Below are 43,457 nucleotides of genomic sequence, written 5' to 3'. Positions count from 1 at the left end.
GTTATTTTGAGACCCTAAAGCCGGATAACGTTTGACGCTGGATACCCAGGTGTCAACGCCGGCCCAAAACTGACCCCTTTCCCTCAGTTTTGGCCGGCGTTGACACCTGGGTATCCAGCGTCAAACGTTATCCGGCTTTAGGGTCTCAAAATAACTGGTTTCTCACTCTCAGCCTTCTGTGTCGTATGCGACGACACCAATGAATGTCTTGCGCCTGAAGCTCCAGGCACTCCGCTTCAGGCACGGTGAGAAAATCGAAGCGAAAAACATAGTGTAACGCAGGCTTTCCTGGCGAAAAAGCGCGAGAAGGGTCATTTGGAAGCTGACATGAGACTGAAAGTGCCGAGCTTGGCATGGGATAGGAAAATGCCCCCTGGTGCGCAGTGCGGGACGGGGCCCGCCCGAGGCGTGGGGACTACTCTTGCGAAAAATCCTAGGACGAGAAGAAGATGAACCCAAAGGGTCAACTCCGGCGGGCGGCTATAGACCCAAGGTAACATGTCGCGAAAGTCGTCAGCAGCGCGGTGTCAACCGATGCCGTCTGTACCTCCTCGCATTTTGAACAACTGGATGCAGTGATAAGTCCGAAACCAAAAAGAAAAGCCCGCCAAGCGTAATGCACTTGGCGGGCAGAGTGACAGCAGTTAGTGAGGCTTCGGCTGATCGACATCATCATCGAGGTCGAGTGTGCCTTGCTCACCACCGGTCTCAGGTGGCTTTGCTTTACGGACTTCATCTACCTCAAAGCAGAAGGCGGTTTTCCCAACCTCGTGTGCAAAGAGACGTTTCCCGTTACGCAGGGTGATGAATGGTCTGCAAATCATAGTCATAAGGGTTCTCCTTAAAGAACCCGAAGGCACCAACGGTAAAACCGCCGGTCAAGCAGGGTTGTAAAGAGATCACTCTATGCGTAGAATCTCTTACCGAGTTTAGGAAACCTGACCTCCGGGTAGGATTTCTGTTTTAAATGCTTTCGATGTTCTGATAAAACATCAATTGCACGCTTTAGATAAGCTCACCAGTGCTGATAACATTGGTGGGCTTTTTGCTGCTTGATATATCTCCTAGCAATTTATATTGTCTCATCTTTGTATAACTTTTATCAACCCCTCCCATTACTAACTTCCTCGATTTTTCAGCTAGTTGCTTCTGCGCACTGTCCTCCAAACTATTTGACGTCAAAAATTGGTTGTGCCGGATCAGTTCGCAGACTGATGTGATCTGCTTGCCAACGGTTCAACAATAGAGATTGCGCGTAACTAAGCGACTCATCCGCCAGTACCACAACATCAATCAGCTCAATCCATTTCCACACCTTACCGACACCATCAACAGTGCATCTTGCCTGGAAGGCAAGTTGTACCGCTTCTGCCGCCTCGCGCGCTGCTGCCTCTGCGAGGGCAGGATCTTCATCGGTCGCGTAAAGGAGGTAGATGGTTAACTCATATAAATCGTCTTCTCCCGCCCTAGTCTTCTCCGAGCCAAAATCCACATCGAAAAAAACCGCTGGGATGTGCTTGCCTGAGTCCTTGAAACATTTGGCAAGTCGATCCGCTACCTTGGTTTGCTCCTTCAACCGCCGATCAAACTCATCAGGGAAAGATGACCGACGATACCGGGCAGCGAGCCAGCGTTGATAAATGCCCTTCTCAGACCCTGTCATCTGCGCATACGAGACGGGAAGGCATGTCCCGAACGCCTTGGCCGAGTCCACATGCTCTTTGGGCACAAAGACTCGTCTGTTGGCATCCAATTGCACATGCAGGCATCGATCTCCACCTGAGATCTCAAGATGCAGCCGTCGAATATTCTTGCAGTGGGTGTAGTTGCCATTGAGCTCACCCTCCAGCAAAACGCCAAGGATGAGCTCCACAACTGGCTCGCTTTCGCTAGACTGCGCAAGATCGCAATCATGGGTTGCGACTATCGCTACGGTGTTCAGGGGGGCAGCGTCAGCTCCAATCCCCAGCTGAGCGAGAACATCACTACTGACAACATGACCTTGTCGCCATGGCGTATTACGCTCCCAACCCCCCATTCACCGCTACCTCATACTGATTCGTACATACCCGGACTCCCTACTGTCGACAGGTCAACAGCAGAGCGGTTTCGGTGGCCAAGCCTGGATTCAACAGCAGCACGCTGGGCCCCTTCTTTCTCAGCCATGCTGATTAGCTTTCCAGCGACCTCACTGCCTGAAGCCCCACCTCCAATAGCTTCCAGAAGTGTTTCTCCACCAGGAAGCTTGCGCTTCACGTTGATTTTCCCAGATAGCGGATGAGCCAATATCGTGTCTGCAGCTGCAGCCAGCTCAAACAGCAAGGCTTGATTGGTTTCAGCAATATACTCGCCAGACTGCCAGTTGTAGATTGCTTGTCGGGATACTTGAAACATGGATGCCAATTCAGTAACTGCCGGCTTCAGCACACTGCGGACGTAGGCCAGGGCCTCAGCAGCAGTTCGCGGAGCTGGTGCTTCATGGGTAACGACAACAGACAGGTTTTCGGCTGTTGCCTTATATTCTTTCGCACTTTGGCGGGACTCTCGTTGCCCACCTCCCTGCGGCGTCATCGCGCTTCCAGTACCGAAACACAGAAGAAATGTCATGGCCATGCCATAACCGAACGCGAAGAGTGGAGTGGCTGGCTTGGGCGCGATCCCGGCTTGCTCCGATGCTGACTGCCGACTGGCAGCCAAGAACGACCGGTTAGCTAAATCAGCATTTTCAGATGGTGCGTACAGATAGGTCATAAAAATCTCCTTATTTCCATGCTTCTCTAGCAAAATCAGTGACTGTGGCGTTGAAAAATAGGCCAACAAGATCGTGCAGATCGCCAAAACGCTTCTTCACTTCAGCAGCATCGTATTTCTTCCGCTCACCAAAGCTCGCGTCGACATCCACAATCGCATGCTCACACTTAAAGCTCGCAAAACGTTCCTGAAGCTTAAGCGGGTCGGGCGCAAGATCAGGGGGAAAGCGTACTTCGCTGTTCTGGATCACTACCCGAGAGACCACCTGACCAACATCAGGAACCTTGGCCAGCGATTCGGAGAAAGAATGGCTGTATTGCAAAGGTTGATTTGCGAACTCGGTCACCTCTTTGAGCCGCAAAGAAGCTGGGGTGCCCCAAACCTCCTGCGCTAGGTACTGGTGTAGCTGCTCACCTTCACGCGGGGTTATCGCATCGAGATAGCGCAGACCGATGCGCTCGTAGTAAGCCAACCCATCGACTGCTGAAGCCAAGATTTCGAGCCCGCGCTCTATCTCGGCATAAAACTCATCAAAGGTGTCATAGGCCGTGCAGCGAAACGACAAGGCACTCGGCTCGATCACAAAGCCCTGGGTACCCTCTAGATTAGAGAAGGTGTACCGCTCGGCGTGCTGTACCTCTGGCTGAAATGGCACGCCCTCATCAATCCCACCGGTTACGGGATTGAAGGAAAAATGCATATGAGCAGCAGCCTGAAAGTCAGGATAACCAGCCTTTCGCATACGCTCCTGGATCAAGGGAAGATAGCTCTTCAGCGAAAGCAAAGGGTTGTGCCGCACCTGGCCAATGGTGAAGTAGACCGGTGCATTTGCATATTTCCTGCCCATTGCATGTACTCGACTTTACACTTTGGTTGACAGTTTACACCTTGCTTTACACACCTGCAACACGCGGGTCAATCACGCTCCTAGGTACCGTTTGTTACGAAACCTGGCGCATGAGCCTAAGCTGCTGATAAGGGCATCGTGAGGATGGCAACCGTGGGCCGAGTACGCATGATATTGCAAGTCATGCACGACGGAGCGGGACCTGATGAGCGGACAGGCAAAAAAATGGCAAACCCTTCTATTTCAAAGATTTGCCATCGTGTCAGTCTCAATTGTTTTGTGTCACGCTTATTTGTTTAGTCTCGCTCTTAATTGTTTAAAACCAATACAGAACAGCCAAACCCGCAGCCTTACTCCACCGTCACCGACTTCGCCAGGTTACGCGGCTGGTCGACGTCCGTGCCCTTGAGCACCGCCACGTAGTACGACAGCAGTTGCAGCGGGATGGTGTAGAGGATCGGCGCCAGGGTGTCGTGGATATGCGGCATCGTGATGACGTGGGTGCCTTCGGCATTGACCATCCCGGCGTGTTCGTCGGCGAAGACGATCAGTTGACCACCGCGGGCGCGCACTTCCTGCAGGTTGGATTTGAGCTTCTCCAACAATTCGTTGTTCGGCGCCACGGTCACGATCGGCATGTCGTTGTCCACCAGGGCCAACGGACCGTGCTTGAGCTCACCCGCCGGATAGGCTTCGGCATGGATATAGGAGATCTCCTTGAGCTTGAGCGAACCTTCCATCGCCACCGGGTACTGCGCGCCACGGCCGAGGAACAGGGTGTGGTGCTTGTCGGCGAACAGCTCGGCGATTTTCTCGACCTTGGTGTCCATGGCCAGGGTCTCGCCCAGGCGAGTCGGCAGGCGACGCAGCTCTTCCACCAGTTCGGCTTCGACAGCCGGTGCCAAGGTGCCACGGACCTGGCCCAGGGCCATGGTCAGCAGCAGCAGGCTCACCAGTTGGGTGGTGAAGGCCTTGGTCGAGGCCACGCCGATTTCACGACCGGCCTGGGTCAACAGGGTCAGGTCCGATTCGCGCACCAGCGAGCTGATGCTGACGTTGCAGATCGCCAGGCTGCCGAGGAAGCCCAGCTCCTTGGCATTGCGCAGGGCCGCCAGGGTGTCGGCGGTTTCGCCGGACTGGGAGATGGCGACGAACAAGGTGTCCGGCTGCACCACCACCTTGCGGTAGCGGAACTCACTGGCGACTTCGACCTGGCACGGAATCCCCGCCAGACCTTCGAGCCAGTACCGCGCAACCATGCCGGCGTGATAGCTGGTGCCACAGGCGACGATCTGCACATTGCGCACTTTGGCGAACAACTCCGCCGCCTGGGGGCCGAACGCCTGTACCAGGACCTGGTTCGGACCGAGACGGTTTTCCAGGGTGCGCTGGACCACGGTCGGTTGTTCGTGGATTTCCTTGAGCATGAAGTGGCGGAACGCGCCCTTCTCGGCCGCTTCCGCGCCGTCGCGATACTGCACGGCTTCGCGCTCGACCTGACGACCATCAATGTCCCAGATCTGCACGCTGTCGCGATGGATCTCGGCGATATCGCCCTCTTCCAGGTACATGAAACGATCAGTGACCTGACGCAACGCCAACTGGTCGGAAGCGAGGAAGTTTTCCCCCAGGCCCAGGCCGATCACCAATGGGCTACCACTGCGGGCGGCCAGCAGGCGATCCGGTTGCTGTGCGTTGATCACCGCCAGGCCATAGGCGCCATGCAGTTCCTTGACCGTGGCTTTCAAGGCCTTGGTCAGGTCACCGAGGTCCTTGAACTTGTGGTTCAGCAGGTGGGCGATGACTTCGGTGTCGGTTTCCGAGGTAAAGACGTAACCCAGGCCCTTGAGCTGTTCACGCAAGGCTTCGTGGTTCTCGATGATGCCGTTGTGTACCACGGCAATATCGGAGCCGGAGAAATGCGGGTGGGCATTGTGTTCGCACGGTGCGCCATGGGTTGCCCAGCGGGTGTGGGCAATCCCCAGGCGACCGGCCAGGGGAGCGCCGGCCAGGGCCTGCTCCAACTCGCTGACCTTACCGGTGCGACGGGTGCGCTCCAGCGTGCCGTTATGGCTGAAAACGGCGACACCGGCGCTGTCGTAGCCGCGGTATTCCAGACGCTTCAGGCCTTCGACCAGGATGGCCGTGATATTACGTTCAGCAACTGCACCGACAATTCCACACATGCTCTATTTCTCCTGGCTGGCAACCGCGCAAATGACAGTGATGCCACGGGCCTGAATCTGTTCGCGTACCTCTTTGGGCAAACGATCATCGGTAATAAGGGTATGGATACTGCTCCAGGGCAGCTCCAGGTTGGGAATCTTGCGGCCGATCTTGTCGGACTCGACCATCACCACCACTTCCCGGGCGACTTCCGCCATCACCCGGCTCAACCCCAGCAGTTCATGGAAGGTGGTGGTGCCACGCTCCAGATCGATGCCGTCGGCGCCGATGAACAGTTGGTCGAAGTCGTAGGAGCGCAGGACGCGCTCGGCGACCTGGCCCTGGAAAGACTCGGAATGCGGGTCCCAGGTGCCGCCGGTCATCAGCAGCACCGGCTCGTGCTCCAGTTCACTGAGAGCACGGGCGACATGCAGGGAGTTGGTCATCACCACCAGGCCAGGTTGCTGGCCCAGTTGCGGGAGCATCGCGGCGGTGGTGCTGCCGCTGTCGATAATGATACGCGCGTGCTCACGGATACGTCCCACGGCAGTTCGGGCAATTGCCTGCTTGTAGCGGGAAATCGCCTGGGCCGGGTCGCTGAACAGTTCGTGGGGAATGGTGATTGCACCGCCATAGCGGCGCATCAACAGGCCGTGGCTTTCCAAAGCCGCGAGGTCCTTGCGAATCGTCACCTCGGAGGTTTCGAAGCGCCTGGCCAATTCATCCACACTGACTTCGCCCTGGTCATTGAGCATGGCCAGGATATTGTGGCGACGTTGAGGAGTGTTGCGTTTCGATATGGTCACTTAAGTTTCGATTCGAAAGATAATATGGGCAATAAGACCTTCGAATCGAAACTTAGTCAAGTGAAATGATCATTGCCTGTGGGTAAATCAACCTGCGCCGCCGCTGTGGATAACTCAGGGCTTGTTGATCTTCACCGGACGCTTCCAGCCATCGATATTGCGCTGGCGGGCACGGGCCACGCCCAACTGCCCTTCACCGACATTCTGGTTGATGGTCGACCCCGCCGCCGTGCTCGCGCCGGAAGAGATATCCACAGGCGCCACCAACGAGTTGTTGGAACCGATGAAGACGTCCTCGCCCAATACCGTCTTGTGCTTGTTCACCCCGTCATAGTTGCAGGTGATGGTGCCGGCGCCGATATTGGTCCGCGCACCGACTTTGGCATCGCCGAGGTAGGTCAGATGCCCGCACTTGGCGTCTTCACCCAGGTGCGCATTCTTCAGTTCGACAAAGTTACCCACATGGGCCCGGGCGTCGAGCACGCTCCCCGGACGCAGGCGCGCGAACGGACCGGCATCGCTGCCCTCGCCCATGATCGCACCGTCGATATGGCTGTTGGCCTTGATGGTCACGCCCTTGCGCAGGGTGCTGTTCCTGATCACACAGTTCGGGCCGATAACCACGTCGTCCTCGATCACCACCCGCCCTTCGAGAATCACGTTGATATCGATCAGCACATCACGCCCGACCGTCACCTCGCCGCGCACATCGAAGCGCGCCGGATCGCGCAGGGTCACGCCCTGGGCCATCAGCCGCCGACCCGCGCGCAGCTGGTAGTTACGTTCCAACTCGGCCAACTGCTGGCGGTCGTTGGCGCCCTGCACTTCCATCGCATCCTGGGGTTGCTCGGTGGCGACTGCCAGGCCATCACCCACCGCCATGGCAATCACGTCGGTCAGGTAGTACTCGCCCTGGGCATTGTTGTTCGACAGGCGGCTCATCCACTCACCCAGGCGCTTGGCCGGCACCGCGAGAATCCCGGTGTTGCCCTCGGTGATGGCCAGTTCCGCCGCGCTGGCGTCCTTCTGCTCGACGATGGCGGCGACCTTGCCGGCGGCATCGCGCACGATCCGGCCATAACCGGTCGGGTTGTCCAGCTCGACCGTCAACAGCCCAAGCTGCTCGGGACCGGCCTGTTCCAGCAGACGGCGCAAGGTCTCGACTTCGATCAAGGGCACGTCGCCGTAGAGGATCAGCACAGTGTCGGCGCTGATAAACGGCACCGCCTGGGCCACGGCATGGCCGGTGCCGAGCTGCTGGTCCTGGAGGACAAAATTCAGGTCATCGGCGGCCAGGCGCTCGCGCACCAGGTCGGCACCATGGCCGATCACCACATGGATACGCTGTGGATCAAGTTGTCGGGCGCTGTGGATAACATGTCCCAACATCGAATTGCCCGCGACCGGGTGCAGCACTTTAGGCAGCGAAGAGCGCATACGGGTGCCCTGACCCGCGGCAAGGATAACGATTTCGAGAGACATGACTGGCTACCAATCCTGGGTGGTCAGCGACTGTGACCACGTGATAAACGCGGAAAAGAAAAAAGGGTAGCCGAGGCTACCCTTTTTAATCAATCACACAACAAGCCCTGGCTTAACCGCCGAACTTCTTGCGGATCTGCTGGACGGTGCGCAGCTGAGCTGACGCCTCGGCCAGACGTGCGGCGGCGGAACCGTAATCGAACTCCGCGCCACGTTCATGCAGGGCCTTCTCGGCAGCCTTGACGGCTTCCTGAGCGGAGGCTTCATCCAGGTCGGCAGCGCGTTGCACGGTATCGGCAAGCACCTTGACCATGTTCGGCTGAACCTCGAGGAAACCACCGGAGATGTAGAACACCTCGGCTTCCCCGCCTTGCTTGATCAGGCGGATCGGACCCGGTTTCAGATTAGTGATCAGCGGCGCGTGACCCAAGGCGATACCAAGATCACCCAGTGCACCGTGCGCAATCACCATCTCGACCAGGCCGGAGAAGATCTCCCCTTCCGCACTGACGATATCGCAATGGACTGTCATAGCCATCTGATTGCCTCAACCTAAATTAGCGCCCGTTGCCGGGCGCCGGGATTACAGTTTCTTGGCTTTCTCGATCGCTTCTTCGATGCCGCCAACCATGTAGAACGCTTGTTCTGGCAGGTGGTCGTAGTCACCGTTGAGGATGCCTTTGAAGCCAGCAATGGTGTCTTTCAGGGAAACGTATTTACCCGAGGCACCGGTGAAGACTTCAGCCACGAAGAACGGCTGCGACAGGAAGCGCTGGATCTTACGAGCGCGGGATACCAACTGCTTGTCGGTCTCCGACAGTTCGTCCATACCCAGGATCGCGATGATGTCTTTCAGCTCTTTGTAACGCTGCAGCACGTACTGAACGCCGCGAGCGGTTTCGTAGTGCTCGTTGCCGATCACGTTCGGGTCCAGCTGGCGCGAAGTCGAGTCCAGAGGATCGACCGCTGGGTAGATACCCAGGGAGGCGATGTCACGGGACAGTACGACGGTGGCGTCCAAGTGGGCGAAGGTGGTCGCCGGCGACGGGTCGGTCAAGTCATCCGCGGGAACGTAGACGGCCTGGATCGAGGTAATCGAACCGTTCTTGGTCGAAGTGATGCGCTCTTGCAGCACGCCCATCTCTTCAGCCAGGGTCGGCTGGTAACCTACTGCCGAAGGCATACGGCCCAGCAGTGCGGATACTTCGGTACCGGCCAGGGTGTAACGGTAAATGTTGTCGACGAACAGCAGAACGTCGTTACCTTCGTCACGGAACTTCTCGGCCATGGTCAGGCCGGTCAGGGCGACGCGCAGACGGTTGCCCGGCGGCTCGTTCATCTGACCGTAAACCAGTGCCACTTTGTCCAGAACGTTGGAGTCCTTCATCTCGTGGTAGAAGTCGTTACCCTCACGGGTACGCTCACCCACACCGGCGAACACGGAATAACCGCTGTGCTCGATGGCGATGTTACGGATCAGTTCCATCATGTTTACGGTCTTGCCGACACCGGCACCACCGAACAGACCGACTTTACCGCCCTTGGCGAACGGGCAAACCAGGTCGATAACCTTGATGCCGGTTTCCAGCAGGTCGTTGCCGCCCGCTTGTTCCGCGAAGGATGGCGCAGGACGGTGAATGCCCCAGCGCTCTTCGGTGTCGATCGGGCCAGCTTCGTCGATCGGGTTGCCGAGGACGTCCATGATCCGGCCCAGGGTCGCTTTACCGACCGGTACGGAGATGGCAGCGCCAGAGTCGACAACGTCCAGACCGCGCTTCAAGCCTTCGGTGGAACCCATCGCAATGGTACGCACCACGCCGTCGCCCAGCTGCTGCTGAACTTCCAGGGTGGTTTCCGCGCCTTGTACTTTCAGCGCGTTGTAGATGCTCGGTACGCTGTCGCGTGGAAATTCCACGTCGATAACGGCGCCGATGATTTGAACGATACGTCCGCTACTCATAGCTGGATCCTCTGAATATTTGAACCGTTAAACCGCGGCAGCGCCGCCGACGATTTCCGAGATCTCTTGGGTGATCGCAGCCTGACGCGCCTTGTTGTAGATCAGCTGCAAATCGCTGATCAAATCACCGGCGTTGTCGGTAGCGTTCTTCATCGCGATCATCCGCGCCGCTTGTTCAGCCGCGTTGTTCTCGACCACCGCCTGGTAGACCTGCGACTCCACGTAACGCACCATCAGGCCGTCAAGCAGCTCTTTGGCGTCCGGTTCGTAGAGATAGTCCCAGTGGTGCTTGAGTTCTTGATCCGGGGTCGCCACCAGAGGAATCAACTGCTCCACTGTAGGCTGCTGGGTCATGGTGTTGATGAACTTGTTGGACACCACGGACAGGCGATCAATACGGCCGTCCAGGTAGGCATCCAGCATCACCTTGACGCTGCCGATCAGATCGTTGATCGACGGCTCTTCACCCAGGTGGCTGATAGCGGCGACGACGTTACCGCCGAAGTTGCGGAAGAATGCCGCACCCTTGCTACCGACCACACACAGATCAATCTCGACGCCGTTTTCGCGGTTTACCGCCATGTCCTTGACCAGGGCCTTGAACAGGTTGGTGTTCAAGCCGCCGCACAGACCACGGTCACTGCTCACCACGACATAGCCGACGCGCTTGACGGCGCGGTCGACCATGAACGGGTGGCGGTATTCCGGGTTGGCGTTGGCCAGATGCCCAATTACCTGGCGGATACGCTCCGCATAAGGACGGCTAGCAGCCATGCGCATTTGTGCCTTGCGCATTTTGCTGACCGCCACTTTTTCCATGGCGCTGGTAATCTTTTGCGTGCTTTTGATGCTCGCAATCTTACTGCGAATCTCTTTTGCGCCTGCCATGTAACACCTATCAGGTTAGCAAGCGGGAGCCTTGCGGCTCCCGCTGCGGCTTACCAGGTTTGGGTGGCCTTGAACTTCTCGATACCAGCCTTCAGGCCAGCGTCGATCTCGTCATTGAAGTCACCCTTCACGTTGATCTTGGCCAACAAGTCGGCATGATCGCGGTTGAAGTAAGCAATCAGCGCTTGTTCGAAGCTACCGACCTTGGCGATTTCGACGTCAGTCAGGAACCCACGCTCAGCGGCATACAGCGACAGCGACATGTCGGCAATCGACATTGGCGCGTATTGCTTCTGCTTCATCAGCTCGGTAACGCGCTGACCGTGTTCAAGTTGCTTGCGGGTCGCTTCGTCCAGGTCAGAAGCGAACTGGGCGAATGCCGCCAGTTCACGATACTGAGCCAGAGCGGTACGGATACCACCGGACAGCTTCTTGATGATCTTGGTCTGAGCGGCACCACCTACGCGGGATACCGAAACACCGGCGTTCACAGCAGGACGGATCCCGGAGTTGAACATGGCCGATTCCAGGAAGATCTGACCGTCGGTGATGGAAATCACGTTGGTCGGAACGAACGCGGAAACGTCGCCAGCCTGGGTTTCGATGATCGGCAGCGCGGTCAGGGAACCGGTCTTGCCAGTCACTGCGCCCTTGGTGAACTTCTCGACGTACTCTTCCGAAACGCGGGATGCGCGCTCCAGCAGACGGGAGTGGAGATAGAACACGTCGCCTGGGTAGGCTTCACGGCCTGGTGGACGGCGCAGCAGCAGGGAAATCTGGCGGTAAGCCACTGCTTGCTTGGACAGATCGTCATAAACGATCAGCGCGTCTTCACCGCGGTCGCGGAAGTATTCGCCCATGGTGCAACCGGAGTACGGTGCCAGGAACTGCAGCGCAGGAGATTCCGAAGCACTGGCCGCCACGATGATCGTGTTGGCCAGGGCGCCGTTTTCTTCCAGCTTGCGAACCACGTTGGCGATGGTCGATTGTTTCTGACCGATAGCCACGTAGACGCAGAAAATGCCGCTGTCTTTCTGGTTGATGATCGCGTCGATCGCCAGAGCGGTTTTACCGATCTGACGGTCACCGATGATCAGCTCGCGCTGGCCACGGCCGACCGGGATCATGGCATCGACAGCCTTGTAGCCAGTCTGTACAGGCTGGTCTACCGACTTACGCCAGATCACGCCTGGAGCAACTTTCTCGACCGCGTCGGTCTCGGTGTTGTTCAGCGGACCTTTGCCATCAACCGGGTTACCCAGTGCGTCGACAACGCGACCCAGCAGTTCCTTACCGACCGGAACTTCGAGGATGCGGCCGGTGCACTTGGCGCTCATGCCTTCAGCCAGACTGGTGTAAGCGCCCAGTACCACGGCACCTACGGAGTCTTGCTCGAGGTTGAGGGCCATACCGTAGACGCCGCCCGGAAACTCGATCATCTCGCCGTACATGACGTCGGCCAGACCGTGAATCCGCACGATACCGTCAGACACGCTGACGACAGTGCCTTCGTTACGGGCTTGGGAGGTCACATCGAGCTTGTCGATGCGGCCCTTGATAATTTCACTTATTTCGGAAGGATTGAGTTGCTGCATTGCTCTGCTGCCCCTTCAAACTCAAGATTTCAATGCTTCGGCCAGGCTCGCGAGTTTGCCGCGAACCGAGCCATCGATAACCAGGTCGCCGGCGCGGATCACGACGCCACCAATCAGGGCGGCGTCCTCCGCAACTTGCAGGCGCACTTCCCGATTGAGTCGTGCACTGAGAACCTTGGCGAGTTTGTCTTGCTGTTCTTGGTTCAATGCAAAAGCACTGGTGACTTCCACGTCTACCGATTTCTCTTGTTCGGCCTTGTACAGGTCGAACAGAGCGGCAATCTCCGGCAACAGCAGGAGACGGTCGTTTTCAGCAACGACATGGATGAAATTCTGTGCCTTGACATCGAACTTGTCGCCACACACGTCAATGAACGTGGTGGCCTTTTCTGCGCTCGTCAGTCGCGGGGCCTTGAGCACGCGCTGCATGGTGTCGTCTTCCGACACCGCTGCTGCCAGGCCGAGCATGGCTGACCAATTGGCCAGTTGCTGGTGGGCCTGAGCGTGCTCGAAGGCCGCCTTAGCGTAAGGTCGGGCCAACGTGGTCAGTTCTGCCATGATCGCCCTCGCTTAGATTTCAGTAGCCAGTTTGTTAACCAGCTCTGCGTGCGCGTTTTGATCGATTGACTTGCCCAGGATCTTCCCAGCACCGTCGACCACCAGGCTGCCCAATTGGGCGCGCAGCGCGTCTTTGACACTGTTGAGTTCCTGTTCGATCTCGGCCTGAGCCTGAGCCTTCACACGGTCAGCTTCGACACGAGCCTGTTCACGGGCCTCGTCGACGATCTGGTTACCGCGTTTCTTGGCTTGCTCAATGATTTCAGCTGCCTGAGCTTTAGCATCGCGCAGTTGATGACCCGCTTTCTCTTGGGCCAACTCCAGGTCGCGAGCTGCTCGGCTGGCAGCGTCCAATCCGTCCGCGATCTTCTTCTGACGTTCGTGCAGTGCCGCGATGACCGGAGGCCACACGAACTTCATGCAAAACAGTACAAAAATGAGGAACGCAACGGACTGGCCAATCAGGGTCGCATTAATGTTCACGCCAACACCTCGCTCGTTCGTTGTCCATCACACCAATACACTCGAAAAATCCGAGTGATTAGTGAGCGAGTTGACCGACGAAGGGGTTCGCGAAGGTGAAGAACAGAGCGATACCGACACCGATCATGGTCACGGCGTCGAGCAGGCCGGCGACGATGAACATTTTGACTTGCAGCATTGGAACCATTTCTGGCTGACGCGCGGCGCCTTCCAGGAACTTGCCGCCCAACAGGCCGAAACCAATTGCGGTACCCAGTGCGCCCAGGCCGATCAACAGTGCAACAGCGATAGCGGTTAGACCAACTACAGTTTCCATCTTTCCTCCCGACTTTTACGTCGTATGGTTTAGGTTTTTTTAATTTAAAGCGGTAAAACAAATCGTTTCGCGGCCCCTTGCGGGGCCACCCCGCGCCGAAGCGCCAGGGACATCAGAGCTGCCGAGACAGCTCTTAATGGTTTTCTTCGTGTGCCATCGACAGGTAGACGATGGTCAGCATCATGAAGATGAACGCCTGCAGGGTGATGATCAGGATGTGGAACACCGCCCACGCCCATTGCAGCACCACGCCCAGGCCGCTGAGCCAGAGCAGGCCGCTGCCGAACATCACGGCGATCAGGATGAACACCAGCTCGCCGGCATACATGTTGCCGAACAGTCGCAGGGCCAGGGAGATCGGCTTGGCGATCAGGGTGACGAATTCCAGCAGGAAGTTCACCGGGATCAGCAGGGCTTGAACGAAGATGTTCTTGCTGCCGAACGGGTGCAGGGTCAGTTCGCCGATGAAACCGCCGAGGCCCTTGATCTTGATGCTGTAGAAAATGATCAGTGCGAAGACCGAGAAGGCCATGCCCAGGGTCGCGTTCGGGTCGGTGGTCGACACGGCGCGGAACGGGATGTGCTCGTCACCGGTGATCAGCATCGCCAGGTGTGGAATCCAGTCGACCGGGATCAGGTCGACGGCGTTCATCAGGAACACCCAGACGAAGATGGTCAGGGCCAGCGGTGCAATCACCGGGCTACGGCCGTGGAAGCTGTCCTTCACGCTGCCGTCGACGAACTCGACCAGGACTTCGACGAAGTTCTGCAGGGCGCCGGGTTGACCGGAGGTGGCTTTCTTCGCCGCCATGCGGAAAAGAAGGATGAAGATCAGGCCCAGTGCGACAGACCAGCCCAGAGTATCCAGGTGGAATGCCCAGAAGCCCATGGCCTTGGCCTCTGCTGCGGAATGGGCAAAGCCCCAGCCGCCAGTAGGGAGCTGACCGAAGGTCAGGTTCTGCAGGTGGTGCTGGATATAGCCCGAAGCGGTTGTTTCTGCTGACATGGTTGCCTCAAACGCCCTAAGGTCTCGAAAGTCTTGTTTTCATTAGCACGGGTGCGAACCAGCTGACCGACTGGGTCAGCACGAAGACACCGAAGACTGCTATCGGCGCCAATGGCTTCACACCTGCGAACGTCAGTGCAAACAGCACTGCCGTCAAAATCAATTTACCCGCCTCGCCGGCATAAAAAGACCGGACGATGGACTGGGCTGCTCGGGCGCCGGAAAACCGAAAGGCCCTGTGAGCAAAATACACATTGGGGAGCAAGGCTATCAGGCCTCCGCAGAGTCCTGAGTATCCGGCAACGACACCGCGCCATTGCCAAAGCGCCACAGCGGCCACCAGCAAAACGACAAACTGGGCCAACAAAACCGGAAATACCGCCAAGCGATGGAACGGCAACCTGTTTGGCCTGCGGGTTTCCATCACTCACGCTCCTCAAGGGTCGGCTGCCAACCATCAATAACTTGGCATAAATTGTGCCGACAAAATGCGCGCAGAGTATAGGGGCGGTTCAGCCCCTATTCAACTGTCGGGTAGTGATTTCCGACTGCTCGCTACATGAGGAAATGTTTCAGCAGATTTAGCGGATATGGGCGAGTACCCCTTGTAGTTCATCCAGGGAGTTATAGCGAATCACCAGTTGGCCTTTTCCTTTCTGGCCGTGGCGAATCTGCACCGAAGAGCCCAGCCGCTCTGCCAGGCGCTGTTCCAGGCGACTGATGTCCGGGTCGACCTTGGCGGGCTCGACAGGCTCCTGTTTGCCGCTCAGCCACTGGCGAACCAGTGCCTCGGTTTGGCGCACCGTGAGACCCCGTGCGACAACATGTCGCGCCCCTTCGACCTGCCGGTCATCCGGCAAACCGAGCAAGGCCCGGGCATGACCCATTTCCAGGTCGCCGTGGGACAACATGGTCTTGATCACTTCCGGCAACGCGATCAGGCGCAGCAAGTTGGCCACGGTCACGCGGGACTTGCCCACGGCTTCGGCAACCTGTTGCTGGGTCAGCTGGAATTCCTGCTGCAAGCGCTGCAGGGCCACGGCTTCCTCGATCGGGTTGAGGTCTTCGCGCTGGATGTTCTCGATCAGCGCCATGGCGATGGCGGTTTCGTCCGGCACATCGCGGACCATGGCCGGAATGGTTTCCTGCCCGGCCTGCTGGCTGGCGCGCCAGCGGCGTTCGCCGGCAATGATTTCAAAGCGACCGCCGCCGACGGGGCGTACCACGATCGGCTGCATCACGCCCTGGGCCTTGATCGACTGCGCCAGTTCTTCCAGTGCCTGGGGGTCCATATCGCGGCGCGGCTGGTACTTGCCGCGCTGGATCAGGTCCAGCGGCAGGTGCTGCAACTCCCGTTGATCGGCCTGGACGGCCTGTTCTTCCAGCGAACTGACAGTCGGACCACTCAGCAGTGCATCCAGTCCACGTCCGAGACCTCGTTTCTTGACGGCCATGGGGATTCCTTAAGTTGCCGGAGCTGCGGTGCGTGAAGGGCGGCGTTGACGACGAACCATCTCGCCCGCCAGGGCCAGGTAGGCCACGGCGCCACGGGATTGTTTGTCGTATGCCAGCGCTGGCATGCCGTAGCTGGGAGCTTCGGCCAGACGGATGTTGCGCGGGATCACGGTGTCGTACAGCTGATCACCGAAATGTTCCTTGAGCTGTGCGGAAACGTCGTTCATCAAACTCAGACGCGGGTCGTACATGGTCCGCAGCAAGCCTTCGACTTTCAGCTCCGGATTGAGCAACTCGGCGATGCGCTTGATGTTATCCACAAGGTCGCTGAGTCCTTCCAGGGCAAAGTATTCGCACTGCATGGGGATAATTACCCCATCGGCGGCCACCAGCGCATTGAGGGTCAGCATCGACAGCGACGGCGGGCAGTCGATGAGGATGAAGTCGTAATTCTCGCGAATCGGCGCCAGGGCGTTGCGCAGACGGCTTTCCTTCATCTGCATTTCCAGCAGCACCACTTCGGCCGCCGTCAGGTCGCGGTTGGCCGGCAGCAGTTGATAACCGCCGTGCTCGGAGAAGTGCATGGCCTGGGCCAGGTCGCATTCGCCAATCAGCACATCGTAGATGGAGTTTTCCAGGCCGTGCTTATCCACACCGCTACCCATGGTGGCGTTGCCCTGTGGATCGAGGTCGATCAGCAGCACCCGACGCTTGGTGGCGACCAGGGATGCTGCGAGGTTGATGCAGGTGGTGGTCTTGCCCACGCCACCTTTCTGGTTCGCTATCGCGAATACCTTAGCCATTCTTGCTTGTGTTCCCAATCATGCCGTGCGGCGCAGTATCAGCAGATGGCGTTGGCCTTGGCAACCGGGTACGGCCAAGGCGTGTTCGCTATCGAGGTGGAAGTCTGCCGGCAATGCTACCAGCTCATCGGCGGGATGGACGCCCTTCATTGCCAGCCAGCGTGTATCAGCGTCGCCGAGGTGGCGAGTCCAGCCGGTGAAGTTCTCCATGCTGCTGAAGGCCCGGGAAATGATCCCGTTGAACGGCTGCGGCGGCTGGAAGGCTTCGACCCGGCTGTGGATAACTTGCAGGTTATCCAGTTTGAGTTCGAGTTTGACCTGGGTCAGGAAACGGGTTTTCTTGCCGTTGCTGTCCAGGCAGGTCACTTGTGAATCGGGAAACAGGATCGCCAGGGGTATCCCCGGCATCCCGCCGCCACTGCCGACATCGAGCCAGCGGCCGTTTTCGACGAAGGACATCACGCTCAGGCTGTCGAGCAGATGGCGCGAGACCATTTCGTCGGGATCGCGAACGGCGGTGAGGTTGTAGGCCTGGTTCCATTTGATCAACAGGGCCAGATAACCCAGCAGCAAGGCGTGCTGGGTTTCACTCAACTCGATGCCGAGCTGGCGGGCACCTGTGGATAACTCTTCTGCGTGTTGCGAAGTAACCAACGAACTCAAGCGCTTTGCTCCAACTGACGGCCGGCGCCGCGTTTTTTCAGGTGAATCATCAACAGGGAAATCGCCGCCGGCGTCACACCGGGGATCCGCGAAGCCTGGCCCAGGGTCTCCGGACGGGTTGCGCTGAGCTTGCTCTGGATCTCCTTGGACAGCCCGGAAATACCGGTGTACTCGATATCCACAGGCAGCTTGGTGTCTTCACTGGCGCGCAGACGAGCGATTTCGTCCTGCTGGCGATCGATATAACCGGCGTATTTGGTCTTGATCTCGACCTGCTCGGCGACTTGCGGATCCTCGGCGCCCTGCCCGGTCACGGCGACCAGACCAGCGTAGTCGATTTCCGGACGGCTCAGCAGGTTCAGCAAATTGTATTCGTGGGTCAGCGGCGTGCCGAACTTTTCGGCAATGGCATCGCCCTGCTCGGTGCCCGGGCGGACCCAGGTGCTTTTCAGGCGCTGTTCTTCCAGCTCGATGCTTTCGCGTTTCTTGCAGAAAGCGGCCCAACGCACGTCGTCGACCAGACCCAGCTCGCGACCTTTCTCGGTCAGACGCAGGTCGGCGTTGTCTTCGCGCAGGATCAGACGGTATTCGGCGCGGGAAGTGAACATCCGATACGGTTCCTGGGTACCGAGGGTAATCAGGTCGTCGACCAGCACACCGATGTACGCCTCGTCGCGACGCGGACACCAGCTGTCCTTGCCCTGGGCGCGCAATGCGGCGTTGGCCCCGGCGAGCAAACCTTGGGCGCCGGCTTCTTCGTAACCGGTGGTGCCGTTGATCTGCCCGGCGAAGAACAGACCGCCGATCACCTTGGTTTCCAGGCTGTACTTCAGGTCACGGGGATCGAAGTAGTCGTATTCGATGGCATAACCGGGACGCACGATATGGGCGTTTTCCATGCCGCGGATCGATTGGACGATCTGCAACTGCACGTCGAACGGCAGGGATGTGGATATCCCGTTCGGGTACAGCTCATGGGTGGTCAGGCCTTCGGGTTCGATAAAGACCTGATGGCTTTCCTTGTCGGCAAAGCGATGGATCTTGTCTTCGATGGACGGGCAATAACGCGGACCGATGCCTTCGATCACCCCGGAATACATCGGCGAACGATCGAGGTTCGCAGCAATGATTTCGTGGGTGCGGGCATTGGTGTGGGTAATCCAGCAACTGACCTGCCGTGGATGCTGCTCTTTCGAGCCCATGAACGACATCACCGGGATCGGTGTATCCCCAGGTTGTTCGGACATCACCGAGAAATCCACGGAACGACCGTCAATGCGCGGTGGCGTACCGGTTTTCAGGCGGCCGACACGCAATGGCAGTTCCCGCAGACGTTGGGCCAGGGCAATCGACGGTGGATCACCGGCACGGCCGCCGGAATAGTTCTGCATGCCTATGTGGATAAGTCCGCCGAGGAAGGTCCCGGTGGTCAAAACCACGGATTCGGCGAAGAAACGCAGGCCCATCTGAGTGACGACACCACGGACCTGGTCCTGCTCGACGATCAGGTCGTCAGCGGCCTGTTGAAATATCCACAGGTTCGGCTGGTTCTCCAGGATCTCGCGTACAGCCGCTTTGTACAGAACGCGGTCGGCCTGGGCGCGGGTAGCGCGCACGGCTGGGCCTTTGCGGCTGTTCAAGACACGGAACTGGATACCGCCCTTATCGGTGGCGATGGCCATCGCGCCGCCGAGGGCATCGATTTCCTTGACCAGATGGCTTTTGCCAATCCCGCCGATCGCGGGGTTGCAGCTCATGGCACCGAGGGTTTCCACGTTATGCGTCAGCAGCAGGGTTTTTGCCCCCATGCGTGCGGACGCCAGTGCTGCCTCGGTACCGGCATGACCGCCGCCGATGACGATCACTTCAAAACGGGAAGGGAAATCCACCACGCACCTCGTGCCTGCTTCAAGTAGGTAATTAGGAATAGGGTCGGCCCACTTTTTTGAGCCAGGTCGTCAAGTATAGGGACTTCCCCCCTCCTAAAGAACCCTTTGCACAAAATTTAACCAGCTGTGGATGACTGGCGGATAATAGAAATTAAAAAGAAAGAAATTTATAAGATCTTTGTTTTTATGTTTATTCTTAGTGGGCACCCTTTCTGTGGATAAGGTGCTACAGGCCTTATTTATCAATGTGTACAGAGATTCAAAAGTCTGTGGTCATGTGGTCACGAGGGTTTGGGATAACCGGCCTGAGCCTGTGGATTAAACCGGTGGTTATCCACAGACGGGTTCATCCTCAGTTTTCAGGCCCTGTTATCAACCGAGCTGAGGCGGGGTTATTCACAGGGCTTAATCCACAGAAAAACGTCTGATGGGGTAAATCCCAGACAGCCGAAAGCCGCCGGAACGATCTGGAATCATCCGGCCGGCAAAGAAATGTAGGAGCGAGAGCGATCTTAGGGCGCCGCAATACCTGACGTAGCGGCATTCGATCTTGGGAACACAACGAAACCTGTAGGAGCATGGCTTGCCAGCGAAGCTTTTAGCGATCTCAGGAACGCTTTCGCGGGCAAGCCCTGTTCCTACAAGGGATACGGTTGCTGCAGGTAAGACTATTTACCGATGCAGAAGCTGGAAAAGATCCGCCCCAACAGGTCATCCGAGCTGAATGCGCCAGTAATCTCGCCGAGGAACTGCTGAGCGTGACGCAGATCCTCGGCCAACAGCTCGCCAGCACCCGCCAAGGTCAACTGTGCGTGACCGTGCTCCAGGGCCGCACTGGCATGCCGTAGGGCTTCCAGATGGCGGCGACGGGCGCTGAAGCTGCTTTCGGAGGTCTGTTCATAACCCATGCAGGCCTTGAGGTGCTCGCGCAACAGCTCCAGTCCCTCGCCACCGACCTTGGCGCTCAAGCTGATGGTGACATGGCCATCTTCGCTGACTTCCATCGCCATGGCCTCGCCACTCAGGTCAGCCTTGTTGCGGATCAAGGTCACCTTGGCCGGATCAGGCCGCTGTTCGAGGAATTCCGGCCACAAGGCAAAAGGATCCACAGCCTCCGGCGCCGTTGCATCTACTACCAGCAACACCCGATCGGCCTCGCCAATGGCCTTGAGCGCACGTTCCACGCCAATTTTTTCCACTTGGTCGTCGGTATCCCGTAAACCGGCGGTATCCACCACGTGCAGGGGCATGCCGTCGATGTGGATATGTTCACGCAGAACATCGCGGGTGGTGCCGGCAATCTCGGTGACGATCGCCGCCTCGCGTCCGGCCAGGGCATTGAGCAGGCTGGATTTTCCGGCATTCGGCCGGCCGGCAATCACCACCGTCATGCCGTCGCGCAACAAGGCACCCTGCCCGGCTTCACGCATCACTGTGGATAACTCGTTGCGCACCGCATCGAGCAAGGCCAGCACATGACCGTCGGCAAGGAAGTCGATTTCTTCCTCGGGAAAGTCGATGGCCGCTTCCACATAGATCCGCAGGCCGATCAGTTGCTCGGTGAGGTTATGCACACGCATGGAAAAGGCGCCTTGCAATGAACGCAGGGCATTGCGGGCTGCCTGTGCGGAACTGGCCTCGATCAGATCGGCAATCGCCTCGGCCTGGGCCAGGTCGAGTTTGTCATTGAGAAAGGCCCGCTCGCTGAATTCACCTGGCCGGGCCAACCGACAGCCCAGCTGCAGGCAACGTTGCAGCAGCATATCCAGGACCACCGGACCACCGTGGCCCTGCAGCTCGAGCACATCTTCACCGGTAAAGGAGTTCGGACCCGGGAAATACAGCGCGATGCCTTCATCGAGCACATCACCGCTGCCATCCAGGAACGGACCGTAGTGGGCGTAGCGCGGTTTCAACTCGCGACCGACGATGGCCAGTGCCGCGGTGTGCGCCAAAGGCCCGGAAATTCGGACAATACCGACCCCGCCACGGCCCTGGGCAGTGGCAACGGCAGCGATGGTTTCCCGAGGAATGCTCATGACGCAGGTCTCGACACTAGGAAATGACAGATAGCAAAACGCCCCACTAGGGGGCGTTTTGAGTGGTTATCCACAGAGTAGGTTACGCAGTGGCTTTCTTGGTAGCCGCTTCGATCTTACGTGTGATGTACCACTGTTGGGTGATGGACAGGCAGTTGTTCACAACCCAGTACAGCACCAGACCTGCAGGGAACCACAGGAAGAAGAAGGTGAAGATGATCGGCATCAGCTTCATCACCTTGGCCTGCATCGGATCCGGCGGAGTCGGGTTCAGACGCTGCTGGATAAACATGGTTGCGCCCATGATGATCGGCAGGATGAAGAACGGATCCTTGATCGACAGGTCGGTAATCCACAGGATGAACGGTGCCTGGCGCATTTCAACGCTTTCCAGCAACACCCAGTACAGGGAAAGGAAAACCGGCATCTGCACCAGGATCGGCAAGCAGCCGCCCAGTGGATTGATCTTCTCTTTCTTGTACAGCTCCATCATGGCTTGCGACATTTTCTGCCGGTCGTCGCCATGTTGCTCTTTCAGTGCCGCCAGTTTCGGCGCCACGGCACGCATGCGCGCCATCGATTTGTAGCTGGCCGCCGACAATGGGAAGAACAGACCCTTGATCAGCATGGTCAGGACAATGATCGAGAAGCCCCAGTTACCCAGCAGGCTGTGGATATGTTGCAGCAACCAGAAGATCGGTTGGGCGATAAACCACAGGATGCCGTAGTCGACCGTCAATTCCAGGCCTGGGGACAACTGTTTCAGCACGGCTTGGCTTTTCGGGCCGGCGTACAGAATGGCGCTGGTCTCGGTTTTCTGGCCTGGGGCCAGGGTCAGCGAAGGACCGGTGTAGCCAATGATGTAGTTGCCTTGGCTATCCTTGCGCGTGGTCACGACATTGCTGTCGCCCTTGGCCGGAATCCAGGCGGTCACGAAGTAGTGTTGCAGCCAGGCAACCCAGCCACCTTGAACGGTTTCCTTCAGCTGGCCCTTGTCGATATCTTTCATCGACACTTTTTTGTACGGCTCCGAACTTGTCCACAGGGCGGCGCCCAGGTAGGTCGCGGTACCGGTGGCAGTGCTGGAGGATGGATCGACGCTGTTGTCACGTTTCAGCTGGGCGAACATCGCACCCGACCAGGGCTGGGCGCTTTCGTTGTCGATCAGATAAGACACGGTTACGTCATACAGGCCGCGTTTCAGGGTGAAACGCTTGATGTAATTGACGCCGTTCTCGCTGAATTTCAGGTCGACGGACAGTTGGTCCTGACCGTCAGCCAGTTGATAACTTTTCTGTGCCGAAGCGTACAGCGGGCGACCGGCCGAACTTGCATCCGGGCCGTTGGCGCCAATCAGGCCGCTCTGGGCCAGGTAGGTACGCTCGCCACCGTTGTCGAACAACTGGAAAGGAATTTCCGGATGGTCCTGACGACGTGGATAAAGCGGCAGCTTCAGCTGGGCAACATCCCCACCTTTTGGATCGATAGCCAGGTCGAGCACATCCGTTTTGATATGGATGAGGTCGTTGCTGGCAGCCACCGGCGCTTCAACAGGTGCACTGGTGTCATTGGCTGCACGTGGAATGTCATCACTGGCGCTTGTTTTGTTGCCAGCTACCGAGTCCGGCAAGCCGGGAACGGTGGTGCTGGAAGCGACATTCTGGGTCGGCAGGGCAGCCTGACCGTAGTCCTGGTTCCATTTGAGGACCCCGACATAGGTCACGATTGCCAGGGCGACGATCAGGATCGTGCGTTTGATATCCATGATTACTCGGCCATCGAAGAAGAACGGGAGGTAGGGATTGGTGGAACCGGGTCATAACCACCGGCATTCCACGGATGACAGCGACCTAAGCGACGAACGGTCAGCCAGCCACCGCGCAGGAGTCCATGAGTTTCGATGGCTTCATACGCGTAGCAAGAACAACTGGGGTAGAAACGACAGTGATTGGCCATCAAGGGACTGATGGCATAGCGATAAAACTGGATCGGAACGAGGGCCAGTTTACGCATCTGGGCTGTCTACCCCCACAGTTTCGGTTTTGACTACAGGTGCCGCTGGCGCCGTACGGGCCAAGCGTTTCCAGAGTTTGCCGAAATGCTGGATCAATTCAGGGTTTTCGATATCGCCCAGACCTTTGCGCGCGACGATAACGATGTCCCAGCCGACCAGTGAATCCTGGTGCAGTCGGAACGACTCGCGCATCAGACGTTTCAGGCGATTGCGCTCAACGGAGAGCTTGACGCTCTTTTTACCGATAACCAGCCCCAGACGGGGATGATCCAGATCGTTGTTGCGCGCAAGGAGCAGGAGATTTTTCCCCGGAACCTTGCCGGTGGGGGAGTCAAAGACTGCCTTGAAATGCCGAGGAGTAAGCAGACGCTTTTCCCGACTGAAGTCCTGACTCACCACCCGCGCCGGATTATCAAACTGCCAGACGAGCACGGCCTTTGGCGCGGCGACGCGACAGGACGGCACGACCGTTTTTGGTGGCCATGCGAGCACGGAAGCCGTGGGTGCGGGCGCGTTTGATAGTGCTGGGTTGGAAAGTACGTTTCATGGCGTTGCTACCTGGTTCGTCACAACGGGCCGGAATGGCCCCCGTTTTAAGAGACCGGGGATTCTAGAGAAAGCAAGCCCGCAGGTCAATTTCCAACCAGCTTTTACTTCATATAGATATTCGGCCCGATCTGCCTGGTACCCACCATGACCTAGATATAAGAATAAAGAAGGGAATTATTTAAAGCTTTTCTGTAAAGCTTATAGAAGCTTAGGAGGCCATTACCTGTGGATAAGTACCTTGAGGCCATGAAACACCTACTGTACAGAGGATGACAACTGGGTGGGTAAGCGGTGCTCCGCCTGTGCCGCGCTGTCGGATAAGCTGTGTGTGGAATGCCATGTTATCCACAGGCCAGTTACCCACAGACTTTCGCCCCCACTTGTGCAACGCCCTCAGGGGCGGTTATCCACAGAGCTTATGCACATACCATTGGTCGCTTTGTCCACCGATAAGCGGTTGATTCTTCAGGTTGTCCCTGCAACCTACATGTGGATAAGTGCTCGGCCTGCCGGTACAATGGCCGCTTGTTTTTGCCTCACCGGCTTTCAACTTAGGGGATATCCGTGTCAGTGGAACTTTGGCAGCAGTGCGTGGAGCTTCTGCGTGATGAGCTGCCTGCCCAGCAATTCAACACCTGGATCCGTCCACTACAGGTCGAAGCCGAAGGCGACGAGTTGCGTGTCTATGCACCGAACCGTTTTGTGCTCGACTGGGTCAACGAAAAGTACCTGGGACGTTTGCTCGAACTGTTGAACGAGCATGGCAACGGCCTGGCGCCTGCGCTTTCCTTATTAATAGGCAGCAAGCGCAGTTCCGCTCCGCGTGCCGCGCCCAATGCCCCGTTGGCCGCCGCGGCTTCCCAGGCCATGGCCGCCAGTGCTCCGGCGCCCGTTGTGGTGACTGCCACGCCGACCGCGCAGCCGGCACCGACCCCGAAGACCGCGGTCGAGGTCAGCCAGGAACCGTCCCGCGACAGCTTCGATCCGATGGCCGGCGCCAGTTCGCAACAGGCCCCGGTGCGTGCCGAACAGCGTACTGTCCAGGTAGAAGGCGCGCTCAAGCACACCAGCTACCTGAACCGCACCTTTACCTTTGAGAACTTCGTCGAGGGTAAGTCCAACCAATTGGCCCGGGCCGCGGCCTGGCAGGTGGCGGATAACCCCAAGCACGGCTACAACCCGCTCTTCCTTTATGGCGGCGTCGGCCTGGGTAAGACCCACTTGATGCACGCCGTGGGTAACCACCTATTAAAGAAGAACCCGAATGCCAAGGTGGTCTACCTGCATTCGGAGCGTTTCGTCGCGGACATGGTCAAGGCTTTGCAGCTCAACGCCATCAATGAGTTCAAGCGCTTCTACCGTTCGGTGGATGCCTTGCTGATCGACGACATTCAATTCTTCGCCCGCAAGGAACGGTCCCAGGAAGAGTTTTTCCACACCTTCAACGCCTTGCTTGAAGGCGGTCAGCAGGTGATCCTGACCAGCGATCGTTATCCGAAAGAGATCGAAGGCCTGGAAGAGCGCCTGAAGTCGCGCTTCGGCTGGGGCCTGACCGTGGCGGTCGAGCCGCCGGAGCTGGAGACCCGGGTCGCGATCCTGATGAAGAAGGCCGACCAGGCGAAAGTCGACCTGCCCCACGACGCGGCGTTCTTCATTGCCCAACGTATTCGTTCCAACGTCCGTGAACTCGAAGGCGCGCTGAAGCGGGTGATCGCTCACTCGCACTTCATGGGCCGCGACATCACCATCGAGCTGATCCGCGAATCGCTGAAAGACCTGCTGGCGCTGCAAGACAAGCTGGTGTCTGTGGATAACATTCAGCGCACGGTGGCCGAATACTACAAGATCAAGATTTCCGACCTGCTGTCCAAGCGCCGTTCGCGCTCGGTGGCACGTCCACGCCAGGTCGCCATGGCCTTGTCCAAGGAACTCACCAACCACAGCTTGCCTGAAATTGGTGATGTCTTCGGCGGGCGCGACCATACTACGGTCTTGCATGCATGCCGCAAGATCAACGAACTTAAGGAATCCGACGCGGACATCCGCGAGGACTACAAGAACCTGCTGCGAACACTGACCACTTGATGACACCAGCGCAGCTTATTAAGGCAAGGGACTAGACCATGCATTTCACTATTCAACGCGAAGCCCTGTTGAAACCCCTGCAACTGGTCGCAGGCGTCGTCGAGCGCCGCCAGACCTTGCCGGTGCTCTCCAATGTGTTGCTGGTCGTCGAAGGCCAGCAACTGTCGCTGACCGGTACCGACCTGGAAGTCGAGCTGGTCGGTCGCGTCCAACTCGAAGAGCCAGCGGAACCGGGTGAAATCACCGTACCGGCGCGCAAGCTGATGGACATCTGCAAGAGCCTGCCCAACGACGCCCTGATCGATATCAAGCTCGACGAGCAGAAGCTGGTGGTGAAAGCCGGTCGTAGCCGCTTCACCCTGTCCACCCTGCCGGCGAACGATTTCCCGACAGTGGAAGAAGGCCCGGGCTCGCTGACTTGCCAGCTCGCCCAGAGCAAGCTGCGTCGCTTGATCGAACGCACCAGCTTCGCCATGGCCCAACAGGACGTGCGTTACTACCTCAACGGCATGCTGCTGGAAGTATCGGCCGGTATTATCCGTGCCGTGGCCACCGACGGTCACCGTCTGGCCATGTGCTCGATGCAGGCCGATATCGGTCAGCCGGATCGCCACCAGGTGATCGTGCCGCGTAAAGGCATCCTCGAATTGGCCCGCCTGCTGACCGAGCCGGAAGGCAACGTGAGCATCGTTCTCGGTCAGCACCACATCCGTGCAACCACAGGCGAATTCACCTTCACCTCCAAACTGGTGGACGGCAAGTTCCCGGACTACGAGCGTGTTCTGCCAAAAGGCGGCGACAAGCTGGTCCTCGGCGATCGCCAGGCACTGCGTGAAGCCTTCAGCCGTACCGCGATTCTGTCCAACGAGAAGTACCGTGGTATCCGTCTGCAACTGGCCAGCGGTCAGTTGAAGATCCAGGCCAACAACCCTGAGCAGGAAGAAGCGGAAGAAGAAATCAGCGTCGACTACAACGGCGGTTCGCTGGAGATCGGCTTCAACGTCAGCTACCTGCTGGACGTGCTGGGCGTGATGACCACCGAGCAGGTGCGTCTGATCCTGTCCGACTCCAACAGCAGCGCGCTGGTGCAGGAGTCGGACAACGACGACTCCGCCTACGTCGTCATGCCGATGCGCCTGTAACGGTGTCGCGCCTGCCCATGTCCAGCCAACGCTAGATGTCCCTCAGTCGTGTTTCGGTCACCGCGGTGCGTAATCTGCAGCCGGTGACCTTCTCCCCCTCCCCGCGTATCAATATCCTTTACGGCGCCAACGGCAGCGGAAAAACCAGCGTGCTCGAAGCGCTGCATCTGCTCGGGCTCGCGCGCTCGTTTCGCAGTACCCGTCTGCTACCGGTGATCCAGTACGAACAACTCGCCTGCACGGTCTTCGGTCAGGTGGAGTTGGCCGAGGGCGGGCACAGCGCGTTGGGGATATCACGGGACCGCCAGGGCGAATTCCAGATCCGCATCGATGGGCAGAACGCCAAGAGCGCGGCGCAACTGGCGGAAATCCTGCCACTGCAACTGATCAACCCGGACAGCTTCCGCCTGCTCGAAGGGGCCCCGAAGATCCGTCGACAGTTCCTCGACTGGGGTGTGTTCCACGTGGAACCTCGTTTCATGTCGACCTGGCAGCGCTTGCAGAAGGCCCTGCGGCAGCGGAACTCATGGCTGCGGCATGGTACACTTGACGCCGCTTCGCAAGCGGCCTGGGACCGGGAACTGTGCCTGGCCAGCGCCGAAATCGATGAGTACCGCCGCGCTTACATCAAAGTCTTGAAACCAGTCTTTGAGCAAACCTTGAGCGAGCTAGTCGAACTCGAGGGCTTAACGCTGAGCTATTACCGTGGTTGGGACAAAGAGAAGGAACTGAGCGCCGTGCTCGCCTCTTCCCTGCACCGGGACCAGCAAATGGGTCACACCCAAGCCGGACCACAGCGAGCTGATTTGCGTCTTCGATTGGGCGCACACAATGCCGCGGACATCTTGTCCCGGGGTCAGCAGAAACTGGTGGTCTGTGCCTTGCGCATTGCTCAGGGGCACCTGGTCAGTCAGGCCCGGCGCGGTCAGTGTATTTATCTGGTGGATGACCTGCCGTCCGAGCTGGACGAGCAACACCGTCGTGCACTCTGTCGCTTGCTGGAAGACTTACGCTGCCAGGTGTTTATCACCTGTGTAGACCACGAATTATTGAGGGAAGGCTGGCAGACGGAAACGCCAGTCGCTTTGTTCCACGTGGAACAAGGCTGTATCACCCAGACCCACGACCATCGGGAGTGAAGGCATGAGCGAAGAAAATACGTACGACTCGACCAGCATCAAGGTGCTGAAAGGTTTGGATGCCGTACGCAAACGTCCCGGTATGTACATTGGCGACACCGATGATGGTAGCGGTCTGCACCACATGGTGTTCGAGGTGGTCGACAACTCCATCGACGAAGCCCTCGCCGGCCATTGCGACGAAATCAGCATCATCATCCACCCGGATGAGTCCATCACCGTACGCGACAACGGTCGCGGCATTCCGGTAGACGTGCATAAAGAAGAAGGCGTTTCCGCGGCCGAGGTCATCATGACCGTGCTGCACGCCGGCGGTAAGTTCGACGACAACTCCTATAAAGTCTCCGGCGGTTTGCACGGCGTGGGTGTGTCGGTAGTGAACGCCCTCTCCGAATTGCTGGTGCTGACCGTGCGTCGCAGCGGCAAGATCTGGGAACAGACCTACGTCCACGGTGTGCCACAGGAACCGATGCGAACCGTCGGCGACAGCGAAACCACCGGTACCGAGATTCACTTCAAGGCCTCCGCCGAAACCTTCAAGAACATCCACTTCAGCTGGGACATCCTGGCCAAGCGGATTCGTGAACTGTCTTTCCTCAACTCCGGTGTCGGCATCGTCCTCAAGGACGAGCGCAGCGGCAAGGAAGAGCTGTTCAAGTATGAAGGCGGCCTGCGGGCGTTCGTTGAATACCTGAACACCAACAAGACCCCGGTCAACCAGGTGTTCCACTTCAACGTCCAGCGTGAAGACGGCATCGGCGTGGAAATCGCCCTGCAGTGGAACGACAGCTTCAACGAGAACCTGTTGTGCTTCACCAACAACATTCCGCAGCGCGATGGCGGTACTCACCTGGTGGGTTTCCGTTCCGCACTGACGCGTAACCTGAACACCTACATCGAAGCGGAAGGCCTGGCGAAGAAGCACAAGGTCGCTACCACCGGTGACGATGCCCGCGAAGGCCTGACCGCGATCATTTCGGTCAAGGTGCCGGATCCGAAGTTCAGCTCCCAGACCAAGGACAAGCTGGTCTCGTCCGAAGTGAAGACCGCGGTCGAACAGGAAATGGGCAAGTACTTCTCGGACTTCCTGCTGGAAAACCCGAACGAAGCCAAGCTGGTGGTCGGCAAGATGATCGATGCCGCCCGTGCCCGTGAAGCGGCGCGTAAAGCCCGTGAGATGACCCGTCGTAAAGGTGCGCTGGATATTGCCGGCCTGCCGGGCAAACTGGCGGACTGCCAGGAAAAAGACCCTGCCCTTTCCGAACTCTACCTGGTGGAAGGTGACTCTGCTGGCGGTTCCGCCAAGCAGGGTCGTAACCGTCGCACCCAGGCGATCCTGCCGTTGAAGGGCAAGATCCTCAACGTGGAAAAAGCCCGTTTCGACAAGATGATCTCGTCCCAGGAAGTGGGCACACTGATCACTGCGTTGGGTTGCGGTATCGGCCGCGACGAGTACAACATCGAGAAGCTGCGTTACCACAACATCATCATCATGACCGATGCCGACGTCGACGGTTCGCACATCCGTACCCTGCTGCTGACCTTCTTCTTCCGTCAGTTGCCGGAGCTGATCGAGCGTGGCTACATCTACATCGCCCAGCCGCCGTTGTACAAGGTCAAGAAAGGCAAGCAAGAGCAATACATCAAAGACGACGACGCCATGGAAGAGTACATGACGCAGTCGGCCCTGGAAGATGCGAGCCTGCACCTGAACGAAGACGCACCGGGTATTTCCGGTGAAGCGCTGGAACGTCTGGTGAATGACTTCCGCATGGTGATGAAGACCCTCAAGCGTCTGTCGCGCCTGTACCCACAGGAACTGACCGAGCACTTCATCTACCTGCCGGCGGTGAGCCTGGAGCAGTTGGGCGATCACGCCGCGATGCAGGAATGGTTGGCCAAGTACGAAGTCCGTCTGCGTCTGAACGAGAAGTCCGGCCTGGTCTACAAAGCCAGCCTGCGCGAAGACCGTGAACGTAACGTCTGGCTGCCGGAGGTCGAACTGATCTCCCACGGCCTGTCCAACTACGTCACCTTCAACCGCGACTTCTTCGGCAGCAACGACTACAAGACCGTTGTGACCCTGGGCGCGCAGTTGAGCACCTTGCTCGATGACGGCGCCTACATCCAGCGTGGCGAACGCAAGAAAGCCGTGACCGAGTTCAAGGAAGCCCTGGACTGGTTGATGGCCGAAAGCACCAAGCGCCACACCATCCAGCGCTACAAAGGGCTGGGTGAGATGAACCCGGACCAGTTGTGGGAAACCACCATGGACCCAGCGGTTCGCCGGATGCTGAAAGTGACGATCGAAGACGCCGTCGGTGCGGACCAGATCTTCAACACGCTGATGGGCGATGCGGTAGAGCCACGTCGTGACTTTATCGAGAGCAATGCGTTGGCGGTGTCGAACCTGGATTTCTGATCGGGTGTCGAGAAATGGAAAAAGGCCAATGCTTAGCATTGGCCTTTTTTTTTGGTTTGGTAAAGCATTTCGGGATCAGGTTGCAGGAAATCGTTGCCGTGCCATCGGCTGAAAATGCGCCGAAATTAGAGATTGGCAGTCTGCTCATGCAACGGGCCGACTTTCTGCCGACGCTGTCTACCCTGCGCACCAAGACTCCGTTGTTATTTTTATCGGGATTTCAAGCGTAAAGGTCGCCCCCTTACCCACCCCCTCGCTACGCACGGTCAAACTACCGCCCATTTCATGTGCGGCCATCACGCAGCTATGCAGGCCAAAGCCGTGGCCGTCTTTGCGAGTGGTGAATCCATGGGAAAAGATACGTATCAGGTTTTCCGCTGCAATGCCCTCGCCGTTGTCCACGACCTGGATCTGAACGCTTTTTCCTGGCTCCCAATGCACGCGCAAGATGATCTGGTGTTGCCGTCCGGGTACTCCGCTCATTGCATGCTTGGCGTTGTTGATGAGGTTGATCAGTATTTCCAGCACCCGACGCTTGTCCAGCGACAGCACGGGCACTTCGGCCAACTCCCTCAGCACCGTCACCTCATGCGGAGGGGCGCTTATCTTCAGCGCTTCCTCAAACAGATCCTTTAGCTGTACCGGCTCGAGCAAACTGGACGCTCCGGCGTAGGCCTGTTGGGCCGCGACGATACCCTTGATATGGTTGATACCTTTGGTGAGCTGATCCAGCTCTTCGATAATCGCCTCTCGCTCCGCTGTGATGGCCTCCGCCAGCCTGAGCAGATAGTCGGGCAGCATCTTTCCTTTCTGGTCACCGGTAAGAAAGTCGCTCAAATCGTCGACGTGTTCGCTCATCAGATGAGCCACCTTGCCCAGCCCCTGGGCTTTGGAGCCGCGCACCCGGCTGCTGACCAGTTCCGCCGATATATTCACACTGTTGAGGACATTACCGATGTTATGCAGCACGTTGGTGGCGATTTCTGCCATGCCTGCCTGACGGGCCGTGGAAACCAGTTTGGCATGGGTGTTTCTCAATTCGTCATTGACCTTGGCCAGCTGTTGCGGGCTCGGGATCAGCAGTGCCGCAGGGATCAGTTTGATCAGGAGTATGGCGGTGATACAGGAGGCGACCGCGGTAATGGCTTTGATCAGGGCCGAGAGCCAGTAGCTGGGATGCCATATGGTCCATATCTCCATTACATGGGTGCTGCCACACGCGAGGATAAATACCCCAAAGGCAGCGAACATCCAGTCAAACGGGATATCACGCCTTTTCCGGATAAAGTAGACAAGGGTGATCGGGATCGTCATATAGGCAAACGCAATCAGGGTGTCCGAAATAATATTCGTCCACAGCAGTTCAGGTATCCATAAATAGCAGTGCCCATGGGGCATGAATCCGTCGGAACGCAATAAGTTGGTCAGGTAATCCATTACGGTTCTCCCATCTCGTCATGTACTGCGTCCGTGACTCTGGAGCGTGGCCTTCGGATCCTGCATCACATGAAATGTAGTCGAGATATCAATTCTGTCCGTGATAGCCACCCGGTTGCGCGTTGGTGATGTGCCTCTCTTCACGATTTAAAGCAAATTTCCTCTTTTGTATTCAGCAAGCCCGTCTACACTCTAGGGTCTGTGCTGGTAGATGGCATTGTGCCTTATCCCGAAATTGGACGTTTTACCACTATCCGACGACTGACCCTGTGCCATGCTCAAGCAGGTCCGGGTCATGGCGGATAATCTTGTTGTTCAGTGGAGCTTTGTTCAACTGAGTCAGGGAGGAACCCCATGTCGTCATCCGACAATCTGCAGACTTTGCGGCCTATCCCCCAGGCCGGCGCTTTCTTTTGGATGCCCCTGGTCCCCGCTGCCTGTGCTGTGTGCGTGCTGCTGCTGAGCGACTGGCGTCCCGCCAACCTGGCCTGGTCGGCCGGCTTGTTGCTGGTGGGCGGTTTCGTTGGATTCCTGAGCCAGCGCCACTACCGGCAATTATCGGCCCGGATGTTGAGTGACACCCAAGCCGCCCAGACCACCACCGACACGGCACCCACCGGTGGCCTGGAGGCGGTCTGCCTCGAAGCCATTCCCATCTGGTCCCGGCAAATCGAAAGCTCACGCACCGAGACCGAAACCGCCATCATTGAACTGACCAGCCGTTTCAGCGCCATTGCCGAACATCTGCAACAGACCGTTGATAACTCCCAGGCGACGGCGGGCGATCTGGCCGACCACAACCAGGGCAGTGCATTGGAGGTCCTGGCCCAGAGCGATGCCGAGTTGCTGCATGTGATCGAGTCGCTCAAAACCATTCAGAAAAGTCGCGACGAGATGCTGGTACAGGTCCGCAACCTCACCGGCTACACCGGCGAACTGCGGGCCATGGCCGGTGAAGTGGCGGCCATCGCCCAGCAGACCAACCTGCTGGCGCTCAACGCCGCCATTGAAGCCGCCCGCGCCGGGGAAGCCGGGCGTGGCTTTGCCGTGGTGGCCGATGCGGTGCGGACCCTATCCAGCCAATCCAGCGAAACCGGGCAGAAAATGTCCGCCAAGGTCGACATCATCAACGGCGCCATCACCCAACTGGTGGAGGCCGCGGCCAGCAGTACCGATCACGACAAGGATTCGGTGGCCGAGTCGGAAGCCAGCATCCAGGGCGTCCTGGAACGCTTCAAGAGCATCACCGGCCAACTCTCCGAATCCGCGGCCCTGCTGCAACGCGAAGGCCTGGGGATTCGCGACGAGGTCACCGAAGTGCTGGTCAACCTGCAATTCCAGGACCGGGTCAGCCAGATCCTCGCCCAGGTCCGCAACAACATGGAAGCCCTGCTCCGTCACTTGCGCGAAGCCCAGGTGCCGGGTTCCACGGTGGTGGTCGATGCTCCCGCCTGGCTGGCGGAAATGGAGCTGACCTACGCCACCGATGAACAGCGGCGCAATCACCGCACGGGCAAGGTCAACGTCAATAAACCCACGAGTACCCAGGAAATCACCTTCTTTTAGGAGCCGGTCATGGCAAAAAATGTAATGGTGGTCGACGATTCAAGCAGTGTTCGTCAGGTAGTCAGCATCGCGCTCAAAAGCGCGGGATACGACGTAATCGAAGCCAGTGACGGCAAGGACGCCCTGGGCAAGCTGACCGGGCAGAAAATTCACCTGATCATCAGCGATGTGAACATGCCGAACATGGACGGCATCACCTTCGTCAAGGAGGTGAAAAAGCTGCCCAGCTACAAATTCACCCCGATCATCATGCTCACCACCGAATCCCAGGAAAGCAAGAAGCAGGAGGGACAGGCTGCGGGGGCACGGGCCTGGGTGGTCAAGCCGTTCCAGCCGGCGCAGATGCTCGCCGCCGTATCCAAGCTGATCCTGCCCTGAGCCCGGGCACTACCAGGACCGGGCAAACAGGGAGATTCGCGCATGCCGATCATTTTCCAAGCAGACACTTCGACTCCACACCTGGGGATCGAAGGCGAGATGACCATCTATACCGCCGCAGAACTCTATGGGGAACTGGCGCCATTCCTGACGCTGGGCAGCCCCCTGGAGATCGACCTCTCGCAGGTCACTGAAATCGATGGCGCGGGCCTGCAACTGTTGATGCTCGCCAAGCGTGAAACCTTGCGTACGGGCGTTGCGCTGCAACTGAGCGGACACAGCCCGGCAGTGCTTGAGGTATTCGAACTCTGCGACCTGGGCGGGACGCTGGGGCAGCCGTGATCCAGGGCTACAAGCTTCCGCGGTTCTCTGACCCCGGGGCGATAAAAAGGACTCTATCGTGACGATCAATCTCGACCAGGCACAGCAGACTTTCATCGTCGAAGCACGCGAGCTGCTTCAGGACATGGAGTCATCGTTGTTGCAGCTGGAGTCCGAACCCGATGACAACGATGCCATCGGCGCGATCTTCCGTGCGGCGCATACCATCAAGGGGTCCGCCGGACTGTTCGGCTTGAGCCCCATCGTCGGGTTTACCCATATCGTCGAAGACGTGCTCGATCGCTTGCGCGACGGGGCCATCCAGGTCGATGGCGAGTTGATCGCCCTGCTGCTCAGAAGTGCCGACCATATGCTGGAGCTGGTTGAGGTCGTGGCCGGCGCGGGTGAGGCGATGAGCGACAGCGCCCAGGAGCGTGAGGTGGCGCTGCGCCAGGGATTGCAGAAGTACCAGGCCGTCCGGGCGGCGTCTGTGGTGCCGGCATTGATCGATATCCCGGTGGCCCAGCCGGTACCCGGCCAGGACTCGGTCAGCTCCGGCTATTGGCACATTTCCCTGCGTTTCGGCGCGGATGTGTTTCGCAATGGCATGGACCCGCTGTCCTTTCTTCGCTACCTGAATACCCTGGGCGAGATCGTCCATATCGTCACTCTCGCCGATACCCTGCCCGCCCTGGAGCTGTTCGATGCCGAGAGCTGTCACCTGGGCTTCGAGATCGACCTTGATTCCGATGCCAGCCGTGAAACCATCGCCGAGGCCTTCGATTTCGTGCGTGACGACTGCCAGATCCATATCCTGGCGCCCCACAGTCGAATGGAAGAGTACCTGCGACTTATCAACGCACTGCCTGAAGAACCGGCTCGACTGGGGGAAATCCTGACCCGATGTGGCGCACTGACGACCAAGGAACTGGAAGACGGTTTGCGCGCCCAGCGCGAGCATGCCGAGGCGGCCGGGACAGCGGCCATGCCACTGGGGGAAATCCTGATTGAACAACGGGTGGTCGAACCGGCCGTGGTGCAGTCCGCACTGGAAAAACAGGGCCGGCAGCGCGAGCAGCCCCCCCAGGCTACGGTGGTCGAGGCTCGCTTTGTCCGGGTCAATGCCGACAAGCTGGACGAGCTGATCAATCTGGTGGGCGAACTGGTCATCGCCAGCGCCGGGGCCAACCTGTTGGCGCGCGGCAGCTCGAACGGGCCGTTGCAGGAATCCACTTCGGTGGTGTCGGGACTGGTGGAGGAAATCCTCGACGGCGCGTTGCACCTGCGGATGATCCCCATCGGCGACACCTTCAACCGTTTCCGCCGAGTGGTCCGGGATGTCAGCCAGGAACTGGGCAAGGACATCGAACTGCTGATCAGCGGTGCCGATACCGAGCTGGACAAGACCGTGGTGGAAAAAATCGGCGATCCGCTGATGCACCTGCTGCGTAATGCGATGGATCACGGCATCGAATCCCCGTCGCTGCGCGAGGCCGCCGGCAAGCCCGCCAAGGGCCGGTTGCAGCTCAACGCCTTTCACGATTCGGGCAGCATTGTCCTGGAAATCGCCGACGACGGCGCCGGGCTGAACCGCGACCGGATTCTGCAAAAAGCCGTCGAGCGCGGCCTGGTCCCTGTCGGGGCGAACCTGACGGACCAGGAAATCTACAATCTGATTTTCGAAGCAGGGTTTTCCACCGCCGAAGCGGTGACCAACCTGTCCGGGCGCGGCGTGGGCATGGATGTGGTCAAGCGCAACATCACCCTCTTGCGTGGCACGGTGGATCTGGATAGCCAACCCGGACAAGGCACGGTCATTCGTATCCGCCTGCCGTTGACCCTGGCGATCATCAACGGATTCCTCGTGGGCATCGGCCAGATCCACTACGTGGTGCCGCTGGAAATGGTCCAGGAGTGCATCGAGTTGAGTGCCGGGCAGCGTCAGAATCTGGCGGGTAACAACTACCTGGACCTGCGCGGGGAAGTCCTGCCGCTGGTGCGCTTACGCGACCACTTCGATCATGCCGGGCTCAGTCTTCGCCGCGAGAACGTGGTGGTGGTCCGTTGTGCCGAGCAAAAGGCCGGACTGGTGGTCGATGAGCTGCTGGGGGAATTCCAGACCGTCATCAAGCCCCTCGGCAAGCTGTTCAATGCACTGCGTGGCATCAGTGGCTCCACCATTCTGGGCAGCGGCGAGGTCGCGCTGATTCTCGATGTTCCGGCGTTGCTGGGGGAACTGGTCCAGCGTGAAACCCGGCAAGCCGCTGCTTATTCCTTGACCGATAGCAAACCTGGCAACTCAGCCAACCACACCGCACATGGAGGGGCTCTTCAATGAAATGGTTCTACGATCTGAGAATAGCAACCAAGCTCATCGCTTCGTTTCTGCTGGTGTTGGTCCTGATGGCGCTGATGGGAGCATTTGCTGTCATTCAACTGGGCCAGGTCAACCAGACGGCCACCGACATGCGCGACAACTGGCTGCCCTCCGTGCGCCTGTCCTCGGGCATTCGGTTTTTTGTCGCCAACTATCGGATCAAGGAGATTCGTTATCTGTTGGCCGAAGATTCGACGGAGCGAGCTCAGTATGAACAAGAGACTACCGATGCCCGCAAGGAGGTTGACACCCGCATTGTCCGCTATGAGAAGGACGGCCTGATTTCCGGCCCCGCGGAACAAGCGCTGTTCGATACGTTCAAGAACGACTGGGAGACCTACCTGGCCAGCAGCAAGAAGATGCTCGCCGAGTCCCGGCAGGAGGGTGGGCGCGAGCAAGCCATGGCTGTTCTCAGGGGGGACTCGAAGCGAACCTTCGAATTGATATCCGCCGATCTGCTGAAAATAATCGAACTCAACGACACCGGGGCGACGGCCGCCAATCAACGGGGTAACGAGATCTACGCCAACGGACGGATGTCGATCATGGCCGCGGTGATCGTGGCCTTGCTCATTGGCATTGCCCTGGCGTTGTTCATTTCGCGGATCATTGCCACCCCGCTAAAAGCCGCTGCCGGTGTTGCCGGCCAGTTGGCCGAGGGTAATCTGGCGGTAACCATTGCATCGGGTTCCAAGGACGAGACCGGTCAGGTGCTTACGGCGATGCAGACCATGGTCGGCAAGCTCTCGCAGATTATCGGCGAAGTGCGTACCGCCGCCGACAACCTGGCCAGCGCGTCCGAGGAAGTCAGCGCCACCGCGCAGTCCATGAGCCAGGCCACCAGCGAGCAGGCGGCCAGTGTCGAGGAGACCAGTGCCTCCGTCGAGCAGATGAGCGCCAGCATCAACCAGAACACCGAGAACGCCAAGGTCACCGACGGCATGGCGAGCAAGGCGGCCAAGGAAGCCACCGATGGCGGCGACTCCGTGCAGCAGACCGTCCAGGCGATGAAGAAGATCGCCCAGCGCATCAGCATCATCGACGACATTGCCTACCAGACCAACCTGCTGGCCTTGAACGCGGCCATTGAAGCGGCGCGGGCGGGAGAACATGGCAAGGGCTTCGCGGTGGTGGCGGCGGAAGTACGCAAATTGGCCGAACGCAGCCAGGTGGCCGCGCAGGAGATCGGCGAGCTGTCCACCAGCAGTGTCGAAATGGCCGAACGGGCCGGGCATTTGTTGAACGAGATGGTGCCGTCGATCAACAAGACCTCCGATCTGGTCCAGGAAATTACCGCCGCCTCCGAAGAACAGGCCGCCGGCGTGGCGCAGATCAATACCGCGATGAACCAGCTCAACCAGGTCACTCAGCAAAATGCTTCAAGCAGCGAAGAGCTGGCCGCCACGGCCGAAGAGATGAGCAGCCAGGCTGAACAGCTGCAGCAGGCGATGAGCTTTTTCACGCTGGAGGCGGCCAATGCGAGCGTGAACGTGGCGCAAGGCAAATCGCGCGCGGCCGGTGGCATGGCGCGATCGGTCGTACGGGCACCGCAACCGGCCCTGCACAAGAGTTTCGCCCAGGCCGTCGGCCCCGACGAAAGTGAATTCACCCGGTTCTGAGCGACGCCTGGACGCGGACCCTTTTCATGCAGGAGAGCAACATGGGTGCATTAATGACTACCCGCCAGGCGGTGGCGGTGCCAACGCAGGAGGCGCAGTACCTGACGTTCCTGCTGGCCGGCGAAATGTTCGCCATCGGCATCCTGGGAATCAAGGAAATCATCGAGTACGGCCATGTCACGCCAGTGCCGATGATGCCCGCCTTCGTCCGTGGCGTGATCAACCTGCGGGGTGCCGTGGTGCCGGTGGTGGACCTGGGCGCGCGCTTCGGGCAGCAGTGTTCGAGCGTGACCCGGCGCAGTTGCGTGGTGATTATCGAAGCCAGCGATGATGACGGCCGGGCCCAGGATATCGGCTTGCTGGTCGACACGGTGTCCGAGGTGCTGGAAATTCCGGCGGCCGAGGTCGAACCGCCGCCGAGCTTCGGTGCGCGCATTCGCGCCGATTTCATCAGTGGCATGGCCAAGGTCGAAGGCAAGTTCGTCATCGTCCTGGACGTTGACCGGGTGTTGTCGGTGGATGAGATGTCGCAGTTGGCGGAGGCCGGTGGTAGCCACATACACCCGGTGCCGTGAGTGGTGAAGAAGGAGCGTCAGGTTGAACGGCATCAAGCTCGAGGATCGCGAATTCACCCAGTTCCAGACCTGGCTCTACGGGGCGGCGGGCATCAGCTTGTCGGCCGCGAAAAAGGCCCTGGTCGCCGGGCGTCTGTTCAAGCGCCTCAAGCATCACGAACTGGACAGTTATGATGCCTATTTCAAACTGATCATGGGCAAGGAGAACGCTGGTGAGCTGCAGGTGGCCCTCGACCTGTTGACCACCAACGAGACCTACTTCTTCCGCGAACCCAAGCACTTTGACTTCCTGCGCCAACAGGTATTGCCCCGCGCCGCGCCGGGAAAGACCTTCCGGGTGTGGAGCGCGGCCAGCTCCTCGGGCGAAGAACCCTACAGCCTGGCCATGACCCTGGCCGAGGGCCTGGGCAGTACGCCGTGGGAGGTGATCGGCTCGGATATCAGCACCCAGGTATTGGCCAAGGCCCGCAGCGGGCACTATCCGATGGAGCGGGCGAGCAACCTGCCGTCCGCGTTGCTGAGCCGTTATTGCCTCAAGGGCGTTGGTCAGCAGAGCGGCACCTTCCTGATCGACAAGAGCCTGCGTCAGCGGGTGAGCTTTATCCAGGTCAATCTGAACGACACCCTGCCGCAACTGGGGGAGTTCGAGGTCATTTTCCTGCGTAACGTAATGATCTACTTCGATCAGGAGACCAAGCGCAAAGTGGTCAACCGTCTCTTGCCGTTTCTGCGGCGTGGCGGTTATTTCATCATCAGCCACTCGGAAAGCCTGCACGGCGTCAGCGACGCGTTCAAGCTGGTGGCTCCTTCCATCTATCAAAAGCCATGAAGGCCGCTATCGCCATGGACGTCGAAGAAATCTACCTGGCTCCCGGAAGCCTGTGCTTTCGCAACAGCCCTACCCGTATCCATACCCTGTTGGGCTCTTGTGTCTCGATGATTGTCTGGCATCCGGTGCGCAAGCTCGGCGGGATATCCCATTGTCTGCTGCCCGGTCGCCAGCAGCGCGGCGAGGCCCTGGACGGCAGTTATGTCGACGAAGCCTTTGAATGGTTGATGCTGCACATTCAGGGCTACCGGAGTGAGGCCCGCGAGTATCAACTGAAGTTGTTTGGTGGCGGTGAGATGTTTCCCCACCAGTCACGCGATCATGCCGCCGGTGATATCGCCGGTCTGAACTGCGCGGCCGTCACCCAAATCGCCGAGCGTCTGCACTTGTCACCCAGTGCCATGGACCTGGGGGGAACCGGGCACCGCAACCTGGTCTTCGACACTTGGAGCGGTGCTGTCTGGGTTCGGCATCTCTCTTTGCAAACGGTGGAAGGCAGTCATGAAAAAAATAAGCGTATTGCTGGTCGATGACTCCGCCGTGGTCCGTCAAGTGCTGATGGCGATCCTCGGCCAGGCACCGGATATCGAGGTGACGGTCGCCGCCGACCCGATCTTCGCCATGGATAAAATGGCCAAGGCCTGGCCGGACGTGATTGTGCTGGATGTGGAAATGCCCCGCATGGACGGCATCACCTTTCTGAAAAAGATCATGGCCGAGCGCCCCACCCCGGTGGTCATCTGCTCCTCGCTGACCGAACGCGGCGCCGAGACCACCTTGCAGGCGCTTGCGGCCGGGGCTGTGGATATCATCACCAAGCCACAAGGCGGCGTTAAGAACTTCCTGTTGGAGTCCGCCGCCCATCTGCTCGGCGCCGTTCGTGGCGCGGCCGGTGCCAATGTCAGGAACCTCGCCCCGCGCGCGGCGGCGCCACGACTTGAGGTGGCCAGCAAGCTGAGCGCCGATGCGATGTTGTCGGCGGCCGGCAGCCAGGCGATGGCCCAGACCACCGAGCGCATTGTCGCCATCGGCACGTCCACGGGTGGGACCCAGGCACTGGAGGCGCTGCTCACCGTGCTGCCCAGAGTCTGCCCGGGGATCGTCATCGTTCAGCATATGCCGGAGAAATTCACCGCCTCCTTTGCCCAGCGCCTCAACGGACTGTCGCAGATTGAAGTCCGCGAGGCGCAGAACAATGATCGGGTGTTGCCCGGCCTGGCGCTGATCGCCCCGGGCGGCAAGCACATGATGCTGGTGCGTAACGGCGCCTACTACCACGTGCAGGTGGCGGACGGCCCGCTGGTCAATCGCCATCGGCCGTCGGTGGATGTGCTGTTTCGCTCGGTAGCCAAGTTCGCCGGGAAGAACGCCACCGGCATCATCATGACCGGCATGGGCGACGATGGTGCCCGTGGCCTCAAGGAAATGGCCGATGCCGGTGCCGCGACCGTGGCCCAGGACGAGGCCAGTTGCGTGGTGTTCGGCATGCCCAGGGAAGCCATCAAGCTGGGTGCCGCCAAACGTGTCCTGTCCTTGCAAGACATGCATCTGGCGGTGCTGGGCAAGTAGCCTGGGTTCACTCCGGTTCCAGCTCTTCTCCTGGGAATATTTCCCAATCAGCACATTTGCCATCCAGGCGCTTCAATCATTGCGCCAAGTCAGGAGTCATTCAGGACTCGGCTGTATGATGTTGCGCAATATTTAGTAATAGAATCTTTGATCCGTTTCCCCGGCCAGCCGCCTCCAGGATAAGACCATGTCCGACCCGCAGCCCTTGACTCCCCTGGAACCGGAAAAGTCTTCCGCCTCATTGGGCGAGCAAGCCCGCGCGATGGGCCTCAAAGCCAATCGTTTCGTTGCCCTCACGGGACTGCAAGGCAAAGGTCTGGCACTGGTGGTCGGGTTGCTGGCGTTTGTCTGGATCGTCGGTGGCATCTACAAGGTCCAGCCCGACGAGCAAGGTATCGTCCTGCGCTTCGGCAAATGGGTCGACACCACCGAGGCGGGTTTGCATTACCACCTGCCCTTCCCTATCGAAACGGTGTTGCTGCCCAAGGTCACCACGGTCAACCAGCTGCAATTGGGCCACGCTCCCGCGCTCGGCCTGAACGACAGCAGCCTGTCCCGCGACAAGCAGATGCTGACCGGCGACGAGAATATCGTCGAGGCCGATTGCGCGGTGTTCTGGCGGATCAAGGACGCCGGGCAGTTTCTGTTCAGCATGGACAAGCCCGAATTCGCCATCAAGCTGGCCGCCGAGAGTGCCCTGCGTGAAGTGATCGGGCGTACGCCGATCCAGGCGGCCCTGTCGGACAAGCGCCAGGAGATCGCCGAGGAAACCAAGACCTTGTTGCAAGGCTTGCTCGACGATGAAAAAGCCGGCGTGCTGATCACCCAGATCCAGTTGCAGCGCGTCGATCCGCCACCGGCGGTGATCGATGCGTTCAACGATGTGCAGCGGGCCCGGGCCGACCAGGAGCGCGCGCGCAACGAGGCCGAGTCCTACGCCAACGACATTCTTCCGCGGGCCAGGGGCGAAGCGTCCCATATCAACCAGGAAGCCGAGGCCTACAAGGCCCAGGCGGTCAATCTGGCCGAAGGCGACGCGAAAAGCTTCCTGGCGGTGTACGAAAGTTATGCACAGGCCAAGGAGGTGACCAGCTGGCGCCTGTATATGGAAAGCACCGATGAAGTGCTGAAAAAAGCCTCCAAGGTGATCATCGATACCTCCGGCAAAGGTGTCTCGGGCGTGGTGCCCTATATGCCGCTGTCGGAACAGGACAAGCGCCCGGCCAAGGAGCAGACCCGATGAAACCGCGGATTCGTATGGCCCTGGTGATCCTCGCGCTGGTTGTCCTGTGGACCCTCGGCGCCTCGCTGTATACCGTCGATGAAGCCCAGCAGGCCCTGGTGGTCCGGCTCGGCGCGCCGACCGCGCCGGTGCGTACGCCGGGGCTGAAACTCAAGGTGCCGTTGATCGACACCGTGATCTATTACGACACCCGCATCCTGACCCTGGCACCGCCTTCCGAGCAGGTGATCCTCGGTGACCAGAAACGCCTGGAGGTGGAAACCTATGCGCGTTATCGCATCGTCGACCCGCTGCGTTTCTATCAGGCCCTGCGTACGGTGGACCAGGCCAATGCGCAACTGGCCCAGTTGGTCAGCTCGTCGCTGCGCCGCGAGCTGGGGCAGGTGATGCTCAAGTCGCTGTTGTCCGCCGAGCGGCCGAAGATTGTCGAGCATATCCAGAGCGAGGTGGTGGAGAAGGCCAGGCCCCTGGGCATCGAGGTCACC

41 protein-coding genes (1 of these 41 running past the window's edge) are annotated in these 43,457 nt (G+C 58.9%); 15 read left to right on the top strand and 26 right to left on the bottom strand.

Annotated elements, in window-relative coordinates; genetic code table 11:
* Positions 1 to 644: 644 nt before the first annotated feature.
* The 25 genes from HX830_RS28455 to rpmH form a co-directional block, all read right to left on the bottom strand.
* Entirely contained in the window at positions 645 to 830 is a 186-nt protein-coding gene (locus HX830_RS28455) for a hypothetical protein (protein WP_177104015.1), read from the bottom strand.
* 338 nt (positions 831 to 1,168) lie between these two features.
* Complete coding sequence (locus HX830_RS28450) at positions 1,169 to 1,873, bottom strand: hypothetical protein (protein WP_371317552.1); 705 nt, start codon at positions 1,871 to 1,873, stop codon at positions 1,169 to 1,171.
* 176 nt (positions 1,874 to 2,049) lie between these two features.
* Positions 2,050 to 2,751, bottom strand: a complete 702-nt coding sequence (locus HX830_RS28445) for a Cro/Cl family transcriptional regulator (protein ID WP_177104006.1) — start codon at positions 2,749 to 2,751, stop codon at positions 2,050 to 2,052.
* A gap of 10 nt (positions 2,752 to 2,761) precedes the next feature.
* Positions 2,762 to 3,598 (bottom strand): TIGR04255 family protein, encoded by an 837-nt coding sequence (locus tag HX830_RS28440; RefSeq protein ID WP_177104004.1) that lies wholly within the window; start codon positions 3,596 to 3,598, stop codon positions 2,762 to 2,764.
* A gap of 350 nt (positions 3,599 to 3,948) precedes the next feature.
* Entirely contained in the window at positions 3,949 to 5,784 is a 1,836-nt protein-coding gene (glmS, locus tag HX830_RS28435) for a glutamine--fructose-6-phosphate transaminase (isomerizing) (protein ID WP_177104002.1), read from the bottom strand.
* A 3-nt stretch (positions 5,785 to 5,787) separates the two neighbouring features.
* Positions 5,788 to 6,564: a DeoR/GlpR family DNA-binding transcription regulator gene (locus tag HX830_RS28430; protein ID WP_103497205.1), complete on the bottom strand. Its 777-nt coding sequence runs from the start codon at positions 6,562 to 6,564 to the stop codon at positions 5,788 to 5,790.
* Between the two features lie 120 nt (positions 6,565 to 6,684).
* On the bottom strand, positions 6,685 to 8,052 hold the full coding sequence (gene glmU / locus HX830_RS28425) for a bifunctional UDP-N-acetylglucosamine diphosphorylase/glucosamine-1-phosphate N-acetyltransferase GlmU (protein ID WP_177104000.1): 1,368 nt from the start codon (positions 8,050 to 8,052) through the stop codon (positions 6,685 to 6,687).
* Between the two features lie 112 nt (positions 8,053 to 8,164).
* Entirely contained in the window at positions 8,165 to 8,590 is a 426-nt protein-coding gene (locus tag HX830_RS28420) for a F0F1 ATP synthase subunit epsilon (protein ID WP_040071848.1), read from the bottom strand.
* Positions 8,591 to 8,635: 45 nt separating this feature from the next.
* Positions 8,636 to 10,012 (bottom strand): F0F1 ATP synthase subunit beta, encoded by a 1,377-nt coding sequence (atpD, locus tag HX830_RS28415; RefSeq protein ID WP_100939907.1) that lies wholly within the window; start codon positions 10,010 to 10,012, stop codon positions 8,636 to 8,638.
* Between the two features lie 27 nt (positions 10,013 to 10,039).
* Positions 10,040 to 10,900: a F0F1 ATP synthase subunit gamma gene (gene atpG, locus HX830_RS28410; RefSeq protein ID WP_152736580.1), complete on the bottom strand. Its 861-nt coding sequence runs from the start codon at positions 10,898 to 10,900 to the stop codon at positions 10,040 to 10,042.
* Positions 10,901 to 10,950: 50 nt separating this feature from the next.
* The gene (gene atpA, locus HX830_RS28405; RefSeq protein WP_100939909.1) at positions 10,951 to 12,495 is read right to left on the bottom strand and encodes a F0F1 ATP synthase subunit alpha; all 1,545 of its coding nucleotides are present in this window, start codon (positions 12,493 to 12,495) and stop codon (positions 10,951 to 10,953) included.
* Positions 12,496 to 12,516: 21 nt separating this feature from the next.
* Positions 12,517 to 13,053 (bottom strand): F0F1 ATP synthase subunit delta, encoded by a 537-nt coding sequence (locus HX830_RS28400; protein WP_100939910.1) that lies wholly within the window; start codon positions 13,051 to 13,053, stop codon positions 12,517 to 12,519.
* Positions 13,054 to 13,065: 12 nt separating this feature from the next.
* Positions 13,066 to 13,536, bottom strand: a complete 471-nt coding sequence (locus HX830_RS28395; protein ID WP_040071853.1) for a F0F1 ATP synthase subunit B — start codon at positions 13,534 to 13,536, stop codon at positions 13,066 to 13,068.
* Positions 13,537 to 13,594: 58 nt separating this feature from the next.
* Positions 13,595 to 13,852, bottom strand: coding sequence for a F0F1 ATP synthase subunit C (atpE, locus tag HX830_RS28390; protein ID WP_019694395.1), 258 nt, complete (start codon positions 13,850 to 13,852; stop codon positions 13,595 to 13,597).
* 133 nt (positions 13,853 to 13,985) lie between these two features.
* Positions 13,986 to 14,858 carry a F0F1 ATP synthase subunit A gene (gene atpB, locus HX830_RS28385; RefSeq protein ID WP_103497161.1) on the bottom strand — a complete coding sequence of 291 codons (873 nt, stop codon included), beginning with the start codon at positions 14,856 to 14,858 and terminating at the stop codon, positions 13,986 to 13,988.
* A 16-nt stretch (positions 14,859 to 14,874) separates the two neighbouring features.
* Complete coding sequence (locus HX830_RS28380; RefSeq protein WP_103497162.1) at positions 14,875 to 15,282, bottom strand: F0F1 ATP synthase subunit I; 408 nt, start codon at positions 15,280 to 15,282, stop codon at positions 14,875 to 14,877.
* 157 nt (positions 15,283 to 15,439) lie between these two features.
* Complete coding sequence (locus HX830_RS28375) at positions 15,440 to 16,312, bottom strand: ParB/RepB/Spo0J family partition protein (RefSeq protein ID WP_103497163.1); 873 nt, start codon at positions 16,310 to 16,312, stop codon at positions 15,440 to 15,442.
* A gap of 9 nt (positions 16,313 to 16,321) precedes the next feature.
* Positions 16,322 to 17,116 (bottom strand): ParA family protein, encoded by a 795-nt coding sequence (locus HX830_RS28370; protein ID WP_103497164.1) that lies wholly within the window; start codon positions 17,114 to 17,116, stop codon positions 16,322 to 16,324.
* Between the two features lie 18 nt (positions 17,117 to 17,134).
* On the bottom strand, positions 17,135 to 17,779 hold the full coding sequence (rsmG, locus tag HX830_RS28365; protein WP_103497165.1) for a 16S rRNA (guanine(527)-N(7))-methyltransferase RsmG: 645 nt from the start codon (positions 17,777 to 17,779) through the stop codon (positions 17,135 to 17,137).
* The gene (gene mnmG / locus HX830_RS28360; RefSeq protein ID WP_100939917.1) at positions 17,776 to 19,668 is read right to left on the bottom strand and encodes a tRNA uridine-5-carboxymethylaminomethyl(34) synthesis enzyme MnmG; all 1,893 of its coding nucleotides are present in this window, start codon (positions 19,666 to 19,668) and stop codon (positions 17,776 to 17,778) included. Before mnmG ends, rsmG begins: the two co-directional genes overlap by 4 nt.
* Positions 19,669 to 20,336: 668 nt before the next feature.
* Positions 20,337 to 21,707 carry a tRNA uridine-5-carboxymethylaminomethyl(34) synthesis GTPase MnmE gene (gene mnmE, locus HX830_RS28355; protein WP_177103998.1) on the bottom strand — a complete coding sequence of 457 codons (1,371 nt, stop codon included), beginning with the start codon at positions 21,705 to 21,707 and terminating at the stop codon, positions 20,337 to 20,339.
* Positions 21,708 to 21,789: 82 nt separating this feature from the next.
* The gene (yidC, locus tag HX830_RS28350; RefSeq protein ID WP_177103996.1) at positions 21,790 to 23,472 is read right to left on the bottom strand and encodes a membrane protein insertase YidC; all 1,683 of its coding nucleotides are present in this window, start codon (positions 23,470 to 23,472) and stop codon (positions 21,790 to 21,792) included.
* 2 nt (positions 23,473 to 23,474) lie between these two features.
* Positions 23,475 to 23,720 (bottom strand): membrane protein insertion efficiency factor YidD, encoded by a 246-nt coding sequence (gene yidD / locus HX830_RS28345; RefSeq protein ID WP_100939920.1) that lies wholly within the window; start codon positions 23,718 to 23,720, stop codon positions 23,475 to 23,477.
* On the bottom strand, positions 23,713 to 24,120 hold the full coding sequence (gene rnpA / locus HX830_RS28340; RefSeq protein ID WP_177104019.1) for a ribonuclease P protein component: 408 nt from the start codon (positions 24,118 to 24,120) through the stop codon (positions 23,713 to 23,715). Before rnpA ends, yidD begins: the two co-directional genes overlap by 8 nt.
* A 13-nt stretch (positions 24,121 to 24,133) precedes the next feature.
* Positions 24,134 to 24,268, bottom strand: a complete 135-nt coding sequence (gene rpmH / locus HX830_RS28335) for a 50S ribosomal protein L34 (protein WP_003213577.1) — start codon at positions 24,266 to 24,268, stop codon at positions 24,134 to 24,136.
* Positions 24,269 to 24,834: 566 nt separating this feature from the next.
* On the opposite strand from rpmH, the gene dnaA reads away from it, so the two are divergent.
* Genes dnaA through gyrB form a run of 4 tightly spaced genes read left to right on the top strand, consistent with a single transcriptional unit; the run spans position 24,835 to position 31,058 of the window.
* Positions 24,835 to 26,355: a chromosomal replication initiator protein DnaA gene (gene dnaA / locus HX830_RS28330; protein WP_103497169.1), complete on the top strand. Its 1,521-nt coding sequence runs from the start codon at positions 24,835 to 24,837 to the stop codon at positions 26,353 to 26,355.
* Between the two features lie 38 nt (positions 26,356 to 26,393).
* Positions 26,394 to 27,497 (top strand): DNA polymerase III subunit beta, encoded by a 1,104-nt coding sequence (gene dnaN, locus HX830_RS28325; protein ID WP_177103994.1) that lies wholly within the window; start codon positions 26,394 to 26,396, stop codon positions 27,495 to 27,497.
* A 35-nt stretch (positions 27,498 to 27,532) separates the two neighbouring features.
* Positions 27,533 to 28,636, top strand: a complete 1,104-nt coding sequence (recF, locus tag HX830_RS28320) for a DNA replication/repair protein RecF (RefSeq protein WP_100939924.1) — start codon at positions 27,533 to 27,535, stop codon at positions 28,634 to 28,636.
* Positions 28,637 to 28,640: 4 nt separating this feature from the next.
* Positions 28,641 to 31,058 (top strand): DNA topoisomerase (ATP-hydrolyzing) subunit B, encoded by a 2,418-nt coding sequence (gene gyrB / locus HX830_RS28315; RefSeq protein ID WP_103497171.1) that lies wholly within the window; start codon positions 28,641 to 28,643, stop codon positions 31,056 to 31,058.
* A gap of 177 nt (positions 31,059 to 31,235) precedes the next feature.
* On the opposite strand, the gene HX830_RS28310 is transcribed toward gyrB, so the two are convergent.
* Positions 31,236 to 32,495, bottom strand: coding sequence for a sensor histidine kinase (locus HX830_RS28310; RefSeq protein WP_177103992.1), 1,260 nt, complete (start codon positions 32,493 to 32,495; stop codon positions 31,236 to 31,238).
* Between the two features lie 354 nt (positions 32,496 to 32,849).
* On the opposite strand from HX830_RS28310, the gene HX830_RS28305 reads away from it, so the two are divergent.
* The 11 genes from HX830_RS28305 to hflC all read left to right on the top strand — a co-directional run.
* Positions 32,850 to 34,061: a methyl-accepting chemotaxis protein gene (locus HX830_RS28305; RefSeq protein ID WP_152736574.1), complete on the top strand. Its 1,212-nt coding sequence runs from the start codon at positions 32,850 to 32,852 to the stop codon at positions 34,059 to 34,061.
* Positions 34,062 to 34,070: 9 nt separating this feature from the next.
* Positions 34,071 to 34,439: a response regulator gene (locus HX830_RS28300; protein WP_040071872.1), complete on the top strand. Its 369-nt coding sequence runs from the start codon at positions 34,071 to 34,073 to the stop codon at positions 34,437 to 34,439.
* A 42-nt stretch (positions 34,440 to 34,481) separates the two neighbouring features.
* Positions 34,482 to 34,781 (top strand): STAS domain-containing protein, encoded by a 300-nt coding sequence (locus tag HX830_RS28295; protein WP_177103990.1) that lies wholly within the window; start codon positions 34,482 to 34,484, stop codon positions 34,779 to 34,781.
* Between the two features lie 58 nt (positions 34,782 to 34,839).
* Complete coding sequence (locus HX830_RS28290; RefSeq protein ID WP_177103988.1) at positions 34,840 to 37,098, top strand: chemotaxis protein CheA; 2,259 nt, start codon at positions 34,840 to 34,842, stop codon at positions 37,096 to 37,098.
* Positions 37,095 to 38,756 carry a methyl-accepting chemotaxis protein gene (locus HX830_RS28285; protein ID WP_103497176.1) on the top strand — a complete coding sequence of 554 codons (1,662 nt, stop codon included), beginning with the start codon at positions 37,095 to 37,097 and terminating at the stop codon, positions 38,754 to 38,756. The genes HX830_RS28290 and HX830_RS28285 overlap by 4 nt, the downstream gene beginning before the upstream one ends.
* Before the next feature lie 41 nt (positions 38,757 to 38,797).
* Positions 38,798 to 39,331, top strand: coding sequence for a chemotaxis protein CheW (locus tag HX830_RS28280; RefSeq protein ID WP_103497177.1), 534 nt, complete (start codon positions 38,798 to 38,800; stop codon positions 39,329 to 39,331).
* A gap of 22 nt (positions 39,332 to 39,353) precedes the next feature.
* Complete coding sequence (locus tag HX830_RS28275) at positions 39,354 to 40,160, top strand: CheR family methyltransferase (protein WP_152736573.1); 807 nt, start codon at positions 39,354 to 39,356, stop codon at positions 40,158 to 40,160.
* A gap of 14 nt (positions 40,161 to 40,174) precedes the next feature.
* Entirely contained in the window at positions 40,175 to 40,693 is a 519-nt protein-coding gene (locus HX830_RS28270; protein ID WP_256350731.1) for a chemotaxis protein CheD, read from the top strand.
* Positions 40,662 to 41,729 carry a protein-glutamate methylesterase/protein-glutamine glutaminase gene (locus HX830_RS28265; RefSeq protein ID WP_103497180.1) on the top strand — a complete coding sequence of 356 codons (1,068 nt, stop codon included), beginning with the start codon at positions 40,662 to 40,664 and terminating at the stop codon, positions 41,727 to 41,729. Before HX830_RS28270 ends, HX830_RS28265 begins: the two co-directional genes overlap by 32 nt.
* 187 nt (positions 41,730 to 41,916) lie before the next feature.
* Complete coding sequence (gene hflK, locus HX830_RS28260; RefSeq protein WP_177103984.1) at positions 41,917 to 42,972, top strand: FtsH protease activity modulator HflK; 1,056 nt, start codon at positions 41,917 to 41,919, stop codon at positions 42,970 to 42,972.
* Positions 42,969 to 43,457 carry the 5' portion of a protease modulator HflC gene (hflC, locus tag HX830_RS28255; protein WP_103497181.1) on the top strand. It continues 393 nt past the right edge of the window, so 489 of the gene's 882 nt are visible here — the first part of the coding sequence; its start codon is at positions 42,969 to 42,971; its stop codon lies beyond the right edge, outside the window. Before hflK ends, hflC begins: the two co-directional genes overlap by 4 nt.

This window comes from Pseudomonas gingeri, from assembly GCF_013385425.1.
Classification (GTDB): domain Bacteria; phylum Pseudomonadota; class Gammaproteobacteria; order Pseudomonadales; family Pseudomonadaceae; genus Aquipseudomonas; species Aquipseudomonas gingeri_D.
This window is presented reverse-complemented; position numbering and strand designations above follow the sequence as displayed.

What these genes read in the sequence shown, in the direction of transcription:
- HX830_RS28455 (WP_177104015.1), bottom strand. Translation starts at nt 830, where the DNA reads ATGACTATGATTTGCAGACCATTCATCACCCTGCGTAACGGGAAACGT.
- HX830_RS28285 (WP_103497176.1), top strand. Translation starts at nt 37,095, where the DNA reads ATGAAATGGTTCTACGATCTGAGAATAGCAACCAAGCTCATCGCTTCG.
- rpmH (WP_003213577.1), bottom strand. Translation starts at nt 24,268, where the DNA reads ATGAAACGTACTTTCCAACCCAGCACTATCAAACGCGCCCGCACCCAC.
- atpE (WP_019694395.1), bottom strand. Translation starts at nt 13,852, where the DNA reads ATGGAAACTGTAGTTGGTCTAACCGCTATCGCTGTTGCACTGTTGATC.
- yidD (WP_100939920.1), bottom strand. Translation starts at nt 23,720, where the DNA reads ATGCGTAAACTGGCCCTCGTTCCGATCCAGTTTTATCGCTATGCCATC.
- HX830_RS28265 (WP_103497180.1), top strand. Translation starts at nt 40,662, where the DNA reads ATGAAAAAAATAAGCGTATTGCTGGTCGATGACTCCGCCGTGGTCCGT.
- HX830_RS28370 (WP_103497164.1), bottom strand. Translation starts at nt 17,116, where the DNA reads ATGGCTAAGGTATTCGCGATAGCGAACCAGAAAGGTGGCGTGGGCAAG.
- HX830_RS28295 (WP_177103990.1), top strand. Translation starts at nt 34,482, where the DNA reads ATGCCGATCATTTTCCAAGCAGACACTTCGACTCCACACCTGGGGATC.
- atpG (WP_152736580.1), bottom strand. Translation starts at nt 10,900, where the DNA reads ATGGCAGGCGCAAAAGAGATTCGCAGTAAGATTGCGAGCATCAAAAGC.
- glmS (WP_177104002.1), bottom strand. Translation starts at nt 5,784, where the DNA reads ATGTGTGGAATTGTCGGTGCAGTTGCTGAACGTAATATCACGGCCATC.
- HX830_RS28380 (WP_103497162.1), bottom strand. Translation starts at nt 15,282, where the DNA reads ATGGAAACCCGCAGGCCAAACAGGTTGCCGTTCCATCGCTTGGCGGTA.
- HX830_RS28310 (WP_177103992.1), bottom strand. Translation starts at nt 32,495, where the DNA reads ATGGATTACCTGACCAACTTATTGCGTTCCGACGGATTCATGCCCCAT.
- HX830_RS28280 (WP_103497177.1), top strand. Translation starts at nt 38,798, where the DNA reads ATGGGTGCATTAATGACTACCCGCCAGGCGGTGGCGGTGCCAACGCAG.
- HX830_RS28305 (WP_152736574.1), top strand. Translation starts at nt 32,850, where the DNA reads ATGTCGTCATCCGACAATCTGCAGACTTTGCGGCCTATCCCCCAGGCC.
- recF (WP_100939924.1), top strand. Translation starts at nt 27,533, where the DNA reads ATGTCCCTCAGTCGTGTTTCGGTCACCGCGGTGCGTAATCTGCAGCCG.
- HX830_RS28445 (WP_177104006.1), bottom strand. Translation starts at nt 2,751, where the DNA reads ATGACCTATCTGTACGCACCATCTGAAAATGCTGATTTAGCTAACCGG.
- HX830_RS28375 (WP_103497163.1), bottom strand. Translation starts at nt 16,312, where the DNA reads ATGGCCGTCAAGAAACGAGGTCTCGGACGTGGACTGGATGCACTGCTG.
- HX830_RS28420 (WP_040071848.1), bottom strand. Translation starts at nt 8,590, where the DNA reads ATGGCTATGACAGTCCATTGCGATATCGTCAGTGCGGAAGGGGAGATC.
- HX830_RS28270 (WP_256350731.1), top strand. Translation starts at nt 40,175, where the DNA reads ATGGACGTCGAAGAAATCTACCTGGCTCCCGGAAGCCTGTGCTTTCGC.
- HX830_RS28400 (WP_100939910.1), bottom strand. Translation starts at nt 13,053, where the DNA reads ATGGCAGAACTGACCACGTTGGCCCGACCTTACGCTAAGGCGGCCTTC.
- HX830_RS28440 (WP_177104004.1), bottom strand. Translation starts at nt 3,598, where the DNA reads ATGGGCAGGAAATATGCAAATGCACCGGTCTACTTCACCATTGGCCAG.
- yidC (WP_177103996.1), bottom strand. Translation starts at nt 23,472, where the DNA reads ATGGATATCAAACGCACGATCCTGATCGTCGCCCTGGCAATCGTGACC.
- atpD (WP_100939907.1), bottom strand. Translation starts at nt 10,012, where the DNA reads ATGAGTAGCGGACGTATCGTTCAAATCATCGGCGCCGTTATCGACGTG.
- HX830_RS28300 (WP_040071872.1), top strand. Translation starts at nt 34,071, where the DNA reads ATGGCAAAAAATGTAATGGTGGTCGACGATTCAAGCAGTGTTCGTCAG.
- atpA (WP_100939909.1), bottom strand. Translation starts at nt 12,495, where the DNA reads ATGCAGCAACTCAATCCTTCCGAAATAAGTGAAATTATCAAGGGCCGC.
- atpB (WP_103497161.1), bottom strand. Translation starts at nt 14,858, where the DNA reads ATGTCAGCAGAAACAACCGCTTCGGGCTATATCCAGCACCACCTGCAG.
- gyrB (WP_103497171.1), top strand. Translation starts at nt 28,641, where the DNA reads ATGAGCGAAGAAAATACGTACGACTCGACCAGCATCAAGGTGCTGAAA.
- glmU (WP_177104000.1), bottom strand. Translation starts at nt 8,052, where the DNA reads ATGTCTCTCGAAATCGTTATCCTTGCCGCGGGTCAGGGCACCCGTATG.
- hflK (WP_177103984.1), top strand. Translation starts at nt 41,917, where the DNA reads ATGTCCGACCCGCAGCCCTTGACTCCCCTGGAACCGGAAAAGTCTTCC.
- mnmE (WP_177103998.1), bottom strand. Translation starts at nt 21,707, where the DNA reads ATGAGCATTCCTCGGGAAACCATCGCTGCCGTTGCCACTGCCCAGGGC.
- dnaN (WP_177103994.1), top strand. Translation starts at nt 26,394, where the DNA reads ATGCATTTCACTATTCAACGCGAAGCCCTGTTGAAACCCCTGCAACTG.